General features: G+C 43.7%; 43 protein-coding genes and 2 pseudogenes (1 of these 45 running past the window's edge). 19 read left to right on the top strand and 26 right to left on the bottom strand.

Annotation, left to right across the window (positions count from 1 at the left end; translation table 11 throughout):
• The 4 genes from JC606_RS12035 to JC606_RS23365 all read right to left on the bottom strand — a co-directional run.
• Positions 1-1245: the 5' portion of a methyl-accepting chemotaxis protein gene (locus JC606_RS12035; RefSeq protein ID WP_198778659.1), read on the bottom strand. The gene continues 648 nt to the left of window position 1, outside the view; the window shows 1245 of its 1893 coding nt (coding positions 1-1245); the start codon lies at positions 1243-1245; the stop codon falls past the left edge of the window.
• A 300-nt stretch (positions 1246-1545) separates the two neighbouring features.
• Entirely contained in the window at positions 1546-1752 is a 207-nt protein-coding gene (locus JC606_RS12030; protein WP_004736849.1) for a hypothetical protein, read from the bottom strand.
• Between the two features lie 356 nt (positions 1753-2108).
• Positions 2109-2648, bottom strand: coding sequence for a disulfide bond formation protein B (locus tag JC606_RS12025; RefSeq protein ID WP_198778657.1), 540 nt, complete (start codon positions 2646-2648; stop codon positions 2109-2111).
• A gap of 9 nt (positions 2649-2657) precedes the next feature.
• Positions 2658-2813: a DUF5993 family protein gene (locus JC606_RS23365; protein WP_004736852.1), complete on the bottom strand. Its 156-nt coding sequence runs from the start codon at positions 2811-2813 to the stop codon at positions 2658-2660.
• Positions 2814-3145: 332 nt separating this feature from the next.
• Between JC606_RS23365 and JC606_RS12020 the strand changes: the two genes are divergently transcribed.
• Positions 3146-5407 (top strand): hypothetical protein, encoded by a 2262-nt coding sequence (locus JC606_RS12020; protein ID WP_198778656.1) that lies wholly within the window; start codon positions 3146-3148, stop codon positions 5405-5407.
• A gap of 90 nt (positions 5408-5497) precedes the next feature.
• Here JC606_RS12020 and JC606_RS12015 read toward each other — a convergent pair whose 3' ends face one another.
• The gene (locus tag JC606_RS12015; RefSeq protein ID WP_017072477.1) at positions 5498-5758 is read right to left on the bottom strand and encodes a DUF5062 family protein; all 261 of its coding nucleotides are present in this window, start codon (positions 5756-5758) and stop codon (positions 5498-5500) included.
• A gap of 447 nt (positions 5759-6205) precedes the next feature.
• On the opposite strand from JC606_RS12015, the gene JC606_RS12010 reads away from it, so the two are divergent.
• Positions 6206-6421: a hypothetical protein gene (locus JC606_RS12010; RefSeq protein WP_102424727.1), complete on the top strand. Its 216-nt coding sequence runs from the start codon at positions 6206-6208 to the stop codon at positions 6419-6421.
• A gap of 147 nt (positions 6422-6568) precedes the next feature.
• Here the strand turns inward: JC606_RS12010 and JC606_RS12005 are convergent, their stop codons facing one another.
• The gene (locus JC606_RS12005; protein ID WP_198778655.1) at positions 6569-7000 is read right to left on the bottom strand and encodes a GNAT family N-acetyltransferase; all 432 of its coding nucleotides are present in this window, start codon (positions 6998-7000) and stop codon (positions 6569-6571) included.
• A gap of 329 nt (positions 7001-7329) precedes the next feature.
• Here JC606_RS12005 and mrdA point away from each other — a divergent pair, with 329 nt between their 5' ends.
• Positions 7330-9180: a penicillin-binding protein 2 gene (gene mrdA, locus JC606_RS12000; protein ID WP_198778654.1), complete on the top strand. Its 1851-nt coding sequence runs from the start codon at positions 7330-7332 to the stop codon at positions 9178-9180.
• A gap of 211 nt (positions 9181-9391) precedes the next feature.
• On the opposite strand, the gene JC606_RS11995 is transcribed toward mrdA, so the two are convergent.
• Together JC606_RS11995 and JC606_RS11990 are read right to left on the bottom strand one after the other, a co-directional pair.
• Positions 9392-9679 (bottom strand): YciI family protein, encoded by a 288-nt coding sequence (locus JC606_RS11995; RefSeq protein WP_105024078.1) that lies wholly within the window; start codon positions 9677-9679, stop codon positions 9392-9394.
• Positions 9680-9751: 72 nt separating this feature from the next.
• Positions 9752-10021, bottom strand: coding sequence for a winged helix-turn-helix transcriptional regulator (locus JC606_RS11990; protein WP_004736858.1), 270 nt, complete (start codon positions 10019-10021; stop codon positions 9752-9754).
• 416 nt (positions 10022-10437) lie between these two features.
• Here JC606_RS11990 and JC606_RS11985 point away from each other — a divergent pair, with 416 nt between their 5' ends.
• Positions 10438-11550: a linear amide C-N hydrolase gene (locus tag JC606_RS11985; protein WP_198778653.1), complete on the top strand. Its 1113-nt coding sequence runs from the start codon at positions 10438-10440 to the stop codon at positions 11548-11550.
• Positions 11551-11890: 340 nt separating this feature from the next.
• Here the strand turns inward: JC606_RS11985 and JC606_RS11980 are convergent, their stop codons facing one another.
• From JC606_RS11980 to JC606_RS11930, 11 genes are all read right to left on the bottom strand, one after another.
• Positions 11891-12547: a Qnr family pentapeptide repeat protein gene (locus tag JC606_RS11980; protein ID WP_198778652.1), complete on the bottom strand. Its 657-nt coding sequence runs from the start codon at positions 12545-12547 to the stop codon at positions 11891-11893.
• Positions 12548-12952: 405 nt separating this feature from the next.
• Positions 12953-13435 carry a MarR family winged helix-turn-helix transcriptional regulator gene (locus JC606_RS11975; protein WP_004736861.1) on the bottom strand — a complete coding sequence of 161 codons (483 nt, stop codon included), beginning with the start codon at positions 13433-13435 and terminating at the stop codon, positions 12953-12955.
• Positions 13436-13788: 353 nt separating this feature from the next.
• Positions 13789-15003: a choline ABC transporter ATP-binding protein gene (gene choV, locus JC606_RS11970; protein WP_137408449.1), complete on the bottom strand. Its 1215-nt coding sequence runs from the start codon at positions 15001-15003 to the stop codon at positions 13789-13791.
• Positions 15004-15005: 2 nt separating this feature from the next.
• Positions 15006-15848, bottom strand: coding sequence for a choline ABC transporter permease subunit (gene choW, locus JC606_RS11965; protein WP_004736863.1), 843 nt, complete (start codon positions 15846-15848; stop codon positions 15006-15008).
• Between the two features lie 76 nt (positions 15849-15924).
• Positions 15925-16896, bottom strand: a complete 972-nt coding sequence (locus JC606_RS11960) for a choline ABC transporter substrate-binding protein (RefSeq protein WP_137408450.1) — start codon at positions 16894-16896, stop codon at positions 15925-15927.
• A gap of 112 nt (positions 16897-17008) precedes the next feature.
• Complete coding sequence (gene betA / locus JC606_RS11955) at positions 17009-18712, bottom strand: choline dehydrogenase (RefSeq protein ID WP_105058560.1); 1704 nt, start codon at positions 18710-18712, stop codon at positions 17009-17011.
• Positions 18713-18783: 71 nt separating this feature from the next.
• Entirely contained in the window at positions 18784-20244 is a 1461-nt protein-coding gene (gene betB, locus JC606_RS11950) for a betaine-aldehyde dehydrogenase (protein ID WP_198778651.1), read from the bottom strand.
• 104 nt (positions 20245-20348) lie between these two features.
• Positions 20349-20951 (bottom strand): transcriptional regulator BetI, encoded by a 603-nt coding sequence (gene betI, locus JC606_RS11945; RefSeq protein WP_061031994.1) that lies wholly within the window; start codon positions 20949-20951, stop codon positions 20349-20351.
• 401 nt (positions 20952-21352) lie between these two features.
• Entirely contained in the window at positions 21353-21862 is a 510-nt protein-coding gene (locus JC606_RS11940; protein ID WP_102425773.1) for a hypothetical protein, read from the bottom strand.
• A 9-nt stretch (positions 21863-21871) separates the two neighbouring features.
• Positions 21872-23554 (bottom strand): LruC domain-containing protein, encoded by a 1683-nt coding sequence (locus JC606_RS11935; RefSeq protein WP_137408453.1) that lies wholly within the window; start codon positions 23552-23554, stop codon positions 21872-21874.
• A gap of 226 nt (positions 23555-23780) precedes the next feature.
• The gene (locus tag JC606_RS11930; RefSeq protein WP_137408454.1) at positions 23781-24872 is read right to left on the bottom strand and encodes an alpha/beta hydrolase; all 1092 of its coding nucleotides are present in this window, start codon (positions 24870-24872) and stop codon (positions 23781-23783) included.
• Positions 24873-25324: 452 nt separating this feature from the next.
• Here JC606_RS11930 and JC606_RS11925 point away from each other — a divergent pair, with 452 nt between their 5' ends.
• From JC606_RS11925 to JC606_RS11885, 9 genes are all read left to right on the top strand, one after another.
• Entirely contained in the window at positions 25325-26029 is a 705-nt protein-coding gene (locus JC606_RS11925) for a response regulator (RefSeq protein ID WP_137408455.1), read from the top strand.
• Positions 26030-26065: 36 nt separating this feature from the next.
• Entirely contained in the window at positions 26066-27385 is a 1320-nt protein-coding gene (locus JC606_RS11920) for an ATP-binding protein (protein ID WP_198778650.1), read from the top strand.
• Between the two features lie 198 nt (positions 27386-27583).
• Positions 27584-27859, top strand: a complete 276-nt coding sequence (locus JC606_RS11915) for a hypothetical protein (protein ID WP_008216093.1) — start codon at positions 27584-27586, stop codon at positions 27857-27859.
• 538 nt (positions 27860-28397) lie between these two features.
• The gene (locus JC606_RS11910; RefSeq protein WP_198778649.1) at positions 28398-30767 is read left to right on the top strand and encodes a M4 family metallopeptidase; all 2370 of its coding nucleotides are present in this window, start codon (positions 28398-28400) and stop codon (positions 30765-30767) included.
• Positions 30768-30877: 110 nt separating this feature from the next.
• Positions 30878-32413, top strand: a complete 1536-nt coding sequence (locus JC606_RS11905; protein WP_198778648.1) for a M28 family metallopeptidase — start codon at positions 30878-30880, stop codon at positions 32411-32413.
• 706 nt (positions 32414-33119) lie between these two features.
• On the top strand, positions 33120-35012 hold the full coding sequence (locus JC606_RS11900) for a methyl-accepting chemotaxis protein (RefSeq protein WP_198778647.1): 1893 nt from the start codon (positions 33120-33122) through the stop codon (positions 35010-35012).
• Between the two features lie 217 nt (positions 35013-35229).
• A complete protein-coding gene (locus tag JC606_RS11895) occupies positions 35230-37827 on the top strand; it encodes a hypothetical protein (RefSeq protein WP_198778646.1) in 2598 nt (865 codons plus the stop codon).
• Positions 37828-37839: 12 nt separating this feature from the next.
• A complete protein-coding gene (locus JC606_RS11890; RefSeq protein ID WP_004736878.1) occupies positions 37840-38589 on the top strand; it encodes an ADP-ribosyltransferase in 750 nt (249 codons plus the stop codon).
• 15 nt (positions 38590-38604) lie between these two features.
• Complete coding sequence (locus JC606_RS11885) at positions 38605-39378, top strand: ADP-ribosyltransferase (protein WP_004736880.1); 774 nt, start codon at positions 38605-38607, stop codon at positions 39376-39378.
• 86 nt (positions 39379-39464) lie between these two features.
• On the opposite strand, the gene lhgO is transcribed toward JC606_RS11885, so the two are convergent.
• The 4 genes from lhgO to JC606_RS11865 form a co-directional block, all read right to left on the bottom strand.
• Positions 39465-40682: an L-2-hydroxyglutarate oxidase gene (gene lhgO / locus JC606_RS11880; RefSeq protein WP_198778645.1), complete on the bottom strand. Its 1218-nt coding sequence runs from the start codon at positions 40680-40682 to the stop codon at positions 39465-39467.
• Between the two features lie 26 nt (positions 40683-40708).
• A complete protein-coding gene (locus JC606_RS11875; protein ID WP_102424953.1) occupies positions 40709-42886 on the bottom strand; it encodes a TRAP transporter permease in 2178 nt (725 codons plus the stop codon).
• Positions 42887-43034: 148 nt separating this feature from the next.
• Complete coding sequence (locus tag JC606_RS11870; protein WP_004736883.1) at positions 43035-44048, bottom strand: TAXI family TRAP transporter solute-binding subunit; 1014 nt, start codon at positions 44046-44048, stop codon at positions 43035-43037.
• A 321-nt stretch (positions 44049-44369) separates the two neighbouring features.
• Positions 44370-45710 carry a sigma-54-dependent transcriptional regulator gene (locus JC606_RS11865; protein ID WP_137408463.1) on the bottom strand — a complete coding sequence of 447 codons (1341 nt, stop codon included), beginning with the start codon at positions 45708-45710 and terminating at the stop codon, positions 44370-44372.
• A gap of 206 nt (positions 45711-45916) precedes the next feature.
• Here JC606_RS11865 and JC606_RS11860 point away from each other — a divergent pair, with 206 nt between their 5' ends.
• A complete protein-coding gene (locus JC606_RS11860) occupies positions 45917-47989 on the top strand; it encodes an ATP-binding protein (protein WP_198778644.1) in 2073 nt (690 codons plus the stop codon).
• Positions 47990-48195: 206 nt separating this feature from the next.
• Here the strand turns inward: JC606_RS11860 and JC606_RS11855 are convergent, their stop codons facing one another.
• Positions 48196-48678 (bottom strand): hypothetical protein, encoded by a 483-nt coding sequence (locus JC606_RS11855; protein ID WP_137408465.1) that lies wholly within the window; start codon positions 48676-48678, stop codon positions 48196-48198.
• Between the two features lie 516 nt (positions 48679-49194).
• Here JC606_RS11855 and JC606_RS11850 point away from each other — a divergent pair.
• The 3 genes and pseudogenes from JC606_RS11850 (at position 49195) to JC606_RS11840 (ending at position 51531) form a co-directional block, all read left to right on the top strand.
• Entirely contained in the window at positions 49195-49767 is a 573-nt protein-coding gene (locus JC606_RS11850) for a porin family protein (RefSeq protein WP_198778643.1), read from the top strand.
• 179 nt (positions 49768-49946) lie between these two features.
• Positions 49947-50786: pseudogene (locus JC606_RS11845) on the top strand (helix-turn-helix domain-containing protein).
• A gap of 112 nt (positions 50787-50898) precedes the next feature.
• Positions 50899-51531 (top strand): esterase/lipase family protein, encoded by a 633-nt coding sequence (locus tag JC606_RS11840; protein WP_137409124.1) that lies wholly within the window; start codon positions 50899-50901, stop codon positions 51529-51531.
• Positions 51532-51632: 101 nt separating this feature from the next.
• Here JC606_RS11840 and JC606_RS11835 read toward each other — a convergent pair whose 3' ends face one another.
• Positions 51633-52607, bottom strand: coding sequence for an arginine deiminase-related protein (locus JC606_RS11835; RefSeq protein ID WP_198778642.1), 975 nt, complete (start codon positions 52605-52607; stop codon positions 51633-51635).
• Positions 52608-53197: 590 nt separating this feature from the next.
• Between JC606_RS11835 and JC606_RS11830 the strand changes: the two genes are divergently transcribed.
• On the top strand, positions 53198-55030 hold the full coding sequence (locus JC606_RS11830) for an ABC transporter ATP-binding protein (protein ID WP_137409122.1): 1833 nt from the start codon (positions 53198-53200) through the stop codon (positions 55028-55030).
• A gap of 254 nt (positions 55031-55284) precedes the next feature.
• On the opposite strand, the gene JC606_RS11825 is transcribed toward JC606_RS11830, so the two are convergent.
• On the bottom strand, positions 55285-56517 hold the full coding sequence (locus tag JC606_RS11825) for a DUF711 family protein (protein WP_137409121.1): 1233 nt from the start codon (positions 56515-56517) through the stop codon (positions 55285-55287).
• 559 nt (positions 56518-57076) lie between these two features.
• On the opposite strand from JC606_RS11825, the pseudogene JC606_RS11820 reads away from it, so the two are divergent.
• Positions 57077-57409 (top strand): annotated as a pseudogene (locus JC606_RS11820) (recombinase family protein); the annotation flags it as partial.
• Positions 57410-57671: the final 262 nt, after the last annotated feature.

Below are 57671 nucleotides of genomic sequence, written 5' to 3'. Positions count from 1 at the left end.
TGAATTACTTGCTGTAAGGTCAGCGTTACTTGCTATTTCTTGAGTAGCCGCAGCCATTTCATTAACAGCTGTCGCAACCATATTGATTTCATCTTGTTGATAAGAGATTCTCTGCGAGTTACTCGTTGCTTGTTGAGCAATATCTTTAGCCTGTTCAGAAAGCGCGATAGAAACGCCACTTAAACGAGTAACCATCGAGTGCATGTTTTCAACAAAGCGATTAAAACTGTTTGCTAATTTTCCAACTTCATCATTACAACGTGGTTTTATCCGTTGGGTCAGGTCTGCATCTCCTGATGCAATTTCTGCTAGAGCCAGTGAGACATTCTCCAGATCTTTGAATAATACTTTCATTAAAATAAAGATAAACGCAGCTACAGATAGCACGACAAACAATGCTACAAAGATCATATCTCGCAATAGCTCTGATTGATGAGCAGTCTCCGTATTAGCATCCATTTCTATGGCGTACATCCAGTTTGTTTCAGGCACTCGAGAAAAGTAGTAAAATTTATTTTCTTGGTTGATACTGATAGTAACAACCTGTTGTTGGTCAGCTGCTCGTTCAATAAGGTCACTTGTAAAATCAGGCGCAATAAAAGTTGTTGGTTTCAATACAAGGCTATTTTTAGGATGCGCTAAAAAAGTATGACTTTTCATATCAATCAAAATAGCGTGCGCATTTTTGCCTACATTGATATCACTGATACCTTTAAGCAATGAATCTAATGAAATATCTACCCCAACAACACCGTTTAAAATACCTTCTTGCTTAATTGGTCGAGCGATAGTAACCATTAACTGTGCTGTGTTTAAGTCATGATAAGCAGGCGTAATGATTGTTTTATTGGCATTTTTTGCCTCTAAGTACCAAGGTCTCCCTCTCAGGTCGCTAGCTGAATTCCCCGTGAGTGTGTCTAAGGTTTTACCATCCTCTGTTGCAAAATAGGTATCTGCAAACTTTCCGGCTTCTTGTGCTTGGCTTAGAGAAGCAAATATACCAATATTGCTCTCCTTAATATCGATCGACGATAAAACCGATTTTTTGTAGGAAACCCAACTTGATAGATACTCTGTAGCAACATAACTTGAACTTTGGGCTCTGGCTTTGATCGCAGTATTGGTTGCATCATTAAGGCTATTGGCGGAAACCCAAGTCAGAATAGAACCCATGGCTATAACAGCAAAAAGTGATGTAAATGATATTTTTGTTTTTAGGCTAAAATCTTTTATTCTTTGTATCATACTCGTCTTATCTAATATTGGAATAACATGATGTCGGACCAGTATTTTATAGAACAAATAAAAACAATTAATGTCGATATATAACATTTCATTATTAATAAAAAACCAAACGCGCATTTTATACAAATAAATAAACAATAAAATAAAAGCCACGCAAATCATATTCACGAAAATGATGACAAAGTATGGAAGCACTGTGATTTTATGATGAATTAGACGAACAGAAATGAAATAAAAAGAGGCTCGGAACAATCGCCAGTCAAGCCTCTCGAAAGACAATACAGTCACTAACGACCATACTCACTCAAACATATCATCGTGATCGTGGATAGCACCTCTTACATCATCTTGAGTCAACACACGTTTGTCTAAAACATGTTTAACTTGTTTACCCAAATCAACAAGCGCATCTCGATTTGCTTTAGTTTGGCGCTTACCTGCACTTCTGAGACAATAATTAAGCTCATGCTCTTCGCTGAAGTTCACTAGATCTCTATCTGCAGCCATACTTACCTCCTAATTACATTAAACTCAATTAGAAGTCTGGCCTGAAAATGGCTAAATTCAAGTATCAAGTTGACAAAAGAACAAAAAAACAACCAACCGTGGCGCTATCTACCTTTCTTTCCCGCCTTACCAAGGTAATCCACAATATGCTCAAAGTAACCAGGAATCCACAACACCTACCTCCCCCTTCCTCAGATACAAAACAGGCAATCACCGTAATAGATATTTGTGTATTTATCCGAATTGTGAGGAACAATAGTAATGCTTACAAAGCACCGTAATGGAGTCACCCATAAACAACAAAGCCACAGCTGGCGCTGTGGCTCTCTTTTTCACTAAATAAACTGACAGTACAGCTAGCTCAGTAGCCAATAACTAATAGGATTATCAGGGCACTGATAAGGTCCACATTCAACAAAGGTTGCAATGGCATTGAGGGCAACCACAACGATGGCTAATAAGCACGCCACACGCCCCAAGTTACTCACCTTATACGCTTCTTGCGACGGTTCTTTATTGGTCAGTATTAAAATAACGGCAACCGCTAATATGGTCGCAGCAAATAACACGAAAGCCCAAGTGTAATAGTGCATCCCAAAGATAGGACTACCATAGCCAGGCGTGCCTGGAATCACATGCAGCGATACCTGCCGTAGTGAGGTGGCGACACCATACAAGGCACCGATCAAAACAATGCCATAGTGACGAGGTTGAGGCCCATAAACCACATTCAACATAAAGCCAAACGCAACCATTACGAAACCGATGCGCTGCAATAAACACAGCGGGCAAGGCAACTCATGAAGAACAAACTGAAGGATAAAGCCTATCAACAGAACGGCAGTCATACCGAGTAGGCCAAGCGTATTTAGGAGCGTTAATTGATCTCGATTCATGTTAGCTCCTTACAATAAGATGGGTAATGAATCAGTCGCATGGTGATTAAACCAATACAACCCTAGGATCACGGAGCCCGCAAAAAAGCCATAAGCTGCAGTCTTTTTGTCAAAAAAAGCGCATAGCATAGCAACGAGTAATAGTAGAAACAGTAAAGACATCATAAGAGGTATTCCCTCGCTATTTATTAAGTCCAGTCATATTGAACGTCAAAATGAATATCCACACCTACACCACAAACAGCATTCAAAATCGGCAAATTTATGGATTACGGATTAAAAATCATCAATTTAATACTTGTTAGTAAGCGTTAACCTGTCAAGTTTCCACCGCTAACAAAACGCTTCCGCCAAGAGAAGATGCAAGTAACACGCCGAATCAATATAAGAATACGCACCTCAACATCAGGTATACCACGAAACGAAGCACAGATATTAAGATTAGCTACACTTACCAAACAGGGATAACACTTAAGAGTAAATGGCTAGGGAACATAATGAAAACAACACGATTTTTCTCTGCCCTATTTCTTACCAGCCTTACCATTCCCAATATTACTTGGGCTAACTACGCGATCGTTCTGCCCGGTCAACATGAGCAAGGGAGTGATTTACAAGGCAATGAAATATCTACCCACGATGTGATTGATTGGGAGCTCAGCCATAGTGATTTGATATTTGGATCTAATGCTAACCAAAACCTTAAAACCAATATCCCGGCCGTTGGCTACATGTACAACCAAAAGTTAGAGTTGAACTCAGTTGTACTCGAAGACGAGATTAGAGAAATAGCAGAACGATACGACATCGATTACGAAGATTTCTTTTTACACTTTTCAGAAGACACAATCCTTGCAGAGCCAAACCCAACTCATGGCGAGAATACCCTGTTAAACCGCAAACCCATGCTTGTGGGTTATACCACAGACGCAATGCACGCAGGTTTTGCCCTTTACCAGCCACCACCTTGGGATGCCGATGTCTTCGAACACTTCCAACAAGGTGGCGCACTCTACCTTTACCACTCTGAACAATTCGATAGTGTCGATTTTGAGTTTTCACGCTTTGCACAAGGTGGGAAGTTTTGGATTGAATACCCTTCTGAGGTGAACACCAACAATCAAGTCACAGCATGGTCTCATCTTGTTGTAAGTGAAGATAACACCGAGAACATGACTCAAAACCAAGCGGTTAGCTGGCAAGTGCCCTCTGATTGGGTACGAGCAAGCACTCACGATGGTAGTGGCAACAGTTATGGTGGCGGGCAATTTTTTGGCTCCTCTTTTGTCCGTGATGGAGGGCGTTTATACGTAGTAAGAGTGCGTTGGCAAGGCCAAGCAAGTGATATTCGACCTCGTTTAAGTCGTGTCCAGTTCACAGATAGCTTTCCCCAAATGACCAAAGAAGACTTACCGCCTAAAAGCGTTGAGCTTGGTTCTAAAGAGAGTAGCCACAGCCCCTCCCCTAATGAACCAAAGCGTTGGCGAAAAATTCGTGGCTTCGACCAATCGGCCGACCTTAACCAAGACAACTATTTGTCTCCTGCTGAATACCAGAATCGAAGCAACAAATCCGCCACAGCTCGATTTCGTTGGGAATCTCGCGTTATCCCTTTTGGTCGAATGTGGGACCAAAATTCGTCATGGTCGCTAACCAATCTGGCTAATCCCGGGCTATTGATGGCAATGGGCAGTTATTATAGTCAACATTGGACCAAGCTAGGACTTACTGGCGCCTACAACGATGACACCAATAAGCTCTTGGGTAGTAATCAATTTGATATCTACTCTGGGGGTAACATCGCTGAACTTGATGCTATCGCAGGCTCAACTGAAGCTGATGAACGCTATAAACAACAGTTTTCCGCCTTTCTCAAACGATTGACTGCCGTTAATGACAAACCGTTAATTGGGCTCAATATTGGAACAGCTAACCTCTATGGTCGAAATGGACAATCGCACCTCATAGATGCAGGAAACCTGTATTTCAGGGAGCACTATATTTTCCCGTCAACGGGTTTTAGCGGCTATGGCGGGCTATCGAAGTTTTGGGACAACTCAGCACTCGGGTATTCAGGTTCGAAGGTTATTCAACAAGCCACTACGCGCTATGGAAGAGTGCAGTTCTTTGGGAACAACCAAGAAAATTGGCAACAAGACCAGTACTCAACTCTCGCTATCTATTACCTAAACCACCATCCCGAGCAAAGCTATTTCAACCAGTGGAACAGTGGTTACGTGTATGGGAGCAACAGCACCACCACAGATAATTTCTGGAAAGCTGACGTACCCAAAAATATAGCTTACCGACCCACACCACTGCTCAACATTGATCTTGGTGTGCCTTCAAGAGCCATACCAAAGGGCTTTCAACCACTTACACTAATGCTCTCAACCCGCACTCCACAACCTGAGGATTACATGATTGTTGGCAACGCGTCACAATCCCGCATCGCTCACCCAGACCTACCGAATGGCAAGGTTTCACTATTACCTACTCATGCCTATTTCCTTTATCAATCAAATAAACAGGTTGTCGAAGGCGGCCCAGAAGACATGGTGATTGCCAGAGAGTTTGAGCATGGACGTGTTCTCTATCGCACCGATTTTTATGGAAAAAATATTGACTTTTATGCCACAGGGAAAATATCTATTCGATTAGACCCACCAATGAAGCCCGTGAGCGCTAATGGCAAAGTGGGAGAATATCTAGATGAAGTGCAGATAGGTGGTTACCAAGGTTTGATACTTCTTTACTGAAGCAGATCAAACTTGAAATAGTCACCATGAAACAAAGAAACCTAGCAAATGATCGCTAGGTTTCAAAGATAAGAACGAATTACTCTTTTCTTACTTCAGAGGATCATTATCAGGCAATGCGTTGTGTATCCATAAAGCCAAGCGCTTCTTGATATTTGCACCGTCCAACTTACTATCTGGTAACGGAGTGATTTGATTAACTTCAACAAGAAATAGATAAACTGCCTTAACCTTGATTGGTTGGGATGAGTTCGGCAAATCGAAACCTTGCAACTTTGCCATTTTGAAACCGACTTCGAGAGCCTTCTTAACCAGCTTATCTTCATTCATGATCTTTGCGGTTTTCGACATATCATCTCCATCATCTTCGTAGAATGAACCTTGAGTATATCAAACCCAATCTACGACAAGATTACAGTGCTCTCAATTCGAACACTCTATTTAATAAATTACATAAAAAGATTCGCAGATCCAAAACCGCTACCCGCTCAATTAACATTTACAAGATAAATACAAATACGCAAACGATATCTTAACAAAAAACTCAATAAGTGAGATCTTCAGTCAAGAAACCAAAAATTTGATGGATTTGAACTGACCAAGCTAAAGGATACAGAATACTATTATTTCACTTGTATACTTTTGGCTTTATAAATAAAGAATAAACCACTGTTATTTAACTAGTTTTATACCATGTCGACTTAGAACATATTTACAGTCACCCGTAATGAAAAGCTATTTACAAAATACTCATTAAGAGCATAAAATAGACCCACTAATCTTGTACTGGTGTTAATAATGCGTTACCTATGGGCTTCATTCTGTCATAAAAACCCTATCCCCGGACGAATCGTTCATATCCTCGTTATCTTGATAGCGTTAGCTTCTATCGTGGTGCCATTAATGACCAAAGATGCCACAACAATACTAATTTCACTTTGTGTTGCTTTGGTGTGTTTTGTGCTGTTTGTGTTCTTTGCCCTCGCCGACAAAATGCGTTCGGGTATGCACTAATCTAATTCGATATCGCAAAGCATTTATCTTTTTCATGCCATTATTAAATGATGGCTACTAGATACGGAAAAGCCCAAAGTTATTAGCTTTGGGCTTTTCTTCTAGCGACTATGGTTGATTACAACCGAGTGATACGACAACCGAGTCTTACAGCGTCATATGCAGAATTGGAAATGGTTTCCCCGTGTCATCAAGTGGTGAGCGTGATTCAATTTTGAACCCCATGTGCTGATAGAAGCCTACCGCTTGTGGGTTTTGCTCATTCACGTCAACTTTGGTCGCTGCCAACTGCTCAATCGCATGTTGCAACAACACCGTACCCACTCCTTGTCCTCGAACTTCGTTCAAAACGAAAAGCATCTCGACTTTTGCATCATGGACGCCCACGAAGCCAACAATCGAACCACTTTCATTTTTAACGCATTTCACAGAAACCGCAGGGAACGCATGTTCCATGATGATAGGTTTAAAAAACTCAATATCTTCTTCTGTAATGAAGTCATGAGTTGCTCGGACTGAATTCTCCCAAACCTTAAGCATTTCTGCATAATCTTCAGGAAGCACATTTTCTATAGTCATAATTTTCTCCGGATTGAACTGAATATAAACATGTGCAGCCGCGAAGACGCATATTAAACCTAAACCATTAAGTGAGCCAATGATGTCTATAGGAGATCCTCGGATGAAAACACGTCCCTTACCCCCAAAAAAATAGCCTTGTAATTGACATACGCAATACGTTCCATATCATCATGCAAGCCTCCTCTCCCTAAAAAGCGAACAAAGCAGTAGAAAAAGATATGTTATGCCCACCCAGTCAGTCATTTAATGAATGTTTTTGTGAGCGAAATCACCTGTGTTTACATTTATGGTCAATTCAACACCGCCATGTTGAAGGACAATGATAAATGCGAAGAAGAAACAAATTTCGAGATCATAAGCTAGAAGCTAGATTATTCAGAAGTCGGGCGGTGTTTGCTTTTATATGTATTGTGTTCCTAGCAGGACTGTTGGTTCTAAACATATACTGCCTACAGGTGACACAACATGAGTACTATCAAACGCGTTCTAATTCAAATCGTATCAAAATCATCCCCGTCCCCCCTACCAGAGGCCTGATTTATGATCGTAACGGCATCATTTTAGCCGAGAACGTACCAGTATTTAGCTTAGAGCTAGTACCAGAAAAGATAGAAAACATATCTGAAACGATCGAGAAGCTACGTGGAATCATCGATATATCCCAAGAGCAAGAGGAGAGATTTAAAAAAAACCTCAAGCGAGCACGACGTTTTAGTTCAATACCTCTGTTAGACAACCTTAATGAGGAACAAGTCGCTAGGTTCTCGGTAAATCGTTATAAATATCCGGGTGTGGATGTTATGGCAACGCTAAAAAGACATTATCCTTATGCTGATATTTTGACACACTCGCTCGGCTATGTTGCACGCTTGAACCAGTCAGACCTAAATCGTCTCATCACTGAAGGGAAAGACCACAACTATAAAGCCACTAGGAACATCGGAAAAATTGGCATTGAACGGTATTATGAAGATGTACTACATGGAAAAGTAGGCTATCAAGAAGTCGAAGTAAACAGTCGTGGTCGCGTCATACGAACGCTCAAATACGTCCCCCCAGTCTCTGGACAAGATATTACCCTCAATATCGATGTTGAACTTCAATCTTATATACATAAACTGCTTGGAGGCCGCAAAGGAGCTGCAGTAGTGGTAGATCCTCACAATAACGGTGTTTTAGCGATGGTGTCTAGCCCTAGCTATGACCCTAATGCCTTTGTCGGAGGTATATCTAACCATGACTACAAAGCATTGTTGACCAACAGGAATAGGCCACTAATCAACCGCGCTACGTTAGGCACCTATTCTCCAGGCTCTACTATTAAGCCATTTATTGCTGTAGCAGCCTTAAAAGAAAGGAGCATAACACCGAGAACCAAAGTTCGAAGCGTTGGCGCATGGCGAGTCCCTAACAGCAGTACTCGTGCATTTCGCGATTGGCTCAAGTGGGGGCATGGTAACGTAAATGTGACTCAATCTATCGAACAGTCCGTCAATACCTTCTTCTATCAGATTGCATACGACATGGGTATTGACTCACTCTCCAACTGGATGATGATGTTTGGCTTTGGCGAAAGTACCGGGATCGATATATTCGAGGAAACGTCAGCTAACATGCCGACTAGAGCGTGGAAACGGAATCGCTTTAACAAGCCTTGGTATATCGGCGACACCATACCTATAGGTATAGGGCAAGGTTACTGGACAGCAACTCCCATTCAGATAGCCAATGCCACCTCAATTTTAGTCAATAATGGTCGGAAAAAGCCGCTCCAGTTGCTCGACAGTTTATCGAATCAAAATGATTCGACTAAAAATAAGCTAGCCGAGTCCCCGCCGATCCAAGGAGTTCCATCAAACTACTGGGAACTTGCTAGATACGGTATGTACCTAGTAAATCATGGTAAAAATGGCACCTCTAGAAAAGTATTTCGAAACGCTCTCTATAAAAGCGCAGGGAAGTCTGGCACGAGCCAGGTCTTCGGGTTGGCAGAAAACGAAGAGTACGATGCTGATAATACTCCCGAACATCTAAGAGATTTAGCGTTGTTTACTGGCTTTGCCCCTTATGAAGAGCCGGAGATCGTAGTAACAGTAATCCTCGAAAATGCCGGTGGCGGTTCTTTCAATAGTGCGCCCATCGTTAAGAAAATCTTTGACCAAGTATTAATCAAATAAAACAAGTAAAATTAAAACGATAATCTAACTTAGGCGACAACACGTAACTAGGCCACTACCAGTCCCTGCTCTGGTAATAGTGTGTTGCACATAAATTTTTGTATTAGAATATTCTTAAAACATAGATATCGTGCGAAAGGTTTCCGTAGATCTACGAGCTTGAAACTAAGCCCACTCACTGATCTTGCTCCGTTTAGATTAACATTGAGTGTCAATTGATTAACGAAGCAAGCTCAGGAACCATCTTGCTTGGGATAAACTCTGTTAACTCGTAATCGGCAAGGTTGTAAATGATAAAAGGGTCATGATTTAATATACCTTCTAGTGCAGTGCGGTCCTTCGCCTGTGCAAGGATAACCCCACCAGTACGAGGCACTTTCCTGCCGGAAGCAATAAAAATACCCAGCTCGTAGTATCTATTCAGATAGTCAATATGATCCTCAAGATACTTATCAACTTCTGATAATTTACCAATATAATTTAAAGATACAATAAACATGATGGCTCCTCGTTCAGGTTACTGTATAGCTTCATAGGCAATTTTTTTAGTATTCACTTTTCACTCTCCGTCTTAGAGTGTTTCAACCCATTGTTCAGCTAAATCTTTTAAAGGATGAAGGGATGAGATGATTTGCTTTCCTAAATCCGTAGGTTGATACCCCCCCTCTCCGCGTTCAAGTAACTTTGCCTGTCTTAAGTCTTTAATTCTTGAATTTAAAACGGCAGGAGAAATTGATTCACAGCGATCCTGCAATTCACGGAATGTACAGGGACCACCTGAACATAGCTGCCAAAGAACTCCCATAGCCCAACGTCTCCCCAGCAAGTCAAATAATGCCATGATAGGGATTCCTGACTCTGAGCCGCGAACTGGCTTACCGAGACAACTAAAATGAGTCATTGAGATTCCTCCGCTATCAAAAACGTGTCTGAGTATAATCGGTTATAATTTAACTTGCTATGTTTTTAATAGCAAAAAATGACGCCTTGATTGAGGTAATTACCTTCAAAGCTTTAGCAAATGAATCTCTCCTCTAACTTATTGAGAGCCAGTTGAATTGATATACTTAAGATTGCATAATATCCAACATAGAAACAAAGATTATTTAACAAGTTATTGTTATATGTTTTCTGAGAAATAAAAGTTGAATTAACCACAACTCTGAAGAGTGCAAAATTCTATCAGCCAATGACATATATAGCGCATAACACCTAGCATTCGACACATACGAACTTATCTTTTAGGTTACTTAAATCATGAAAAAACAATTATTAACACTCACCCTAGTTGCCACAACGCTTGGAGCCATTTCTGGTACAGCACAAGCTTGTACACGAGCTTTGTACCACTCGGATACTTTAGATACGACGATGGTCACACGTTCAATGGACTGGGAAGGTTACGATCAAGGTGTTGTGCGCGGTGTACCGAGAGGAACAGTCCTTGATACACGAGCACCCACGGTATACGGTGTCGACCTCAACAAATCAGGGGGAGCCCATCAAGTTTACAAGTCAAAACATGCCATGATTGAGATTGCAAGCTTCGACGCAGAGTTTGTCACAGAAGCAATCAACGAACATGGTGTTCTTGGTCAAATTCATTATCTCAATACAGACTGGCAAGATGAAAAAGCGCGAGTAAAAGGTAATCAAGACATCGATGGTCAGCGATTCGTGCAATACGTTATTGCGAATGCAAAAAGCCTTGATGAAGTAGAATCTATTATCAATAACACAAACATCCGTGACCAAAAACTTGGTGGCGTACCTGGTCTGTATGATGCGAATACAACTGTAAACCACTTCTTGGCTCACTTCATTTTTGCTGATAACTCTGGTGAGACTGTCCTTGTTGAAATGGTAAATGGTGAAAAGAAACTCTACCGAGGAACAGGTTCTTTAGATGTCATTTCAAACAACCCAACGTTTGATACCATGACAGAAATGGACAGAGAATTATTTAGTGAAAAGCGCTTCCCAACGGCTTCAATCAACTCTATAGATCGTCGTTATCGTGCTCAATATGCTCTTAAGGAAGTAAAAGCGTATGAAGAGCGTTTTGGTATCCGCGACAACAAACAATTAAGTAATATTATTGAAGGTGTTGCTCATGAGATGCGTAGCGGGTATACAAAATGGGACGTTGCCTATGACGCGAACTTTCCAACTTTATGGGTTTCGCAAGTAGACTTAAAGAATAAAACACTCAAGCTAGACCGATGGGACACAGATCAAGTTGAGACATACGATTTCTCGATGTTTGATGTCAATGGTAAACAAGTGGTTGAATTGGGGCGTAACACGAACAAACGAGAATCTCAGCCTTGTACAAACATTAATAAAAACCAACCATTCTGTGCCATATAACTTTGACTACGCCACACTTAGCAAGGCTTCAAGCTTCAGAAGAACGTGGGTGCCTATCAAAGATTAGGGCGTGATTTAGCTTAGAGGTTAGTTCGAACTGGGCCAAAGTCGGTGAAGAGATTGTGAGTACGTAAAGCTCTCAACCGATAAGAGCAAGGCACTTTCCTGCTAGGAAAGTGCCTTATTTTAATCTTGCTTTGACTATTAAAATCAAAACTTTACCTAAAAATCTCACAAGATAAGTTTCATAGATAAAGCAGGTATAAACCATGTGCAGCCACAGTGGTTAGAAGCAAAACAACCGTCTTTTCTCGGTTAATCAAAGATTTCGCTAACCCTATTAATCAGGCAATACCACAATACCCATAGTTTCAAGCAGTTGCTCTTGTTGCCAAGCGACAATTTTAATGCCCGATGTGTCAACCTTTCGAGGATCTAACCCCTCTAATTCAGCGTGACACAAGTTTGCTCCCTGCATACTGAACTGTCCCCATACATCTTCAGAGAATACGCCTCGGCTCAGATCCGACTCCTTTAATGACGCTCCTGCAAGGTAAGTTCCTACCCAACGGTTCTCAAACAGCTCACATTTTTCTAAACAAGCCTGTTCAAAGTTAGCATACGACAAGTTACAGCCTGTGATATACGCTGAGCAAAAGTACATACGATTACTCACCTGGTTGGCAAAGTTTGTTCTCGTAAAGTTAGCCCCTTTCAAGTCACATTCACATAGCTCAATCCCATAGCAATTGGCGTTACTAAAATTCGCCATGGCGAGATGGCAGTTCTGAAAACTTGCATCACGCAAATCTGCGATACCAAAGTGGCACCCTTCGATATCACCTTGCTCAATGAACTTACAATTGATAAAGGTCGTGTCACGTAGGTTACAACGCCTAAAGTCACAGCGAATGAAGGTACATGCTGTGAAAGTCATATCAGACAGATCTTGTTGAGCGAAATTGTGGTGATGGTAAGTACTGTTATTAGTGTCCATTTAGCCCCCTAAAGAAAGTAAGCTAAGACTACCACTGGGATCTTCAGAAAACATCAAATTAAAAACCAACAAAAACAGCAACTTAAAACACCCATCTTTAGCCAATTTAAGGCACCAAATAAGCAATTTAAGCAGGCTGTTTTTAGTTGATAGAACGCGCTTATATTGAAAAAGTTTTGTGGCTTACAGAAGGTTTTGTGACGTAGCTGATCATCAGATAAAGATGCATGTTTAAAAATCAGTAAGCTTTAAATAGCCAGGAAACCTGGCTAACGAGGAGGAAAGTACAAGACTCAATTTTTCTGAGAAGTTAAAAACAAAATAGGTGAAGCTCACCATCGTGGAGGCTAACCGATTCATAAGTACCGAGGGTTGAATTTAACTCGTGTTCTCAGGTTGTGTTGTCTAGCTTTTCGCGATATTAGCGATACCTTCAAGCTGAAGAACTGGAGCGGCATCAATGTCTTCCGCGTTCATCATAGATGACACACGTTGCATCGAAGAAAGCAGCAGGCTTTGCTCCCACGGCTCAAGGTTTTGAAATTTGTTAACGAAGCTGTCTTGCAATGGTGGTGGCGCATTGTTTAGCAGCTCTTGACCTTTTTCGGTCAAGTTTGCATGTACTTTACGACGGTCAGCAACACTACGGATACGTTGTACATAGCCATTCACCTCTAGACGATCAATGATCGTAGTGGTGGTCGCTTGGCTTACATTGGTGTGGTTAGACAATTCTTTGATCGTCACGTTGCCCATTTCTTGGATTGCTCTCATTAAGATTAATTGAGGGCCAGTCAAACCATACTCTTTACTCAGCTTCTTCGAATGTAAATCGATAGCGCGAATAATTTGGCGAATAGCGACCAGGATTTCGTCATGTTTGTCCAAGATGCAGACCTTTGTACTAATATACGGTGAATGTTTTCACAGTGCTCGAGCGATTAGAAACTCCAATTAATAGAGCTAAAGTTGCTCAGGAATTACACTGTAAATTGATAAATTACTTCATTAATTTTTCCGCATTGTACTGATGTTCATACTATTCTCAATCTTTTCTATGCCTCTGAGTTTGAGCGTGACAACACTTTTGTACTTTGAGTACTGATATTACGGTTTTAAGCGGCGAACCATCAAAGAAAAGTCGCGAACAAGAGAAAAATAAAAAGAGAGTAGAGTCAGATAGGTAGCGAGGTTTCACTACCTATTTATCATTAAAAAGCGAGTGTGCTCAACTCAAACGACTAAGCAGCATTATTGAGTTGGAAATTCCCCGTCAATGCGTTGTAAAACTCACTGTTATCCAAGATTCCGACCAATTGATTATCTTCAACCAACAAGATCGGATGGTTACTGATCTGCTTGAGCTTAATTGCATCGCGCATGCCAATCTCAGGGCTTACCACAACCACACTCGACCCGCTGATCTCGGTTAAATCATCAGACTCATTCCACTCGACAAGTGCCAAATCCGATTCACCTTTTACAGATAGCTCCCCTTCGCTCTGCTCAACCCATAGGTCTTTTGAATCGCAGATCTGCCAGCTTTCATCTTCTTGTTTTAAAGAATCCAAAGGTAGCATCAGTGAACGACCTTTTAGTACATTCAATGGGTTAGTATGAGCAACGAAGTCCTTCACGTACTCGGTTTTGGGTGTGAGTACGATCTCTTCAGGTTTACCGTGTTGAATCAGTTTGCCTGATTCCATGATCGCGATGTTGTTACCAATCTTCAGCGCTTCGTCTAAGTCATGGCTGACGAACAGAATCGTTTTGTTTAGCTTGTTCTGTAACGTGATCAACTCATCTTGAAGCTGTGCACGAATCAATGGGTCAAGCGCTGAGAACGGTTCGTCCATCAATAGAATGTCAGTGTCCATGGCAAACGCTCGTGCCAAACCGACACGTTGCTGCATACCACCAGAAAGCTCATGCGGGAATTTCGTTTCCCATTCCGCTAAGCCAACCATTTCAAGCTGTTCACGCGCCTTAGCACGACGAACATCTTTGGCGACACCTTGCATTTCAAGGCCAAACGCCACGTTATCCAACACGGTTAACCAAGGCATCAATGCAAACTTTTGGAACACCATCGAAACTCGGTGGGTACGCAGGTGACGAAGTGTCGCTTCATCGCACTGTTCACCTAAATCGACCTGCTTATCGCCATCTTTAATCGCCAGCGAGCCGCGGCTGATCTCATTCAAGCCGTTTACAGCTCGAAGTAACGAAGATTTCCCTGAGCCCGATAAGCCCATCAGCACGCAGATTTCGCCCTCTTTAACCGTGAGAGATACATTGTCTACGCCCACGACTTGGCCTGTCTCATCAATGATCTCTTGACGAGTTTTGCCCTGGTCGAGCAACTCAAGCGCTTGCTTCGATTTATCACCAAAAACGACATCGAGGTTTTTAATCGTAATTGCGTCCACTGTCTTTTGTTCCTGAGAAATAGGCATGATTAAGCCTCCTTCTGGTTAGGTGTTTTGCACAAGCGATCCAGAATGATAGCAACGAGTACAATCGCAAGTCCCGCTTCAAAACCTTGTGAGATGTTCACTGTGTTCAAGGCTCGAACCACTGGTTTACCAAGCCCGTCAGCACCAACAAGCGCCGCAATCACGACCATAGAAAGCGATAACATGATGCACTGAGTGACACCTGCCATGATGCTTGGTAATGCTGCCGGCAATTCCACTTTGAGGAGTAACTTCATACGGCTAGCTCCAAACGCTTTACCCGCTTCAATCAGCTCTTCTGGCACCTTAGTCACACCCAAGTAGGTCAGACGTATTGGCGCTGCAATAGCAAAAATTATGGTTGAGATTAAGCCAGGAACGATGCCTAAACCGAATAGAACCAAAGTTGGGATAAGGTAGACAAACGTTGGTACCGTCTGCATTAAATCAAGAATGGGGCGTAGTAAGGTATATAACCAAGGGCGGTGCGCTGCCATGATGCCAACCGGTACGCCAATTAATACGGAAATCGTTGTCGCCGCAAAGACGAGAACAAAGGTTTCCAGCATTTCTTGCCAATAGCCAAGGTTGAGAATGGTCAGAAGCGCCGCGACAACGAAAATCACCAACGACAATTTACGGTGTAAATACCAAGCGATCGCAGCAGTAATCACGATAGGGAGCGCAGGCGGCATCCATTTAAATACATCGACTAAAAACAGAATAACGGTTTCTAAAAAGATAGAAATAGCATCAAAAAAGCCCGCTGCGTTGATAGTTAACCAGTCAACACCAGCTTCCATCCATTGTCCGACAGGGATTTTGTTTTCCGTAATAAAATTCACAATATTGCCTTTCATTATTGGCGGGCCGAAGCCCACCTTTATTCTTTATGTAGCTTTGGTAAACAGATAGGTAGAACTATGCTTTTACTTGCTTTAGGTATTCAGTAACCGCTTGAGTTGCTGATTCACCTTTATGAGTTTTTACGTTGTCTAACCAAGCTTCCACTTCCTGTGGATTGCTGTTTAACCATTGCTGAGCCGCTTTCTCTGGCTTCACATTTTGGTTCAAAATCGCTTCCATCAACTGGTTTTCCATCTCTAATGTGAACTCTAGGTTTTGCAGAAGCTGACCGACGTTTGAGCATTCAGATAGGTAGTTTGAACGAACATTGGTGTAAACATTCGCGCCCCCGTAATTCGGACCAAAGAAGTCATCACCGCCAGAAAGGTATTCCATCTCAACGTTACTGTTCATCGGGTGCGGTGCCCAACCAAGGTAAACAATCCATTGGCTACGGCGTGCTGCGCGTGATACTTGCGATACCATACCCGCTTCGCTTGACTCAACTAGGCTAAAATCTTTTAGACCGAATGCGTCTGAGTCGATCATCGATTGGATTAGACGGTTACCATCATTACCTGGTTCAATGCCGTAGATACGGTCTTTGAACTTGTCAGCGTGCTTTGCAAGATCTGCGAAGCTTTTAACCCCCGCGTCGTACACGTATTTAGGTACCGCTAGTGTGTATTTCGCACCTTCAAGGTTGGCACGAACCGTTTCCACAGTGCCCGCTTCGCGGTATTTAGCAATGTCACCTTCCATAGTCGGCATCCAGTTTCCTAGGAACACATCGATGTCACCATTAGCCATTGAAGAGTAAGTTACAGGTACTGAAAGTAGGTCGGTTTTGGTGGTGTAACCTAGGCCTTTTAAAAGCTCAGTAGTGACAGCTGTGGTGGCAGTAATGTCAGTCCAACCGACATCGGCAAAACGGACGTTTTCACATTGTTGTGGTTCAACGGAAGCGTTAGCTGCAAATGCAAATGAGCTAATCGCAAATGTGGCTAACGTTTTTGTGGTCACGTTGTGCATGTTTAGAGTCGTCATAATGGTTCCTTTTAATCTTTCCTTTTTTCTGCCTCTTCTCAAACAGTAGAGGCAGTTTTGCTGACTTTTAACTAATTCTTTTTATTGCTGTTTTTCACTTAGTCATAGGGTGTTACGCTTCCCTGACTGGTTTGTTGATTCTTTGCTTTTCTTGCCATTCCGGCGCAATCCACACTGGCACGTCTTGTTCTTTGAGCATTGGTTTCCCCAAAATCAAATCGGAAGCGCGCTCAGCAACCATGATGGTTGGCGCGTTTAAGTTTCCGTTTGGAATGGTTGGGAAAACAGACGAGTCAACGACACGCAGATTATCAACGCCGCGAACACGACACTCTTCATCAAGCACCGCCATTGGGTCGTTATCTGAACCCATTTTGCAGCCACAGGAAGGGTGATAAGCACTTTCAACATTCTGCTTAACCCACTCGTCAATCGCTTCATCGGAGGTCACATCCGAGCCCGGCTGAATCTCTTCGCCACGGTAAATATCCATCGCAGGTTGCGACAAAATTTCGCGCGTTAGGCGAATACAATCACGCCAATCTTGACGGTCTTGCTCGGTCGAGATGTAGTTGAAAATGATCTCTGGCTTAGCATGCGGATCGGCCGAAGTGATAGCTACCGTGCCGCGGCTTTCTGGCTTGTTAGGTCCAACGTGTACTTGGAAGCCATGACCATCAAAAGCGGCTTGGCCGTCGTAACGCATTGCCGCTGGTAGGAAGTGGTATTGAATATTTGGCCACTTCAATCCTTTACGAGATCGAATGAAGGCGCACGATTCAAAGTGATTGGTTGCACCTAAGCCTTTGCGAGTAAGAATCCACTCTGCACCTATCATTCCTTTACTCACTAAACCAAGCTTACTGTTAAGCGTGATAGGTTCATTACAGTGGTATTGAAAGTACACTTCTAGGTGGTCTTGAAGGTTTTCACCCACACCATTCAACTCGTGTTTAACTTCCACGCCTGCCTTTTCAAGTACCGCTTTCGGGCCTATACCTGACAGTTGCAGTAGTTGAACAGAACCGATAGAGCCCGCAGAAGAGATCACTTCTTTGTTCGCCATCGCGGTTTGAACGTGACCAGACTTTTCGAACTCAACACCGACTGCTTTCTTGATTTGATCCGATTGAGCCTCGATCAGAAACTTGCGTGCCACGATGCCTTTTTTCAACGTAAGGTTGGGGCGCTTCAATGCGCGACGCAGATAAGCGTTAGAGGTTGAGGCTCTAACACCCTTATCTACCGTCATATGCATGGTGCCAAAGCCTTCTTGCTGGTAGCCGTTGTAGTCTTGTGTTTCTGGGTAACCGGCGTCTTTTCCCGCGTCGATGAAGGCTTGGTAAAGTGGGTTAAGCGCCATATCGTTACCGTTACATGTGCCGACAGGACCATTGTCACCACGGTATTCGTCACCGCCTTTATTCCACGATTCAGCACGGCGGAAATAAGGCAAACACGCTTGGTAATTCCAGCCGGCAGCGCCCTCTTCTTCCCACTGGTCGAAGTCGCATGCGTGGCCACGCACGTAAACCATGCCATTGATTGACGAGCTACCACCTAACACCTTGCCACGTGGGCAGTGCAGCTCACGTCCATCAAGGCCCGGTTCCTGCTCGGTTTCAAATTGCCAAGCGTACTTTTCAGTATTCATTGGGTAAGAAAGCGCGGTTGGCATCTGGATAAAAATGCTCTTATCCGTGCCACCAGCTTCCAGTAATAAAACGCTATGTTCACCGCTTTCCGTTAGCCTATCCGCTAACACACAGCCGGCCGAACCCGCGCCGACGATAATATAATCGTAGCGTTGTTCCATGTTATCTATTCCCTGAGATGAGTCAGTTGGGCTAGCTCTTCACGCTAGCCCGTTAAATCGAGTGTTACGCGTTAGGCATAAGGGCTGGCGTAATCGCCAAGTTCGACAAGAATACTCTTAGTCTGCGTATAATGAAGTAGAGTCTCTGGTCCGTTTTCACGACCAATACCCGAAAGTTTGTAGCCCCCAACAGGCATTTCTGCCGGTGAATCCCCCCACGTATTTACCCAACAAATACCCGCCTGCATTTGGTGAATCACACGGTGTGCGCGAGAAAGGTTCTGTGTGAATACACCTGCAGCCAGACCATATTTGGTGTCGTTAGCACGGCGAATCACATCGTCTTCGTCGGTAAACTTCATCACCGACATCACAGGGCCAAAGATCTCTTGCTGGACATGTGGCATAGAGTCATCACAGTCGACAAACACGGTTGGAATAACAAAATTGCCGTTTTCGAGGCCGTTATCCGTTACTTGGTAGCCACCCGTCAACAAAGTTGCGCCAGACTGTTTAGCCAGCTCAATCGCACCAAGGACTTTCGAAAGATGCTCTTTAGAAATTAATGCACCGATCTGAGTCTCCATCTCCATTGGATTACCAATGATCAATTTCTCTGTGCGCGTTTTGAGTTGTTCGATGAATGCGTCATAAATATTTTCGTGCACATAAACACGAGTACCATTGGTGCATACTTCGCCTTGAGTATAGAAGTTTGCCACCATAGAAGCCGAAACCGCGTCGTCCAGTTTTGCGTCATCAAACACGATCATTGGTGATTTTCCACCAAGCTCCATCGTCACTGATTTCAGCGTTTTAGCGCTGTCAGCCATCACTGCTTTACCCGTACCGGTTTCACCCGTGAAAGACACTTTAGCGATGTCAGGATGAGCCGTAAGCATTTGGCCAACACGACAGTCACCTTGAACCACGTTGAACACACCATCAGGAAGGCCAGCTTCGGTAAAAATTTCTGCAAGCTTTAGAGCTGTGAGAGGGGTTTCTTCAGACGGTTTGAAAATCATCGCGTTGCCCGCCGCCAGCGCCGGAGCTGATTTCCACATCGCAATTTGGATTGGATAGTTCCACGCACCAATGCCCGCACAAATGCCTAACGGTTCACGACGTGTATAGAAAAACTGAGATTCGCTAAGCGGTTGTTGGTCACCTTGCATCGTCGGCGCCAGGCCAGCAAAGTATTCAATAACATCCGCGCCAGAGGCTACGTCCACTTCAATCGCTTCTTGTAGTGGCTTACCCGTATCAACAACCTCAAGTTTTGCAAGGTCATCATTTCGAGCTCTAAGTATTTCTACCGCCTTCAAAAGAATACGACTACGCTCGACTGCTGTCATTGCAGACCACACTGCGAAGCCACGTTTTGCTGATTCGATAGCGCTATCTATATCCGCTGCAGAGGCTTGCCCCAGCTTGGCAATAGGTTCGCCGTTTGCAGGGTTGATGCTATCAAAGGTTTCACCAGACGTAGCTTTCACTGCTGCGCCGTCAATGTATAACGAGTTCATTTCCATTTGAGATTCTGACTTAGTTGTTGTTATTAGACTCTGCTGGTCTTGTTTGAATGTTAGTTGTAAGTATTGGTCGTTCTAGTGCTGTTCTATGACTAAACTGTGGTCTACTTGGTATGACACGAGTAGAACGTTAGTTGTTTATCAAGGTAATCATTGATGATGGCTTTGGCTTTCTTAGCATCGATACCATCAGGGTTTAACGTGCCTCTCAGCCATAAACCATCAATCAGAGAAGCAATCCCGTGAGCAACGAGATCCGCTTGTTCATGATCCAAAATACCTTTCAATTCAAGGCGTAAATGCGAGAGTAAACGTATTTCATTCACGCGCTGTAATCGTTTTAACTGTTCGTCATGCATGGAGTAAGACCAAAACGCCAACCACGCCTTCGCGACCTTATTCTCGGCTTGATAGCCTTCGAAGTTGCCATCGATGATCGCATTGATCCTCTGTTGGTGAGCATCAACAGGGAGGGCTTTTAATGAGGTGGTGATGGTATTGGAGAGTTGGCGAAGAATTTCGCGCATGGTTTCTTCAAGCAGGCCATGTTTGCCGCCAAAATAGTGATTGATAATACCGGTAGAGACTCCCGCTTCTTTGCTGATCAACGCAATACTTGCGGCATGCAAACCGACTCGATCAATCACCGTCATGGTCGCTTGAACAAGCTGTGGTTTACGTATGTCAGGCATCCCAACCTTCGGCATTTCTCAGTCCTTTTATTTTTTATTGAACGTTCAGTTAAATATAAAATGACAGAAATTTAGTTAGGGTTCAAATGATTATTTAAAACAAACCGTTAACAAAACAACACAACTCAAACAGAAATAACAATAAAAACAACTACTTAACATTAATTTAGAGCACTAATCAAAATCATTATAAGTTTGAACTATGATGGTTATGGCTCAACAGATATTGATTAAAACGCCTAAGTTTTAAGCAGAAGAGGAGGTGGGCTTACTAAATGAGAGAGCCCTCTTTTCAGCTCTATTTTTCTTTGGAATAAAGGAAGGGAAAGCAGGTGAAAAATAAAAGTACCCAAATATTTGGGTACTTTACGTTGGAGATACTATCGCTCAATATTTTGTCGATAAGCGACACGTTACTAGAAAGCCAAATGGTAACTATTGCTCGACTGATCAAGTGTGATCACCCAGCTCTGTTCTTGCTCCTTACTACTCATTGGCACCCAACGAGCATAGATCTGCTCCCAGTTACCATTGACTTCTAACTCTACGACATCGGTGTGTGTTGGATAAACGGTTGTGATTCGAGAAGTAGGCTCCGCAACAACATCACCATTACTCATGACAAATGCTGACTCAGAGTACAAATGAAGAGCCCCTGCCGTCGTTCCCGTGTAATCCATTGACAAGCTGATCTTCTCCCCAATATCAAATGAGAAACCAACAGGCGCCACAATGTCAGACGTACTGATCGCGGCTGGTTGGATTGCTGACGCAGGCAGTTGAGCAGGCGTTGGAGACGGTGTCGCATCTGGAGTCTGTGCAGGTGATGCACTCGTGTTACCACCGCCACCTCCTCCACCGCCGCCACAAGCACTGACTATGAGTGAGAAGGATGTCATGGTGATTAATTTGCTGATCTTATTCATGCTGCTCTCCTACTCATCCGTCGCTGATATAACTTTGTTAGTGGTCGGTGCTTTATACCATTCACCATCAGTTTCACCGCTGCTGGTTACCCATGTAGGGAATGACGTATAGGCATCACTGATATCAACCAGTTCTACAGGGTGATCCCATTCGTCTCGAATATTAATAACCCATGGCATGTTATTGCTGGTTTTGAACGACTCAGAGCCTGAAGAGCTATCATCATGACTGTTGAACAAGGTGTCATTCATATCACTTGTACCTGAAAACTCTTTTAAGTGAGTTTGCCACGTCATACCCGGTGGGGTCGCAACGAAGTCACCGTGATAAGTACCATCAGCTCCAAAGATAAACGAGTCATAAGGTGGGTAACCTATATCATCACGTGATACTGGTGTAGTAAATTCCACGTACAGTTGGTAGTTAAGCACGTCAGCGTTTTGTACCCCAGAACACGCACTTTGGGTTCGGTAGAAAACACAGCTCTCTGTTAGTTCACCTAAGTTTTCCAGATCCTCTCTTAGATTTTCTGACACCATCAATATCGTCTCACTGTCTCCCGCTTGTAAAATCGTGTGACCAACGGCAACGCCATTACGAGTGAGTGTGGTAGATGCCACGTTCGCAGGTAAAACATTCGGTAGTTTCACTGCATAACCATTCGAGTAGCCTGCCCCCATCGCTTGAAGAGTGTAATCTACGGTCAAGTTTTTAAGTTCTCGTTGACCATTGAGCTGCTCCGTCACTTTGTAGCGCCAAACCACATCATTGAAGTCGTAGTCACCTTTTAGTGGCCAGTTATCCTCAAAGGCGATCGTTGCGTAGCTGTTCGAACTTGGGTAGACGGTTGTCACTGTCACATCTTCATTGTTCTCTTGGACAAGCACCTCATATTTTGAGTCTGTTGTGCCATCTTCGTTAACCCCATCAACAGCAATAAATGGCGTAACTTCAACAGTAAAGATCAAATCATTAAAATCGTTGTCTCCCGTTGGACGATAAATATCCTCAAAGCCAAGTACCAAAAACTCATTCTCTGTATCCAGGAAAGCAACATTATGTCTTCTATTGTCAGCTGACGCCTCAGGGTTAAGCGCTGGATAGCTGTAGAAAGGTGTGCCCCAGCCACCAAGCCACGGGATGTTGTTATAAGATCCTTCCCAGCCCCAACCATTCGAGATGATAAAAAAGGCTAATGTTTGACCTGCCGTAAGCTGGACACTGAGATCGATGGAGTCCCCTTCTTGCATTTCCCCAACATCAGCAACGGACGTATTAGGAAACACCACGACGTGTGCGTTGATATCGTCTTTAGTAGCTGGAGGGTTATTGGTATCAAAAACGAAGTAACCAAGAGTGTTACGGTAACCCGCCCCTTCGTTCAAAAAAGTGATTGTGGCTGTGGCGTACTCTGCACCGTCCAACTCATCATCAATGTCGATGCTCGAGTAGCGCTCAGGGGCAATAAAAGCGCTGTTGACGGTGGTACCTTCAGGCAACATCGAATAGACGTTGGTTAGCACGTCTTGGGGCAGTGATGCTGACACCGAATACGTATTATTAGGTTTACCTTTTGCTGAATAGTTGGACGCATCCGCGCCAGATTCAAACGTTAGATCCGCCGTGGTCAACGCCATCGCGACACATGGCACCAAGCAACTCGGCAGTATGACTGAATTCCAATTTTTCATTCTGTTCCCTCTTTCACTAGCCTGAAACGTGTAAAGAGGAGAGGAGCAAGTATAGTGCCGAAAAATAAAGTCTTTCATAACAAAGACTTATATTCGAGCTATTCATTTTTCTCAATTTGAGAATGAAGTTGAAATGGAAACAAAAACCACAAAAAAGGTTGATAATGACAAAGCCACTATCAACCTTTAGCAATCGGTGGAGAATGATCAGTTGTCGTCCCCAAACTTACTCAATACGGGTAATGAAACTGTATTTATCAGAGTCCGCTTTCGTCATCCAATACTCACCAGAAGCTGGGGCTGAATTTAGGGTAAACATATAAAAAGCGATCCCTTTGTCTCCCATCACCTTCTTAAAGTAAGTCGCTTGGCTGCGATGGCTCTCGTTAGTGTAAGGAAATTCTTTCGCGGTTTTATCTCCCTCAGCCCAACTATGCACACCAACCTGCTTATTCTGTTCAATGGCTTTACTGGTGTCTGCACGTTGTAAAATACGTGGGTAACCCGCTGCGAATAAGTCCGTACCACCCGAGAAAACCGACCCTCTTGGAGTCACGATGGTTGTCATCTTATTGCTATGGATCATGCGTCCGGTGTACATGTTGATTTCATCATCGCCACTCCCCCCAATATGATTATCGAACTTTAATGTCATATCTCGGCCTTGAGATAACTTCACAATATCAAACAGCTGAGAATAGGTTGATACGCCTAACGTTGAGTCAATGCGCTCACCAACACCGGGCTCATTAAATCTATCTCGGTAAAAGGCTTGAAAAGCGAACGAAGTGGTAACCGTGACTTTGTTATCTTGTAGAGAGCGGTTTAGAACCGTAGAGCCTAGCGTTGTCACGTAATCTAACGCTTCGGTATAGAACTCAAATTCAATAGGCTGTTTTCTGTCACTAGTTGTCGTTTGGATTAACGTGGTTTCATTCGACACTGAGCGCTGTGCAGCATTGCACTCAAACGCATCATAGAAGTTGCCTTCCTTGTAAACGCCACAGGTATCAACTCCAGCATCGGGGAAATACACGTCAATGGTTTGACCCAGTCGGTCGACAAGCCTGATGACTTTCTTCTGCTCACTTATGTCCTCGGCAAACATCACTTTCTCGTACTGCACACCATCGTAATTCAGTATGAAGGCTTCTTGGATCTCTTCTCGCTCTTGATACAACTCTCCTAGCTTGGCCGATGAGAACACGTAATCGGCTTTGGGTTGAGGTAATTGTTTCTTCATTGTGTTGGAGCCAGACTGGCATCCAGCTAACAGGATTAATGGTAATGCCAACAACGCGTTTCGATAGTACTTCATGCAATGATTCCCCAAACGTAAGATGGGGAAATTCTATTATTTAGACTTCAAACTATCTGTAGTGGGAATGTAATAGAATGTACAGCGACTGATACTCGAAAAAACGGGACTGCCTCCAGGCTTATTGAAAGTCACCCGAGAGTTCCAAGTATCCCATTGGGTATGGCTTAGTGCACCTACCGCTTTACATCTAGTCTCTTGAAATAGAACCTCGCCATTAAACCCATTCGAAAATTGGGTTTGGTGGCGGCCAGTCTTACATTTGAACAATGTTTTTTATTTTTGTTATAAATGCCAATTCAGCATTGAACTAACTTATAAAGTGTTTAATCATTTGCATCAGGTATTTTTCGTGAAGCATTCGAACCGAATATGCAACTATGATTATCCGAGTAAGATAATTGCACTCACGAAATCTCATAAATTAAACACACGATAAGGCTGATAATGGAATGACAAAACCTAGAATGATCATCGTGGAAGATGATTTGAAGCTTCAAAGAATGTTGCAAGACTACTTTATCGCACAAGACTTTGACGTCTCGGTACTCGATGATGGCAGCAGTGCTGCACAGACCATCCTCGCTGAACAGCCAGACATTGTCTTATTGGATCTGATGCTTCCTGTAAGCGACGGACTTACAATCTGCCGACAGACGCGTACACATTACAAAGGTAAAATTCTGATGCTCACCGCTAGCGATGACGACTTTGATCATGTCGCAGGCTTAGAGACAGGGGCTGATGACTATGTCACCAAGCCAATCAAACCAAGAGTTCTGCTTGCAAGAGTTCGTTCATTATTACGCCGCCAAGACGCTAACACCGCTTCAGCCGATGACTCGGACAGCCTACAGTTCGATCAACTGTTGTTGAAAAACACCTATAAGAAATGCGAACTGGCGGGTGAGGTTTTGTCACTTACCGACAGTGAGTTTGACCTACTCTGGCTATTAGCGAGTAACCCAGATACACCACTATCTCGCGACTATTTAACAAAAACGTTGCGCGGCATTGAGTATGACGGGATTGATAGAACCATTGATAACAAAGTCGTACGCCTGAGAAAAATACTGGGTGACGACCATGCGCCAGCAGAAAAAATTCAGACCATTCGCGGTAAAGGTTACTTATTTGTTTCCACCGCTTGGCATTAACCTCGCTCAGTACGAGCGTAATGAAAGAGAATAATTATGCGACGTATCTATTTGGAGTCCCTAATAGGGCTGTTAGTTTGTTTTATGGCAGGTATTATCGCCTATGAAATCAGTGTCTATCAGCTCAATACTGACTACGAATATGTACTGCAAGATTATGAAGCGGCAGCCCATCAACAGCTGATAGAAAACATCGTTAAGAATCAAGGGCTTGAAGCTGCTCATCAAGCGATAAACCAGTTTGTCAAAACCACACGAAATAAACTGGTGATCCTCAGCCCACAAGATGAAATACCAGACCCCGTTTCACAATTCTTCATTGCTCATCCAGACTCCTTTATCTTTCATGATGACGAACGTGACCTGTGGTTTCGCTTAGCAAGTAGTGACAACACTTACCACTACCTCCCCAACAGCGAAGCGTTTGTTAGGCAAAAGATAGAGTTAGAGGATGATCTTATTTGGTTGTTCTTTTTAGGAAGCTTTATCTTATATGGCTTATGCCACGTACTGGTCATATTCCGCCGAGTTAAAAAGCTAGAATCTGCCACTCTCAGCTTTGCAGAAGGGGACCTCTCTTCGCGCGCTGAAACCTCAAGTGGCATTGCGATTGGATCATTGAACAAGTCCTTCAACCTCATGGCCGATCGGATTCACCGCTTAATTGAAAGTAATCGCTCGCTCACCAATGCGGTCGCTCATGAACTGCGCACACCAATATTTCGTATTCAGTGGCAAGCTGAAATGCTGAAAGACACGCCGTTAAGCGAAGAACAAGAGAAAACCATTGAGAGCATTGTTGAAGACACGGAAGAGATGGAGAAGATGGTTGATGAGCTTTTGTATTATGCCAAGCTCGACAGCACTGAACTCGAAAGCCTACAGCAGCCATTGGAAATAAAAGACTTTCTCGAGCACGCGACGACGCGCTGGAGCAAAGAGACCGCGCTCAGTATTGACCTTTACTTACCAGAACACAAGCAATCGATAGTCGCTGACGAAACCCTGCTCAATCGTGCTTTGGATAACCTCGTACGTAACGCCATGAAATTTGCACGCACACAGATTTCAATTGAAGTAACCAAACACCAAGATCAGCTACAAATTGCGGTACATGACGATGGTGATGGCGTTGCAGAAGAACACCGGGCACACCTGTTCGATCCCTTTTATGTTGGCGACAAAGCACGTAACAAAGCTAAGAGCGGTCATGGCTTAGGACTATCTATCGTCGATAAGATCTGCGCCCAACACAATGCAAACGTCCTAGTCGCTCAAAGCCCTAGTTTGAAAGGTGCGGTCTTCACCATCACTTTCCCACTCTGTAACGAAGCAGCTGACAAAGCCATACAGTAACGACAAAACACCTCTGGAATAATGTTCACATCGGTTGGGAGGCGTTGTCTCCCAATCCATTTATTCGATCTAGATAACCTTGGCGCCACATTAATGGCTTGTCACTTGAGTGCGGCGAAGAACCGCTCCGACGTGCTTTATGAGTCATTAGTGCCAAAGGCAAAGCCTCTAGATCCCATTTATTCTAAAGGTATGTTTATGAAAAAATTATTAGTTGTTTTAGGTATTGTATCTCTTGCCGGTTGTTCAGGTATTACCCACAACGATGAGGTGTACACTGCGCACGCTGAAAGCTTCAACATCGTAGGCTTCCAAATTCCTGGCAATACACAGGATCGAGCAATGGAACTGGTTCCTGAAGGTGCAAGTGTTGATACCATCCGTTCAACAAACTCTGACACAAGCTCTGCCCTTGGTATCATCAACCGCATTATCGGTATCGACTACGTTCAAGTTGGCGGTAAAAAGCAGTAATTTGCGAGAGCTTACGCAACTTTACACGCTAGCTAATCCAAGCAAGAATCTTCAAACCAGTGACATTCATCGCTGGTTTTTTTGTTCCTGACGTTTTGAGCGCTGTGCCAAAAAACGTCTCAAAAAGCGCGATGCGAAATAAATGACAACTTAAGCAATAATCGTCTAAAAGATAGAATCTTCGTGAAAACTATTTTTAAAATCACTTAATCCTCGAAAAGTACAACGTACGCATTTCAACCATTTACCCTTCTATCAATTTGAGCTCAATTAATTGAGGTATAGATCAATTAACGAGAAAACTTATTTCGTACAAAAAAACATCAAGTAACAAAATTATTACGATTTTATAAATAAAACCTAAGGTTACATCGAAAAAAAAACAGAAATGATAAGCATATGTAAACACTAGAAATATAACTTTCATGAATAAAAGAGAGCTCTGCCATGCTACTAATTAATCCGATCGAATAATGTAAATTCAATGTGATATTTTTGTTACGTTTTCATGGATTTTACATGGAAAGAGAAAATAACAATGAAAATGAAAAAGCGTTTAGTTGCCGTTGCTATAGCTAGTGCTATGTCTTTATCAGTGCACGCGGGTGAATCCGTTAGCATTAATCAACCGATCAACTTTACAAGCTTCTCTGGGCTAAATACTCAGTTAGGCGTCAGCAATGCTTCAAGCTTCAAAATGGTTAAAGAAGTTAACCTGAAAAAGCGCGGTATCTACAAAGTTAAGATCCAACAAAACATTTGGGGGACGCCGGTTTGGGGGCACTACCTAAACGCAACCCAAAGTGTTCAAGGTGGCGCACTTAAGTCTGTTCAAGGTCGCTACCTGAAAACCACGACTCTGGAGCGCTCTTTCGTTAAGCCATCCATCAACAGTGCTCAAGCTGTTGAGCTGGCGAGTAAAGACCTAAAAGCCCAGAGCGTAGCTAGCAAATCACTAGACAACGTACAACATGAGCTGTTTATCTACCAAGGCGCGTCGAAGCAAGGTGTTGGAGCACAAGGGGCTGATAAGACACGCCTCGTGTACGTGGTTTCTTACCTTGTGAAAGGTAGCGAAAAGCCTTCACGCCCATTCACTATGCTGGATGCTCATACGGGTGAAATCATCGACCGCTGGGAAGGTATTGCTCACGCTCAGATAGGGACAGGCCCTGGCGGTAACGAGAAGACAGGTATGTACGAATACGGTACCGACTATCACTACCTTGATGTTCAAGAAAATGGCACAGAGTGTGTTATGGAATCGGAAAACGTTGTCACGGTTGACCTAAATGGCGCAACAGACGGTGATACTGTTTACAGCTACGAATGCCCTCGCAACGAACATAAAGAAGTGAACGGAGCTTACTCTCCTCTGAACGATGCTCATTACTTCGGTAACATCGTTTTCGACATGTATAAAAACTGGTTCGATACAGCACCACTCTCTTTCAAACTCATGATGCGTGTCCACTACGGCTCTAACTACGAGAACGCCTTCTGGGACGGCAAAGCGATGACCTTTGGTGATGGTGAAAGCTTCTTCTACCCACTTGTCAGCTTAGACGTGTCTGCCCACGAGGTGAGTCACGGTTTCACAGAGCAAAACTCAGGTCTGATCTACGCAAACCAATCTGGTGGTATGAACGAAGCATTCTCTGATATGGCCGGAGAAGCAGCAGAATACTACATGAAAGGCACCAACGACTGGATGGTGGGTCGTAACATCTTTAAAGGTGACGGCGCTTTGCGTTACATGGATGACCCATCGCGTGACGGTTCTTCCATCAACAACGCATCGGAATACTACGACGGCTTAAACGTGCACTACAGCTCAGGCGTGTTCAATAAGGCATTTTACCACCTAGCAACGACACAAGGTTGGGATACCAAGAAAGCGTTCGAACTTTTCGTTTTAGCAAACCAAATCTACTGGCAGGAAAACAGTGATTTTTGGCAGGGTGCGTGTGGCGTGAAAAACTCAGCCACTGACCTTGGCTACAATGCCGATGATGTGGTTTCAGCCTTTGAACTGGTTGGTGTTACGCCATGTGCAGAGCCACCACTACCGCCAGAACCAGAATATCAGCGCCTAGAAAACGGTGTTGAAACACCAGTAGCCGGTGGAACAGGTTCAAAAACTTACTTTGATATCGAAGTACCAGAAGGCCAAGACAAACTGACTATTGATCTTGCTGTCTCTACCGGTGACCCAGATATGTATGTCGGTCTCGATTATGCGCCAAGCTCTCAGGAGAACATCTGTAAGAGTGAAAGCGTCACCGATGAAGTTTGTGTCATCGAAAACCCAGTAGCAGGTCGCTACACAGTTAACATTCTGGGCTACTCAGACTACTCAGATGCAAATCTAAAAGCTGCGTACGAAATAGGCAGCACTAACGTGCCACCTGTCTCTTCATTCGAGCACACCATTACCGGACAAGAAGTCGAACTTCGTAGTACAAGTTCGGATAGCGATGGCCAAATCGTTTCTTATCAATGGAACCTTGGCGATGGCAATACGCAGACTGGTGAAGTGACTCGCTATACCTATGCTGAAGCAGGTAGCTACGTAGTAACACTCACCGTGACTGACGATGCTGGCGTTGCAACATCAACAAGTAAATCGATCACGATTGAAGGCGACTCTGCGGAAGGTTTCCCTCTAAAACTGAAGTTCGGTAACAAAAATCCGAATGGCAAAGCTCGCGTTAAACTCGCATGGGATTACGACACAAACGACTACTTTGTGATTAAACGTAACGGCAAGAGTGTTGGTGCAACAGACTTCAACTCATACGTCGACAAGTTCCGTCATAACGGCACTGTAGATGTGGAGTACCAAGTGTGTACCTCAAGCGAGGTTTGTTCAGAAACCAAGCACTATCGTTTCATCAAAGCACAATAATCGATAGTTAATTCAGGGCTCCGAAAGGGGCCCTTTGACTATGTGGGTAATGAAAATCCTCATAGCTAAAACAATAAAAAACAAAAATATAACGATAAAAAGGACATCAAATGGCTATTCAAAAAAGTATCCTCGCTATGGCTCTATTTGGCAGCGCTACGGCTTATGCATCTTTAGGAATCACACCGCCAGCAAGCTCAGAAGTTTGGATCACAACCGATGCTGACGCTCAGCACCTGATAGTTGAACACGGCGCAACGGTATACCCAGCTGTGAATGGAAATAAACACTCCATCATTGCAAAAATCAACGCAAAACAGTTGGCTAAACTTTCTAGCCACATGCACGAAGAAACTCACCGCTGTGGTGGCTACATGGTTCATGAAGACAAGGCTAGCGCATTAAAAGCTGCCGCAATGCCGCTGACAATGAGCACCTTCGAAAAGCCGACGATCAGCCACCAAGATACTGTCAACGATTTGCTTGCTCAGGTCGAGCCAAACAATATGGTCACGACCATAGAAGATCTGACCAGCTTCACCAACCGTTTTTATACAACGTCTACAGGTGTGGAGGCTTCCGACTGGCTGCTAGATCGCTGGATCATGGAAATTGAAGGCGTGCCTTACGCCTCAGCACGCCAAATCACTCATTCCGGTTATCCGCAAAAATCGGTCGAAGTCACCTTACTTGGCGCAAAATACCCAGAAGAGGTCGTCGTTGTTGGCGGACACCTTGATTCAACCGTAGGGTCTTGGACAAGTGAAGGTACTATTTCCCCGGGGGCTGATGACGATGCTTCTGGTATTGCTACCGTCACAGAATCACTACGTTTAATGATAGCTAGCGGTATTCAGCCAGACAAAACCATCAAGTTTTATGGCTACGCGGCAGAGGAAGTGGGACTCCGTGGTTCACAAGATGTCGCTGCCAGTATGAGAGATAATCAAGCAAATATTATCTCAGTGCTGCAACTGGACATGACCAACTACAACGGCTCTGCGCATGACATCACCTTCATCACGGATTATACCGACAGCAACCTAACGGCTTACCTAAGCGAGCTGATTGATACCTACGCTAGCGATATCAGCTACAGCTTTGATCGTTGTGGTTATGCCTGTTCTGATCACGCCTCTTGGCACAATGCTGGTTACCCTGCGGCAATGCCTTTCGAGAGCATGTTCCACGACTACAACCCAAACATTCACACCCAATTCGATACGCTTGAAAACTCAGATCCAACAGCCTCACACGCCTCGAAGTTCGCGAAACTGGCGATTGCTTACCTTGTAGAAACCAGCCTAGATTCACCAGTTTCCGGTCCAACAGAGCTTCAATACGACACCCCTGTTGAAGGGCTATCAGCGGGTTATGGTGAAGAGCAATACTTCACCGTAACGACTGAAGACTCTGGCCAGTTAACGGTAACCCTGACGGGCCCTCGCAGTGGCGATGCCGACTTATACGTCAAATATAACGGTGTGGCGTCAAAAGCGAACTTTGACTGCCGCCCATATCAGAACAGCAGCAACGAACAGTGTGTATTGAACAAACCTGCGGGTGAATTCAGCATCATGGTGCGCGGCTATCGCAACTTCAGCGATGTGTCTATCATCGCTAACTTTATTCCTGAACTTCTCTAGGGCTGACTAGCTAAACTCAAGCATGACATGGCTTACTGCCAAAATAACCAAAACAAACGCAGCCAAACCGGCTGCGTTTTTTGTTAGAGAGACTGAGGAACTTGAGAGCCAATACTATTTTACGAAAATGCGTTAATTTAAGTGTAAATAGAGAAATTCTTTTCACCTAATAATGACCATAAATATATTACGCTTATTTTAATCAGTGAAAACTACTCCCACACATTAACTTAAAGAAAAGCTAAAATAGAAAAGCCTTAATTAGAGACCCCTTCATTAATTCTATTCTCTCCTCTCTATTATGGGAATCCACAACTCAGACCAGTAAGAAAGTTTAAATAAAATTAAACAAACTTTCATTTTATGATTTATTTAAAGTAAACAAATGCCATAACCTTATTTTAATTAAGGGTAATAATCAACGAGCACCCCCATACACACCAAGGCATAAGCAATAAAACCAACAAGTAAGACCAGTTTAATTCTGGGATGTTGGTTCAATAAAAACAAGCGCTTGATACACCAAATAAATAAGTAATCAATGCATTTAATAAATATTGCATATATTAATTAGATGTATATTATTCACAAATAAACCAAGCTTATACGTGAATTTTATAAGTGTTATATTATTTGAAGTTCGGATATTCATCTGAATTATAAGAAATCTTAAAAATAATCAACACTGCTTATATTGGAACAAGTTATGAGTGCTAAACTAAAAATAATGCTTTCTATTATGGGGCTAACAGTCATGTTAATCATGACGACAAGCTTTTTAAGCTGGAAGAATTTCGAGACTTCGTCGACCGTAAGTTATAAAAAACAGTTGGGATATAAATCTCAACTTATCGCAGATACTATCGGACAGAAAATTAATCGCTACTTTGATATTTTGAACGTAGTGAGCAATGAGCTGTCTTTCGATGAGCGTGGTCAAGTCGACACATCACGAGCAATCACAACGCTCCATAGTGCCATGAGCTCAACCAAGGTTACTAACATCTACTTTTCTCTAGCGGATGGTACTTCCTACTCGTCAAAAACCAATGGCATCATCGAAAACTTTAATGCCAAAACCAAACAACGCGAATGGTTTTTGAAAGCAATGAGTGGCGAGGACAAAATCATTACTCGTCCTTACCTGGCGTCAACCGGTGACCAAGTAATGTCTCTAGCAACGCCTATCTACAAACAAGGCAAGATTGTCGGCGTTGTTGCTCTAAACATCCTGGTTGAAGACCTGACCAGATTCACCGAGCATCTCACCACAAATAATAAAATCTTCGTCACTCGTGAAGATGGCTTTATCTTAGCCGCACAAAACGCGTCTTTGATAGGTAGAAATATCTTCAACGAGATCCCAGCTTTTGCGAACAGAGACACCACGCGAGAAGAGAGCTTCGAGTACGTTTATCAGAATACAGAGTTCTTGGCAGCAGGCGCTAAAATCAACGATCTTGGTTGGAGTGTATGGGCGTGGGATAAAGAGACCACTGTTAATCAGGACTCAAAAGATAACCTGACTCAAACTCTGATCACCTCTTTGACGCTACTGCTTATTTGCGCGGGTTGCGTGTACTACGTTGTTGAAGTTTTGGTTTACCGCCCACTAGGTGGAGAGCCAAGCGAAATAGAAGCGACCGTAGCTAAAGTGGCCTCTGGTGACTTTACCGCAATCAAACAACAACAGGGCAAAGCGATTGGTATCAATGCTGCGGTTAACGATATGGTCAATGAGCTGAGCACCACAATTGAGACCATCCGTAACTCATCGAACGACCTATTTATCTTTGCCGAAGGCATAACCAACGCAGCCGATAGTGTAAACGCAAGTTCCGCTTCGCAAATGGAACAGTTAGAGCAGACTTCGACGGCAATGAACGAAATGTCTGTCGCTGTAGATGAGGTCGCGCAAAACGCCCACCGAGCTTCAGAAGCAGCGATGCAAGCGGCGCAAGAAGCACAGTCTGGCAATCAAACATTTGATACCGTGAATCACAGTATTGTGAGCCTCTCTCAGGGTATTCAGGAAGTGTCTGATGTGATCAATACCGTGGGTGAGAAAACCTCAAGTATTGGCACCGTACTGGACGTGATCAAGGACATTGCAGATCAAACCAACCTGCTTGCTCTTAACGCTGCCATCGAAGCTGCGCGAGCAGGTGAGCAAGGCCGAGGTTTCGCAGTTGTTGCTGACGAGGTTCGTAACCTAGCTAACCGAACTCAACAGAGCACCAACGAAATTCAAGAGGTGATTACTTCACTGCAACATGAAGCCAATAGCTCTATGGAAATGATGCAGATGAACAGAGAGGCATCAAATGTCACCATGGAGAATGCGAAACAAGCACAGGCTTCACTCAATGAAATCTCGAGCTCTATTACCATTATTGAAGACATGAATACACAGATAGCCACAGCGACTGAAGAGCAAACTCTTGTCGCTGGCGAAATCAATCAGAGTATCGTTGACGTCAATGACAAAGCCCGCGAAACACACAACTTGTCGGCATCAAACCAAGAGAAAGCGTCAGAGCTTATTGCACTGTCTGAGAAGCTCACACAAGCAGTCAGTACCTTTAAGCTAAACCGTTAACATCAGCAAGATTCAACAAAGACTGATTAGGGGAAACAGCTCCCCTAATCACAACACCACAGCTAAACCTCATATCACCCCCCAGGTGATTTGAGTAAACAATTTTTCGAAACACCCCACACAACAACCTTTAGTTATCTCTTTTCCATCTCGGCAAGGAGAGGCTTTTTGCTTTCTAAATTAAGCATATAACTTCACTAACAATAAGGATAAACCTATGAAGTTAAAAAGATTAGCACTTATTACTGCTATGATTTCATCCAACGTTAATGCCTTTCAGGTCTGTAACATCGGAGACGAATATAACGTCTTGGACAGCGAAAGCTTTCATCAGATCCGACAGAAAAACTATGATGCCTTCGGTGAAGGTATTACTCCTGAAAACCTGTTTCCATCAGCGCCAGAGCACATTGTCGACTTAAAACCCTCTCTCTCTGAAGCCAGTGATGTTTTCCCTGAAACTGCCACCTTACTAGAAACAGGCCCCACCTCAGCTGTTACGCTAGCACCTGAGGAAGCTGTAAGGCTGATGGACACTTTGGGCCGTTCAACGACAGGGCTAGCAAAAGGTGCACTGGAAGCTCTGGGACCGATTGGCGACGCGGTTGCCGTTGGGCTTTGGGCAAATGAGGTCGCAACTAGCTTCCAAGATGAATCACGTACCTCTTACGATCGATTTGCCACAGTAATGGGGCTCGTCGATTGGTTTGGCGTTTTAAAGCTGCCTGCGAGAGAGATCGACCGCCAAATTTTGAGTAGTCGCTGGGATAGAATTGCAGCAGGTAACCATTACAGTTATCACGTTCATGAGGATCTCGTTACGCAGCAAGATTTAAGAGACAAAATTTATTGGGCAGAACTCGCCTCAGACCAGCAAGCGATGTTGAACGCCGTTGCACGCGGCTTTGCCACCGATCTTGCCCTCAAATACCAACAACATTATCAAGAAGTGGTAAAAGCTCAGACCATTATGGCGGAAGAGCTGATCACCGCGGTCGATCACGAGCTCCGCAAGGCCATCTTTAGCCAACTGGCTCTCGACCACAAAGACTCTCAACTGTTTGCATCGGACATTGCCTCTAGCTGTAACGAGGAAACTCGAGTGCTGGCAGACCTTTATCCTGATCATGATATTGAAGAGAGTAACTCCCTACCACCAGCATTACCTTCAAAACGCCAAGCGAACCGCGCATTGGCCAAACTTCAGCACTGTCAGCAGAACCTGCTAGATCAAGCCATTGCCAAACTGAATGAGTTGCGAACAGGTCAAATTGAGGGGCTAGACCAAGCTGCAGTTCAACAGCTGTATGCACGCACACTTGCGGCTAAAACACAGATCATCGAAACGGCAGATAATCATGTCAATCTACTGATGAGCAAGCTACAAAGAGAGATGTTCACACAAGGTGATATCGCCATAGAGCGACTATTCCGTTCAGGTTCGGTAGAAACCATGCATAATTTCCTCAAGGGACAAGCCGAGCGCAGCGCCATTGACGAGATGACACGCAGCATTCTGGGGCGCCTAGCAACAACACAAGAAATACGCAACAAAGAGATCGTCCTGCAAAGTGGTTACGAAAAATGCGTTCGTATTGGCATTCTAGGAGGCGATCCAAACTTTAGGGGTTGCGTTGAGTACGCTTGGGTGCCAGCAGAAACTCGCCCATTTATTCCATCTGAAGATACCGTTATTGCTCAGATCTTGCCGCCAAGCAAAGAAGCAGTAAAACGCGTGCTTTTCGATTCACTTAGTAACCTAATTGATCATGGTTGGAATGCCGAAGCAGAGGAGCGTTGGTTGGAACAACAGTTGCTGGATTTTTCTGCGCAGCAACGTCTAAAAAAGCAAGCTGAATTCGACAAACAACAGGTTTATCACTGGTTACTGGACTCAAGCGCAATGCTTGAAGGTGAATGTGGTGGCGGTAGCGCATGTGCTGGGTGGAGCTTGTCTTACCTTCAAAAAGAGAACCTTTCACGACAAGCGTCGCTACATTATATCAACAATTGGCACGCAAATTACTCAGGCAAAGGCGCCTATGTGCATTCGAAGCGCTATCAAAAGCTTGGTGGCTTGATCACCACTGCGCTAGAGAGTGAATGGCAGGCTAAGAGAGCCGTCGAGTTTTATAGCTTCACTTACCCAGGTAGCATTGATCTTCAGAAAAATGCGCCACTGATTTATTCTGCACTGAAATCGTCCTCACTGGATCTTGCTCACCTGCAAGGCAACACGCTGCAACTCGCGAAAGGGATCGTAAAAACTCGTCTTGCTGAAGCGATCAGTGTCTCCGACAGCAACGGTGTTGAGTGGCTACATTCACAAGTGGGCCAATTCCAGCGCTATACATCGATCATCCATTCTCAGCATATCTCTACTGGGCACTACGCCTCTGGGGAAGGTGAAGTCACCGCTCTGTTTTCAGAGATGCTGCCTGCTCACCTTATGCGCTACCTGATTTCAGACATCATCCCTGATAGCTACGATGCGCGCATTGAGCGTTCTATCGACGCCATCTTTAACCCAACGTCTGAACTCAATCAAAAACTCGATAAGTTAAGCAATACAAATGAAAACTTTACCGATAAACCGGGCCGTAGCTGCATGATTTACTACCCATACCTTAAGAGCGCACTGCTTGATGTTGCGTCTGATGATGCTCTGTATTGGATTTCACCTATCTCAGAATGGTACGACGCCGTCACTCGCCAACAGCTCAATATGTTTGGGGCTCTGAAATATGCCGTCATCAATCAGAACACTTTCGGCATTCCATGTGATTTAAGCCCTAACAGCTACCAATACCAATAAAGGGCGGACACTATGAATACTCGTTTTTTATTACTGCTCTGTTGTCTGAGTTTTACGACCTTCTCTCAACCGTTTGATTCGCTCAAACAGCCAAACCGTTCAGAGGAAGAAGTGACCCAGCTAGCAGAAGACTTCAAAGACTGGTCAAAGGCTTCCAATGATTGGCGCTATTCCTTCATCACTGCTAATGAAAAGGAAGCAGTGGAAGACTTTTCCATTTCTGGCTATCAGACCGCTAATGACTACCTAAGAGCCACTGACACCTCAACATGGGGTGTCGCAGGGGCGGATGCGAGGCAGTACATTCGCACGGTTAAATCGGCACTCAACAAGCTGCCAAAATACAAAGGGACCGCCTATCGAGGCACTTGGGTAAAACAATCTCTGCTTAATAAGCTCGAAGAGGGGGACGTGTTGGTCGAGCCAGCATTTACCTCAACTTCGACTCTCCCAGAAGTCGCTAAGCGCTTTTCAGTAGTGCATCCCAACTCCCCGCAAAGGCTCAAGCGAGTACTGTTTGAAGTCAAGATCAATCAGGGGGGGCACACCATTGCTGGGCTTTCGGAATACAGCAAAGAAGCAGAGGTTCTATTTGCGCCAAATGCACACTTTCGAATCACCCAGATAGAGCGAACCTCTAACCACACCTACATTGGCGTGGAAACGGTAAAGGCATCTGCCGCCAAAAATACTCAGAAATATAACCTCTATTCAGGCGAAGAAGTAGAAGCGTCATTTTGGCACTCTCTCGTTTGTACATAAGCTAAGGGTCAAGCAATGAAAAAATTTATTTGGGGGCTTTGCCTCTCTTTATTGACAAGTTTTTCGGCACAGAGTGAGGAGTTTCCAGAGTTTAAAGGCCGTTCACTCTCCTATCAGGCGCAACAACAAATTGCGGATGACCTGATGGATTGGGCAACGACGCACCATGTAAAAGCTGAAAAAAAGATGATCAGTGAAGAGTACTCTGCCATTAAGAATTACGGCCGAGTTGACCATGATGTGGTGAATGAATACATGAGAGCGGGAGAGCCTGAAGGCTACTTATCCGAAATGTTTGGCCGTACATTGAAATCACGCGTATTCCACATGCGAAATGTCATGAATAAACTGCCTAACTACAAAGGTACGGTTTATCGTGGCTCATCCATCAAGAACTCACTGCTCGATAAACTCAACGTGGGTGATATTCTGCATGAGAAAGCGTTTTTATCGACATCAACTCTACCAAGTGTCGCCAAGCACTTTTCTTCAGCCGGTGTTTATGAAGGTGCTTCTGCTGCTCAATTCAAAATTGAACTCAAGTCAGCAGGTCGCGCCATTAACGCGTACACGTTCAAACCAGATGAAGCAGAAATACTCGCGAAGCCAAACACCTACTTTCGAGTAGAAGCGATTGAGCGAGTCTCACCGAAGAAGAACTACATCAAGATGCGTGAAATAAAGAACCCCTCACGGTACCTAAAAGCGGAACCTGATATCCACATTTATGACAGTTACAGCGGTGAAGAAGTCGCGGCTCGCAGCCGCAGTTCACTCTCTTGCCTGTAGTCTAGCGTGCCTGCTACTTTGTAAGCGGCTGATAAAAAAAAGACCATCATAATGATGGTCTTTTTTATTATTGAAGCTGGGGTAATTTAACTACTTGTTTTACGCATTATCTTGCCACAAATGTATTCGCCAATAGGCATCGCTGAGGTCGCCGCTGGCGATGGTGCATTGCACACATGCAAGCTTCTTGGGCTTTCCGCAAACAGGAAGTCATGAACCAAGGTACCATCCTTCAGTACCGCTTGAGCACGAATACCTGCCGGGTAGGGTTTGAAGTCAGACACAGTGATGCTTGGGCAGTACTTATTAACCAACTTTAGATACCCCGCCTTCCACCACGAGTTTTTGAACTCAACCAAACCGGTTTTTAGGTGCTTAGCCGTCACCTTCCAAAAGCCAGCAAAGCTCAGCATCTGCAAGGTATCCTTAACACTAAAATTCAACTTACCGTAGCCTTCCCGCTTCCACCCTTGAACCGCGTTAGGCCCTACCGTTACCGAGCCATCAATCATGCGTGTTAAATGCACACCGAGGAAAGGCAGTTCAGGGTCAGGGATCGGATAGATAAGTTGGTTCACCACTTGGTTATGTTTAGGATCAAGCTGATAGTATTCACCGCGATAAGGGAGGATTTGGAAGTCAGTTTCAATACCAAGCATCTTGGTCATTCTGTCCGCCATTAGGCCTGAGCAAGTGATCAAAAATCGACTGTTCAACTGCAAGGTTTGCCCATCCACTTTGCAGGTTAACTGAACCTCATCGTCTTGCTCATCAGCCAGGATAACTTCCGTGCCTAAACTCAACTCCCCACCCGCCTCAACAAACTGCTGAGCCATCACTTCAGTGACTTTTTTGTAGTTTACGATACTGGTGGTTTTGACGTAAATCGCCCCTAAACCAGTGATGTTCGGCTCGGCGAGTTTGAGCTGCGCTTGGTCCAATAAATCGACATCAATATCGTTATCATGACAGCGCTGATAGAGCGCGTTCATGCGCTCAACTTCTTGCTCATTGGTCGCAACCAATAACTTACCGCAGTTTTCGACGGGGATATCATGTTGACGACAAAACGCGATAGTACGCTCTGCGCCTCGCTTACAGAAATCCGCTTTCAAGCTACCCGGAGCGTAGTAAACGCCAGCGTGAATCACACCACTGTTGTGACCCGTTTGATGCTGCGCAAAGCCACGCTCCTTTTCGACTAAAAGGATACTTTTATCAGGGTGAGCTTGTTGCAGTTGCCATGCCGTCGACACGCCAACAATGCCACCACCAACGATAATATAGTCGTATATTGAGTTCATAATGTTCCTACATTCAGTCCTTTAAATTATAGGGAAGAAGCGACAGTATCAGGCTCGGTTTGAGGCAAAGACTTTTGCTCTTCATCCGACGGCTTTTTCACTTGATTGATATCGTACTTACGACCGCTGTAGATGAAGATAGCAACAAACAGTGCCACACCGACCAGGCGAATCACGATTGACACATCAGGCCAAACTAAAGCCACACCTAAGGCAATCAATACCGCGCGCAACACAAGATTGATTTCGCTCTCGAGGTAACCTTCAATCGCTGCAATAAATGCATAAGTACCAATAATAGCAAAGCCACCAGTCACTAAAACCGAGGTCACATCCCAACTTACCAAGTTGGTGTAAGCGATAAGCAGTGGCACCAAGTACAAGCCTTTAGCGATCTTCCATGCCATTAAGCCCGTTCTCATTGGTGGCGTTTTAGCAATTGTCGCTGCCGCAAAAGCGGTCAAACAAACTGGTGGCGTCACGTTGCTGTCTTGCGATAACCAGAAAATGATTAAGTGTGCAGACAATAGAGCAAGGCTAATCGCTTCCAAGCCTAAGCTTTGCTCAAGCAGCGTTTCCACAAAATCAGCGGGCACTAACGCAATCAGTTCTTTTGCAGTTTCCAGAGCCATAGGTGCGTTAAGCAGTTCCAGCTTTTCTGGTGCTGCCAACATGAAAATTGCTTTCGCCTGCTCTGGTAACTGACCCGAAACCAACAGGTCAAGCAGCTGGCTTTCAGCAATTAACTTGTACAAGGCTGGAGCAGACAGAGTACCCAACACGATATAAGCCGCGGTAACTGGCAGGCCCATACCGAGAATCAAAGATGCCAGCGCGATCAAGGCAATCATCACCAACAAGTCACCATTGGCCCAACTATTGATCATCAACGAGAAGGTGTTACCTATCCCGGTGGTGCTGATCACATTGACCACAAGGCCAATACCCACGAGTAATACGGCTGTGGTTGCCATGTTTTTTGCGCCTTGAGAAAGCGCTTCGATGATCGCCTTTGGTCCCATTTTATGGTTTTTGGAGAACCACGAAGCAACCACTACCGAGACGATTGAGATACCCGCAGCGTACGTCGGCGTAAAGCCTTGCACCAATAGAGTCACCAGCACCGCAAGAGGGATAAGATTATGCCAACCAGACAAGAGTACTTTTAATAGAGGCTCACAACCCGAAGAGACTTTTTGTACACCGCTACGCTTCGCTTCAATACGTACGAAAAACGCCACTGACAAAAAGTAAATAAGCGCTGGCAAGAAAGAGACCGCAATGATATCGACATAAGGGATCTGCGTGTAAGACGCCATGATAAAAGCACCTGCCCCCATCACTGGTGGCATCAACTGCCCACCTGTTGATGCAGCAGCTTCCACACCAGCAGCAAAGCGTGAAGGGAAACCCGCTTTTTGCATCAGAGGAATACTGATAACGCCTGTCGACACCGTATTAGCCACGCTAGAGCCAGACACTGAGCCCATCAAACCAGAGCCAATCACCGCAATAAAACCAGGCCCACCGATCACTTTGCCCGCCGCCGCGCGAGAGACATCAATAATGTAGTCACCGACACCCGAGCGCACTAAGAAAGCGCCAAATAGGATAAACATGAATACGAAGGTCCAGCTGATTCTAGAGATAGAACCAAACATACCTTCCGATGAATAAAAGCTTCGATAGAGCAGTGTCTCAAGGCTCAAACCAGGAAAGTGGAAGATGCCACTGGTCCATTGCCCCCACACCACTACGTAGCTCAAACACACCAGAATAAGTACAGGAATAAACCAGCCCATGGTACGACGAATCAGCTCGATGACGATAGCAATCGCCAAGATAGAGAAGAACCAATCACTGGCGATGAACTTCACGCCTCGCTCATAAAGTGCATCCTCTGCAAAGGGGATATAGATAAGGCAAGCCAATGCTGCCAATGCGATCCCGATATCGACAGCAAGTGCCACCTTGCTCTTTTTCAGCGAGATATGAGCGGGATACCAAAGCGCACAAATGATCGCGAAACCAGCAAAGTGAGTCGCAGAGATCCAAAGCTCCGGTAAGGTAGATAAGGTATTAAACCAAATGTGTAATAGGGAGAGAATCACTCCCATGGTTGTTATCGCTTTGCCTACCCAAGGAAAATCCGTTCGGGTCGGCAATTCAAATTTTTTCAGTTCCTGCTGCAGCGAATCGCTCATAGAAAACTCCTGCTCTCTACAACAAAATGCGCAGAGAAAATCCATAAAATATGCAGGCGCACGAACCCATTCACAACGTGAACGCGCACCTAGCGGTTAAGCCATTAAAGATTGGGGATCGACCAAAACAGTTAGTCGACGAAAGCCGTTAGTTAACGATCAACTCAGAAGGAAGCTCGATGCCCACTTCTTTGTAGTAACGTGCTGCGCCCGGGTGAAGTGGAACAGGCAGACCTGCAATCCCTTTCTCAAGCGCCATGGCTTTGGTTGCTTTGTGGATACCTTGTAGGAAAGGTAGGTTTTCATAGATAGCTTTGGTCAGTTGGTAGACATCTTCTTCTGAGATATCTTCACGAACCGCTAGGAAGTTAGGTTGAGCGATTGTAGTGATCGGTTTATCAACACCTGGGTAGGTATTGGCAGGGATCTCGTACTTGGTCCAGATGTTGTAATCGCCATTCGCTTGTTTGATCTGTTCATCGGTAAACGACAGGATTTGAATATCTTCACCTAGAGCTGCAAAAGCTTGGGTTACCGCGCCCACAGGTACACCTGCTGGGGTGTTCATGCCATCAATGGTGCCGTTTTGCAATGCGCTCGCGCTACCACCGTAACCCATAAAGGCAAGTTTAAATTGTTCTGGGTTCACTGATAGGCCCTTCATAATCTGACGACCTGAGTTTTCTGTACCTGAGTTTTTCTTACCGATAGAAAATTTCTTGCCATTCAGATTTTCTAAATCACTCATGGTGCCTGTTTCAGCTAGGTCCGAACGAACAATAAAGTGTTCAACATTTTGCCAAAGCATAGAGACAGAGCGCAGCTGAGTTTGGCTACCCGATTTTTCGTATGGCCCTAGTCCCTGCCAAGCCCACGCGCCGTACAAGCCTTGCAAGATAGCAAACTGGGCTTCATTTTCATTCAGTAGTTTTACGTTCTCGCCCGACCCTGCAGAACTGATAGCCGCCAAAGAAAAGTGCTGCTTCGGCGCAAGCTTAACTTTACTCAATGTCGCCAACGCTACGCCTACAGGGTAGTAAGTGCCGCCTGTTGAAGCTGTCGCTAGAATATAGCTGCGCTCTTCTTGAGCAGAGGCGTTGCTGATAAGGCCAATAGATGCCATTGCGATTGCTAAAGTTTTAACTAGCTTGTTGTATTTCATTGTTACTCTCCATGTAGAGTTATTCACGTTATAGTTTTGTTAACAACAACAGCCAGATAGCAAGCACAATGCCAAATTTTAAGTTATTGATTTAAATAAATTTAAATAAAAAGATCAATAACGGTAGGCGGATTATTGCTTATTACATACTGATGGCATGAGCAATTTTTTGCTTACTAAAAAAGGGCATTAACATCTATATAAAGTTAGCTACATCACACTTTACGTGAGAAATGTGACCAACAGTTATAAAATCGCAAATACAGAGTGAGCCATTTATTGCTCATTAACTTTCAATAAACACTACAGTCTTGTTGCTCACTAAGATTCGACATAGTCGCTTCGATTCAGCGCATAGCGCACCATTTTTTGGTTCAATGTTCGGCGAGGTAGATCTAAGTCTTGCATCACATCATTAATGCGCCCTTGATAACGCACTAACGCATCGTGAATCACCTTACGTTCGAAACTCTGTACCTGCACCGCCAACGGAATTCCCGCTGTGGCAGATTCCGTTACCGAATTGGGGCGACACGCCAATATATCCCCAACCGTTAGGCTTTCATCCAACGCAAAACGAATCGCAACATTGCGAAGTTCACGTACATTCCCCGGCCACGCATACGACAATAAGGCATGGCGATCCGCTTCACTGGCTACTCGAGTTTCGCTGTTCGCTTCTTGAGTAAAGTGTTCAAAAAGAATCAAAGCGTCATCCTCACGCTCACTAAGCGGAGGCAAGTGCAACTGGGCAACGTTCAGACGATAGAATAAGTCTTGGCGAAAGTCAGGATGATTCAATAAGTCACATTTCGAGGCAGATACTACCCTCAAATCAACGTGTTGCTGCTGGTTACCCCCCACACGCTCAACGACATTGTCTTGTAAAGTTCTTAGCACTTTGACCTGCATAGACAAAGGCATGCTCTCGATCTCATCAAGGAAGACCGTGCCTTTATCAGCAAACTCAAGCTTACCGATGCGTCGCTTAGCTGCACCAGTAAAGGCTCCGGCCTCATGCCCAAACAGTTCGCTCTCAAACAAATTTTCAGGAATGGCACCACAGTTAAGCGGTACAAAAGGGTGTCTTTTTCTCTCGCTAAACTCATGCAAGCAAGAAGCGACCAACTCTTTACCACAGCCAGTTTCACCGTAGATGATCACATTAGTGTCTATGGAAGCCACCTTCTGTATCTGTTCGCGCAGTTCACACATCACCTTACTGCGACCAATCAGGACCTGCTCAATACCCTTTAGGTTATTTAAGTAGCTTTGACGGTTAACTCTGTCTTGGCTGCTTTGATATTTCTCGACCGCTTCAGAGACAGTTTGGGAGAGACGCTCAGGATCAAATGGCTTTTCGATGAAATCATAGGCGCCTTGATGTAACGCCTTTACCGCCATATCAACATCGCCATGCCCGGTAATCAAAATAACTGGAACTTCTGGCACCAAACTCTTAAATTTCCCAAGTAATTCCACCCCATCAATATCGGGCAAACGCACGTCACTAATGATGGTGTGAAAATCGCCTTGCTTTACTGCGCTTAACGCATCTTGCCCAACCTCAAACGCAGTGACGTCGAAGCCGGCCAACTGTAACCACTGGCTGGTTGCTTGACGCACAATCGCATCATCTTCAATCAAAGCTATACGTTGCATGGTTTGTTCCTAACACTTGAACCAAATATGCCGCCCACGGTATTCAAAAACCGAGCAGACGAAAAGGAGCTAGCTCCCACTTTGAGTAACACCTCTTTAACTGTTTTATGATGTTTGTTAGCTTCAACTTGTTTCACTCTCCACCTGCTCAAAAAGCAAACATAACACAGCCTTAAACCACTAATTTAAAAGGGATTTAATCAAGAATGATGAATAACAATCGATATTGGTTATTTCTATTTGCCTGTTTAATTATTGGCTTAGTGCAGGTCACAACCAAAAACGGAATCAGCCAGTGGAAACTTGAACAAGCGCAACGTTATGCTGAGCAGCGCTTCCTTGGCTACATCGCTGAAGCAAGGCGAACACTAAAACGTTTCTATTATCTGCCCTACCTAGTCACCAACGACGAAACCACGGTTCGCTTTATCGATGGTGAAGACCGCCTTGAAAAACGCATCAAAAAACAGCTCATTCAATTAGACAAAGCGGCGAATACCAAAGGCTGGTATTTACTCTCCGATACGGGCGATTTACTGGTTTCTAGTGTTGAGAGGAGCAAGCTGAGTAAAAAGAACGCCAACACGATTGTGTCTAAGATCCACCAGCAAGGTGGGGCAATTTCGGTGGTGACCAAAAACAAAGGCGTTACCCCAGACTACTTTATTGCCGCGCCCGTTTATCGAGCTTCTGATGTAGTAGGCATTGTTGCGGTGCAGATTGATTTGTCGCTGCTGACCGATCAATGGTTCGCCGATGGCGAAGCGGTACTGTTCCAAAACCCTCGAGAACAATTTTTTCTCTCAAGTGACCACAAACTCAGTGCAGATTGGTTTAACGACACCTTCAGTTCTCAGCCTACTGCCACCAAACGCGAGTTGTACGATCAAACCCACATTCGCGTGTGGCGACTGCAAGGTAAAGACTATCTGATTCAGTCGATCAAGTTAGACGACCTCAACTGGCGTTTAACCTACCTCACCCCATTAACTAGCCTCAACCAAACTACGAATTGGATAAGTTGGAGCGTGGCGGTGGGCTGCCTTTTCATCATGCTATTGCTGGTTATTCGCTACCAAAGACGCCAGAAAAAACTCAGCAACCTACGAATCCAAAAGCTGATTGAAGAGTCTGAAAAACGGTTGTCTGGAATGATCAACAAGACACACGTTGGACTTGTGCTGATCGATAAACACGGTCACATCCACGACATTAACTTGATGGCGAAAAACTACTTCTGCCTATCCGACTCCATGATCAGCAATATCAAAGCATGGCAACTTTTTGAGGCCGGGAACCCGAACTCGACCACTTTGCAGTTGCTGAAGAACTTAGATCAATACCAAGAACTGGCCGAGATCACCAGTGTTGAAACTATGGCAAGACGCAGTGACGGCAGCAACTTCCCGGTGTTGTTCTCCATTAGCCCCTTTCCTTGGCATGCTACTACCTATTACCTGTGTACTGTTATTGATATCAGTAAACGTAAGAAAGCGGAAATCGCGGTACAGAAAGCCAATAAAACACTTCAATTGAGAGTAGAAGAGCGAACGCAAGACCTAAAAGACGCACAGCAAGAGTTGGTAGAATCAAGCAAACTTGCCGCATTGGGGCGTATGTCGAGCGCGATTACTCATGAACTCAATCAACCGCTTACTGGCCTAAAAACCTTGCTTTCAAGTAATCAATTACTGATGGAGAGAGGCGAGACTAAGATGTTGAAAGCTAACATGGACCTGGTGATGAGCCTGATCGACAGGATGGCCAACATGACGAGTCAGCTGAAGTCCTTCGCCTTTCAAAGATTGGAAAAGCCTTATCCGGTTTCACTAACAGACGCACTTCAAGAAACCCTGCGCATACACCAAGCCGCGTTAGAACGTGTCGATATTCGAGTACGTGTCGCCTCTAATATTTCAATGGTGATGGGAGAAGAAGCACGACTTAGACAAGTACTCGGTAATCTCTTAAGCAATGCTATCGATGCCACGCAAAATCAGTCAACAGCGACCATTGTTATCAGTGCTCATACCGAACAAGAGCGTGTGATCATCAAGGTGCAAGATAACGGTTGTGGCGTATCCGAAGACCAACTAGAAACCATTTTCGAACCCTTCCACACCAACAAAAAAATGGGCGAAGGGCTCGGACTCGGGCTCGCCATCACCGCCAACAATGTACGCGATATGCAAGGCTATTTGATTGCCAAGAACAACCCAGAACAAGGAATAACGTTCACGCTAACGCTAAAAAATATCGACGATAAACATGAGCAATAACAACATTTACAGGCATGCGCCATCGGAAATCAATATAAAAAATGTATAGTTATAAATTTAAAAAAATTATAAAAACCAATAACCTATTACTATATTTCTCAAGAATATAAAATGTTGACCACTAAGATAAAAATAAATTTACAAATAAAATCATCGTAATTGAAAAATATTTCATTGTAATTACGAAATTAAATACCATAAGATTTCTAAAAGCGGTAATCTAGCGTCATGTATAACTCATCCTTTATCCATTCATCCTCTTGTGTGCTTCCACTTAGCACTCGATATCCTAATTCTGTAGACCAAGATTCGCTGAAAAAGTAATTAACACCAGCCTGCCCCCCGAATAAATAAAAACTATTATTATCAGGAGTGTCAATGTCTTGATGTTTATAACCAGCACTTATACCAATAAATGTATTAAACTTACCACTTGAACCTAAACCATACATATAGTCATACGAGCCAAGGTATTTAGTCAACTTACTCTCACTTGAGTAGGTAACTGTTCCAAGAAATCGGTGAGTATCATTATTAATGATGCCGGATCTAAGCATGTAAGTCTCTTTACTTGAACCACCTAGTATATGGTTATTGTCAGCACTCAACCCAGCACCTACAACATAATCAGAGCTCTTAGCATGTGTTAAGAATGGCAAAATTAACAAAGCAAAAAATTTCTTTCTCATAAATATAAAACACTGTTCAATTAAATTACCGCAATGTTAGTACCTGAAATTTTTAAATCAAATAAAACTTGTTACAATTTGTGTAATCGTTATGGTTTATATTACCAATTGATAGTAGTTTAAAATAAACTCAATATAATAACAGCGAGAAAAATCCCCATGAGAGTGTTACTCATTTCGTCATTAATTTTTATGAGTGGATGCACTGCAATTCCCAAGTCGAGCTCAATGGCATGTATTCCAATTTTTACTACCGTTTATTGTGCAAACTCTTGAACAATATTTTTTGTAACGAAAGGACAATATCTCCAATACAAACATATCAAATTAAAATTAGAGCACTATTCACGCTAACAAAAATATATCCCCTTATTTATAAGCTTTTACTATGTAACGATTTAGCTTACAAAGCCATACAGTAATACGTATAAGACTGCGGAATAATGCTCACCAACGGTCAAAGGCCGATAACAAAAATACTTGATACTGCATGACATAAAAGAGTGAGTAAGAACAATGAACAAATTCGCGAAATCAGCATTGGCACTGGGCTTAATCAGCGCGGTTTCTTTTCCTGCCCTAGCAGCAGGAACTGACGGCGGTGCGTACATCGGTGGCGGCCTTGGTGTGTATCAAGATTCTGATACAGACGGTCAAGGTAACCTAGATTCAGATGGTATGGGTTACAACCTATATGGTGGCTACCAGTTCAACCGTATCGTTGGTGTTGAACTTGGCTACAATGATTACGCAAACTACAAACAGGGCACAGCAAAAGTATCTCCAACGTCTGTTTCCGTATCTGCAAACCTAGGTTACACGTTCGACAACACGATTCGCCTATTCGTGTTGGCTGGTCTTAGCTCTGTTGACCTACACGCAAACAAGAGCGCTGGTTACAATGATGACAGCGGTACAGGCTTCCACTTTGGCCTTGGTGTTGAATACACGCCAATCGAAAACCTAACACTACGCCTAATCTCACAAGCTGATGCCGTGAGCGTAGAAAACTACTACGGTCCATTCAAAACCGAAGATAAGACACTGGCATTCAGCAGTGTTAGCCTAGGTGGTTCTTACAACTTCTAATGTAGCGAACCTACTTAGAACACCCTAACGTAAATAATTCACTTTGCAATCAAAACGGCAAAGTGAATTTTATCATTCCACAGCGCGTAAATATTGCCATTTATGATTCATAGGCACTGGTTAGAAGATATTTAAAAACTTATCACCATACATAAACCTAATTAGAGGTTGAAATTAGAATGAGCTATTGGTTACAGTCTCCTAAACCCTCAGCTGTTGCTCAATACATTGATTGTTATTGGCTAATCGAGAAAACGCCCGACGCTCAAACTCATCAATTTCCGATACTCCCCCCTTCCCCTTCAGCACATTTGATTCTGTCACCCAGCGACCAAGCGTATCACTACACAATAAATCAACAAGTCCAACAAGGAGTTGGCAGCCACCTATTATTGCCCCATCATAAGGCGATAGAACTGGATCACTCGAAGCCGTTTATTCACTTGGGCATCAAGTTCCACGTCGGCGCTTTATACTCGCTCACAATCCCTGATTACCCCCATCAAAGCTTAGATCGCGCTAACACCATCGACCTTGCAGTTCTACTCAACAATTCTGATGCCGATGTAACATCACTGATTAAGCTTGCTCAAAGCGACTTTGAAGCTTGTTGCCAGCAGTTGGATGACTTACTGCTACCTTGATTATCCGCCGCTAGAACCGATAGACATAGCGAGCTCACTCGTAAAGTACTGAGTGTGATAGGTTCGACGCCCATAGCTGAACTTGGTGACACGCTATTTTGTTCTCAAAGAACACTCGAACGAAGCTTTAACAAAGTGACAGGCCTAACGTTAAAGCAATGCCAATCCATGAACAAACTCGAAGCAATGCTCGAATATCTTTATAAGAAAGAGTTGAATGACATAGATTGGCTAGACGTCGCTTTTCAATTTGGATTTAGCGACCAACCACACCTGATTCGTTACTTAAAAAAGACCATTGGCTTCACACCAAATACCTATGTCAAAGAAGGTGGATTAACCATAGATGTATATGGCGGTGTCAGGTCAGAGTAACGGGCTGCCCACACACTAGATCTCTGTCTATCGTGTCCCATTCGTAGCAAGTTTTGTTGAGTTTAGGATTGCGACTCCATATACTGAAAACACCATCAGACGGAGGGCAATAATGAATAATAAAAACAAACACATAGTTTTAATTCATGGTCTGTATATGCCTGCGTTGATCATGCAATATCTAGATAGAAATTTTAAGAAACGTGGCTTTACTACCCATAAGTTTGCCTACAACTCACTGCGATTCCCATCCGCAGCAAAACGCCTAAATCGCTTCGTAAAGTCACGCTTTGATGAGCACGATAAGGTCTATTTCTTTGGTCACTCACTCGGTGGCTTACTGATTCGTCATTACTTCAAATTCTACCAACCACACTTCACTGACACCTGCATCATTACAGCGGGCACACCACACAATGGTGCGACTATCGCGAAAACCCTGTCGAATCATGGATTAGGTTTTATATTCGGTTCGAGCAAGATGATCTTAAGTGATGGCTTAGGCGACTACGATATTGATGTGCCGATTGGCGTGATTACTGGCACCTACGACGCAGGTGTAGGACGCATTGTGTTGGGCAGAAACCTAGGAGATGGCACAGTGACGCTTGAAGACGCTAACCTGCGAGGCGCAACAGACACCTGCGCACTCAAGCTCAATCACACCGCGCTGGTGTACTCTAAGGAAGTAGTCACGCTCTCTACTCAATTTATCGAACACAGAGCTTTCAAGAGGGCTCCCTAGCCCTTCTCCCGCGCCTGTTTCACGAAGTTCGTTAAATACAAAAATACCACTCTATTACAAGAGTGGTATGCAAAGGCTTAGAGCTCAATATGAATCGTTCGCTACAGACGCTTCACTCGTGTTGGTAGGAACACTTCACCAAGCATACAACGTACTGAACCGCCACCAATGTCTTCAATGGTTTTTACGTCGAATGGTAGCAACTTTCCATGAGTCGATAGCTGGGCAAGTTGAGCTGGAGAGAACGCATCGTAAGCCGATTGAGACATCGCGATCACTTTGTCGCCATTCACAGTTTCAAGCTGCAGAATATTGCCACAGAAACGGTTCATCTGATCGATTGAGATCGAGATAACCTGCTTGTCCTTCGCGAGTGACTTGACTACAAAACGGCGCTCAAACTCTGGAATCACTTCATCACAGATTATACAGAAGTTATCACCAATCGCCATCATTACATTGGTATGATAGATCGGCTGGCCAGATGGCAATGCCGTTTGGAACGAGACCACGCGTGAATAACCAATACGCTTAGCGTAATCCTCTAACACTTCACGGTCACAACGTTGAGAAAGCGCGGCATAGATGGTCTTGTTGATGTGATCAATCACCATCACACCCGTACTCTCAAGATAAGAACCTTGCGCGATATAAGACTCTAGCGAATCAGTGTGGTTAACAACGCGACCTGACGCCTCTAATGCTTCAATAAGCGCATTTGGTTTCACTTCATTCTGACGGTTTTCACAGGCCATTGGGAAGGTGAATAAGCTGCCATCGCTACAGGTGCTGAACCAATTGTTTGGGAACACCGCATCTGGCGTTTCCACACCAAGCTCTGGATAATCAAACTCTACAACTTGCACACCCTCTTTACGTAATGAAGCCACCATCGTCTTGAATTCAGACATAGTTTCTAACTTCACCTCAGCTTCAGTGAGGTTAACTCTGTTTTGAAACTCGTTATCACGTGCAGTTTCTTCGTTAAATCGAAACTCTTTTGGCGGCACCATAACAACACAATTGGCGTTTTGAACATTGGTAATGTGAAGTGATTTTTTGTGTAGGTTTAACATTTCAACCGTCTCTATCTTTTATTTACCTAAGAATTGTAAACAAGTTGTTACGGCAAGATTCACTGAAAAGAATAATGATTTGAATATTTATCCAAAACATTTACTGCCAAACCCAGTTTAAACCATAATTTTTACTGCAAGATAACGGCACACCAGAAAGAACCAACAGTTTGCATATCAATTAGAGAATTTGCTGAATAAATATCCGAGCGCTCTTTTCTGTGTTACCGCGAGTTTAGGTTACAATTTAATCCATTTAGCGTTAGGATTATCACCGTTGCATAACAATCAATTACGTTTGAAATAAGCTTAACTCTCCCTATCTGATCCAATCTAAAATAAGCGTCATACACAATACGTTTTGGACCTTTCGCGATAACTAAAACACGGTGTTAAACCAAGCTCTAGAGCCAAGCATTTAAGCCAGAGTGAAAACCAAACTCCATCGAATGATTTAATGCTTATAAGAGCGTATGGGCGCTCATAAAATTTCAAACTAAGACTGTGAAAATTTTAAATTGAGACTATCAAAACAAAGCTGCACGACGATGCCGCTGCATATAGAGACACGAGTTTATAAAGGGAAATCTATGTACAAAAAGTTTGAAGGCTTTACTGAAGCCTTTCCAAAGGGAGAGCCGATACAACCTCCTGCTGGAATACTGGCATTTTGCCGCCACTACACGCGAGGCTTTGAAAAGCCACTCATCTTGCTCGGTATCATGAGCATGACGATTGCGATCATCGAAGTGGCGTTATTTGGTTACATGGGACAATTGGTTGACTGGCTATCAACAAGTAACCCGGAAACCTTCTTAGCTGACAACAAGTCCACTCTTGTGGGCCTTGGGGTGCTGCTGTTGGTCGTAATGCCAATCTTAATCAGTGTCTACTCACTGTTGCTTCATCAAACCTTACTTGGCAACTATCCGATGTCGATTCGCTGGTTGGCGCACCGCTACCTTTTAAAGCAAAGCTTATCCTTCTACCAAGATGACTTTGCCGGACGTGTCGCCACCAAAGTAATGCAAACATCGCTCGCGGTGCGTGAAACCGTGACCAAAATGGTTGATGTGTTTGTCTACGTAACGGTTTACTTCACCGCGATGCTGTTCATGCTGGCCGAGTCGGATTGGCGCTTGATGGCTCCAATGTTGATCTGGTTGTTCGTCTACATCGGTATTCAGCTTTACTTCGTCCCGAAACTTAAAGATGTGTCATCGGAACAGGCGGATGCTCGTTCACTCATGACAGGTCGAATTGTTGATAGCTATACCAACATCGCGACAGTAAAACTGTTTTCACACAGCAAACGTGAAACGGAATACGCTGAAGAAGGCATGGAAGGTTTCCTAGATACCGTGTATCGCCAAATGCGCCTTGTTACTGGCTTCAACATCTGTGTTGAATTCGCTAACTACTTACTGGTATTCAGTATCGCAGGTATCTCTATCTACCTATGGCTCGATAGCGCAATCACTGTGGGTGCCATTGCGATTGCGGTGAGTTTGGCTCTACGTATTAACGGCATGTCGAAATGGATCATGTGGGAGATCGGTGGCCTGTTTGAAAACCTAGGTACCGTGATTGATGGCATTAAGACCATGTCGAAGCCTATCGCTATCGAAGACAAGAAAGACGCGCAGCCACTTAAGGTTCCACAAGGCGGCATCAACTTTGAAAACGTGAGCTTCAACTACGGTGAAAACAAAGGCGTTATCAATAAGCTAAACCTGAACATCAAACCAGGTGAAAAGGTAGGTCTAGTTGGACGTTCTGGCGCAGGTAAATCGACGTTGGTTAACTTGTTACTGCGTTTTCATGATGTCGAAAGCGGTCGTATCCTGATTGATGATCAAGAGATCTCAAGCGTTACTCAAGACTCACTGCGCAGCAATATTGGTATGGTGACACAAGACACTTCACTGCTTCACCGTTCGATCAAAGACAACATTCTTTACGGTCGTCCGGAAGCGACGGATGAAGAGGTGTATGCCGCAACCAAGCAAGCGCACGCGAATGAGTTTATTGAAACCCTAACCGACCCGTTTGGTAACATTGGTTACGATGCTCAAGTGGGCGAGCGTGGTGTTAAGCTTTCTGGTGGTCAACGCCAACGTGTAGCAATTTCACGTGTACTTCTGAAAAATGCACCACTGTTGGTTCTTGATGAAGCGACTTCAGCTCTAGATTCAGAGGTAGAGGCTGCTATCCAAGAGAGCTTAATTGAGTTAATGGAAGGTAAGACGGTTATCGCAATTGCGCACCGCCTATCCACCATCGCAGCAATGGATCGCCTGATCGTTTTAGATGAAGGTAATATCGTTGAAGAAGGCACGCACCAAGATCTGATTAACCAAAATGGTATCTATGCGCAGTTGTGGAATCACCAGACTGGTGGCTTTATCGGTTCCGAGAATTAGGCTTTAAAACATTAATTAGAATAGAACATTAAATGGCGACAATATAACGAAGAATATAAGTACATCGCTTCTAAAAAAACCAGAGCTCATGCTCTGGTTTTCACGATTAGCGTTCAGCTAGCTTGTTTTTGCATTAGGGTATGTATCTTAAAAATCTTACTCAATAATCTTTTATTTTTTGTTTATGTAGAGAAAGAGATAAGCCCCACTGTAACATATCAGGCATTTTATGAGTGAGTAATTTTACTTACGCTTTAATCCACACTGAGTACGGCAGAGTTACACAAATCGTCGCTTTCAAACTGAGTAACATCACCTGCTACTAAATTTGGAATAGGAAACAAACGCACAGTTAATGGTTTATTCAACCTATAGGCCATTGTCCCTGTATCGCGCATTAACGCTGAAATTTTATCTATTGATGTGTTACCTGGAATCGGTACTGTGTCTAAACCGATACCACAGACGGCACTATTAGTAAGTAAGGTCAGAATATCAAAATCACTAGTCATGGTTCTCTCAGCAAGCCCTGTATCCTCTGTCAATGCGAGCATTAAGCCTGAAAATCCAACTAGATTAACGTGAGTCATTGACTTAAATACGCGAGTTAACAATGAAGAGACCTCAACTGTACCAGCGGCCCCAAAGTTTTTAACGCCTAATTCTTTATATACTTCCACCATACTTGCGCAACTTTTAGACGGTGCAGCAGAACTATCAAAACCTGCAAAATTGAAGCTATCTGTTGTCGTTGAATCTAAAATAAGTTGGTTAATTTCCTCGATATGATAATGCAAAGCAGTTTTCATTGTGTCAAAATATATTTTGAATGCTTCGTTATGGTTTTTAATATTATAATTTTCATTTATATCTTTTAATACTTGCACTAAAAGATCTGGTGTTTCCAAACCAATCACAAAGCTATCCTCAAGCTCTGAACGGTGGTAGCTTGCAGGAAAATATGGGATAAATGGTTTACAGTTAAAATTAACTGTAAAATTAAAGTTACCTTCACCATGGCTAGTTAATACACTAATTCTTTTTACGGTTGTTGCTGCTAAGTCAATCATCTCATTATCAAGAATACCAAACTCATCAGGTGATACATTAACGCAAGCATTACACAAATCTCCGAAGTCACGTATTAATTCAGGAAGAAGGCTAAGCTCATGTTTAGTTTTAACTTCACCGATAGCAAATCTAATACGTAATCCGCTTTTATTATGGCTATTAATCAATTTACTTAGTAGAGTTAAATCAGCTTTAGCACTTTCTATATTTAAAGTATTTAAGTATTCACCAAACGGATTGGTGACAATACGAATAGATTGAACTATATAGCCCTGACTAATAAATTTTTCAGATAAATTATTAAAAAAATCAGCAGCTTTTTGTATTTGACTTCTCCAAGTTTTTTTATCATTTGTTAATGACAAAAAAGTAGTAATAGTTCTTATTTTACACAGTTCTTTGTTTTTGAATTCCATACACAACAACCTTAATTGACTAGCGGTTTCATTTATTTTTTCATTAATCAAAGCTAATAGTAGTCATTCAGCGGCTGTTAAGTAAGATACAATTTCTGATCATTTTTAGTGTACAGAATGGCTTTGCTGCGTAATTCGCACGTAAAACTGAACGCCCTAAACTGAGGAGTCATTAGACAGCGGACTGAGTTTTTAGCATGACTTACTCGATGCCTTAAACACAGTATAAGTATCGCCAACCTAGCGTAGTGATTTTTTAGTCTTAGCTCCGATCTAATAGCTGTTTTACTCAGCAAATATCTGTCTCTGATAAAGAACGTTTATGATTTGGACAAAGAATAGAAAGTGGCTGTATTGGGGGCTTGTTGTAGACATCTCAATTAACTGTTATTCATCACTGAACGAAGTTTTACGGCAAAGTCGCTTGGTGATCACATAGGAGCACTTGGATTTGAGACTCACTTTTGAACACAAATTTGCTCGTGGCTTTGCTAAATTGGTTATTTATGAATAAAGGTATGTAAAGTCGTTTAACTTAGTGTCCAGTATTGGTCGTGCTGTTCATATTGCACTGGCCCCAGAAATTTCTAATGAGTTCACGCACTCAATGATCAAAGCCATCAATAACATGATGATGGACATGTTGGCTGCAATTTCTCGAAAGGATTATGGAGACAGACGCCGACGCCAAAAACAAGGGATCGAGAAGGCTAAGTAAGAAAGAGGGAAGTATCAAGGAAGAAAGCCAGATTTAGAGCTGCATGAAAAAATCTACAAGCTTAGAGTGGGTAACCAGATGAGCATTAATGAGACAGCCAAAATGATAGGCGTCTCAGCGAGAACAGTTGTACGTGTCGTTAAGAAGATGAATGCTCAGCGTGAAGGTGAGTAGGTATGCATTGCTTGTCACTAAACAGTATGTATTGTAATTCGTCAGCGGTGGTATCTATCAAATTTTGCATGCAAAATTTGGAGGGGAGGGTTAGTAAAATTAGTTACAAATTCCCTTAGTTGCCATTATGTTTTCTTAACTGTGCGGATGTGGTGTTGTCGATCACTTGCTGCTGATAGGACCCTGTAAATAATTCTGTGTAACTGCTCTTGGTTACAAGTATTCAGTTAATCGATCTTCGAACATAATCATAAAACGGTTT

The sequence above is a fragment of the Vibrio sp. IB15 genome (genome assembly GCF_016406055.1).
Taxonomy (GTDB): Bacteria; Pseudomonadota; Gammaproteobacteria; order Enterobacterales; family Vibrionaceae; genus Vibrio; species Vibrio chagasii.
The sequence above is the reverse complement of the archived record's forward strand: the minus strand, read 5'-3'. Positions and strand labels throughout refer to the sequence as shown.

Excerpts from the sequence above, each read along its gene's own strand:
- lhgO (WP_198778645.1), bottom strand. The coding sequence starts at position 40,682 with ATGAACTCAATATACGACTATATTATCGTTGGTGGTGGCATTGTTGGC.
- JC606_RS11855 (WP_137408465.1), bottom strand. The coding sequence starts at position 48,678 with ATGAGAAAGAAATTTTTTGCTTTGTTAATTTTGCCATTCTTAACACAT.
- JC606_RS11860 (WP_198778644.1), top strand. The coding sequence starts at position 45,917 with ATGATGAATAACAATCGATATTGGTTATTTCTATTTGCCTGTTTAATT.
- JC606_RS11910 (WP_198778649.1), top strand. The coding sequence starts at position 28,398 with ATGAAAATGAAAAAGCGTTTAGTTGCCGTTGCTATAGCTAGTGCTATG.
- JC606_RS11980 (WP_198778652.1), bottom strand. The coding sequence starts at position 12,547 with ATGGACACTAATAACAGTACTTACCATCACCACAATTTCGCTCAACAA.
- betI (WP_061031994.1), bottom strand. The coding sequence starts at position 20,951 with ATGCCGAAGGTTGGGATGCCTGACATACGTAAACCACAGCTTGTTCAA.
- JC606_RS11890 (WP_004736878.1), top strand. The coding sequence starts at position 37,840 with ATGAATACTCGTTTTTTATTACTGCTCTGTTGTCTGAGTTTTACGACC.
- JC606_RS11920 (WP_198778650.1), top strand. The coding sequence starts at position 26,066 with ATGCGACGTATCTATTTGGAGTCCCTAATAGGGCTGTTAGTTTGTTTT.
- betA (WP_105058560.1), bottom strand. The coding sequence starts at position 18,712 with ATGGAACAACGCTACGATTATATTATCGTCGGCGCGGGTTCGGCCGGC.
- JC606_RS23365 (WP_004736852.1), bottom strand. The coding sequence starts at position 2,813 with ATGATGTCTTTACTGTTTCTACTATTACTCGTTGCTATGCTATGCGCT.
- JC606_RS11935 (WP_137408453.1), bottom strand. The coding sequence starts at position 23,554 with ATGAAAAATTGGAATTCAGTCATACTGCCGAGTTGCTTGGTGCCATGT.
- choV (WP_137408449.1), bottom strand. The coding sequence starts at position 15,003 with ATGCCTATTTCTCAGGAACAAAAGACAGTGGACGCAATTACGATTAAA.
- JC606_RS12030 (WP_004736849.1), bottom strand. The coding sequence starts at position 1,752 with ATGGCTGCAGATAGAGATCTAGTGAACTTCAGCGAAGAGCATGAGCTT.
- JC606_RS12010 (WP_102424727.1), top strand. The coding sequence starts at position 6,206 with ATGCGTTACCTATGGGCTTCATTCTGTCATAAAAACCCTATCCCCGGA.
- JC606_RS12025 (WP_198778657.1), bottom strand. The coding sequence starts at position 2,648 with ATGAATCGAGATCAATTAACGCTCCTAAATACGCTTGGCCTACTCGGT.
- JC606_RS11895 (WP_198778646.1), top strand. The coding sequence starts at position 35,230 with ATGAAGTTAAAAAGATTAGCACTTATTACTGCTATGATTTCATCCAAC.
- JC606_RS11840 (WP_137409124.1), top strand. The coding sequence starts at position 50,899 with ATGAATAATAAAAACAAACACATAGTTTTAATTCATGGTCTGTATATG.
- JC606_RS11870 (WP_004736883.1), bottom strand. The coding sequence starts at position 44,048 with ATGAAATACAACAAGCTAGTTAAAACTTTAGCAATCGCAATGGCATCT.
- JC606_RS11925 (WP_137408455.1), top strand. The coding sequence starts at position 25,325 with ATGACAAAACCTAGAATGATCATCGTGGAAGATGATTTGAAGCTTCAA.
- JC606_RS11990 (WP_004736858.1), bottom strand. The coding sequence starts at position 10,021 with ATGGCATTATTTGACTTGCTGGGGAGACGTTGGGCTATGGGAGTTCTT.
- betB (WP_198778651.1), bottom strand. The coding sequence starts at position 20,244 with ATGGAAATGAACTCGTTATACATTGACGGCGCAGCAGTGAAAGCTACG.
- JC606_RS11885 (WP_004736880.1), top strand. The coding sequence starts at position 38,605 with ATGAAAAAATTTATTTGGGGGCTTTGCCTCTCTTTATTGACAAGTTTT.
- JC606_RS12020 (WP_198778656.1), top strand. The coding sequence starts at position 3,146 with ATGAAAACAACACGATTTTTCTCTGCCCTATTTCTTACCAGCCTTACC.
- JC606_RS11850 (WP_198778643.1), top strand. The coding sequence starts at position 49,195 with ATGAACAAATTCGCGAAATCAGCATTGGCACTGGGCTTAATCAGCGCG.
- JC606_RS11900 (WP_198778647.1), top strand. The coding sequence starts at position 33,120 with ATGAGTGCTAAACTAAAAATAATGCTTTCTATTATGGGGCTAACAGTC.
- JC606_RS11985 (WP_198778653.1), top strand. The coding sequence starts at position 10,438 with ATGAAAAAACAATTATTAACACTCACCCTAGTTGCCACAACGCTTGGA.
- JC606_RS12005 (WP_198778655.1), bottom strand. The coding sequence starts at position 7,000 with ATGACTATAGAAAATGTGCTTCCTGAAGATTATGCAGAAATGCTTAAG.
- mrdA (WP_198778654.1), top strand. The coding sequence starts at position 7,330 with ATGCGAAGAAGAAACAAATTTCGAGATCATAAGCTAGAAGCTAGATTA.
- JC606_RS11830 (WP_137409122.1), top strand. The coding sequence starts at position 53,198 with ATGTACAAAAAGTTTGAAGGCTTTACTGAAGCCTTTCCAAAGGGAGAG.
- JC606_RS11865 (WP_137408463.1), bottom strand. The coding sequence starts at position 45,710 with ATGCAACGTATAGCTTTGATTGAAGATGATGCGATTGTGCGTCAAGCA.
- JC606_RS11995 (WP_105024078.1), bottom strand. The coding sequence starts at position 9,679 with ATGTTTATTGTATCTTTAAATTATATTGGTAAATTATCAGAAGTTGAT.
- JC606_RS11825 (WP_137409121.1), bottom strand. The coding sequence starts at position 56,517 with ATGGAATTCAAAAACAAAGAACTGTGTAAAATAAGAACTATTACTACT.
- JC606_RS11915 (WP_008216093.1), top strand. The coding sequence starts at position 27,584 with ATGAAAAAATTATTAGTTGTTTTAGGTATTGTATCTCTTGCCGGTTGT.
- JC606_RS12015 (WP_017072477.1), bottom strand. The coding sequence starts at position 5,758 with ATGTCGAAAACCGCAAAGATCATGAATGAAGATAAGCTGGTTAAGAAG.
- JC606_RS11960 (WP_137408450.1), bottom strand. The coding sequence starts at position 16,896 with ATGACGACTCTAAACATGCACAACGTGACCACAAAAACGTTAGCCACA.
- JC606_RS11940 (WP_102425773.1), bottom strand. The coding sequence starts at position 21,862 with ATGAATAAGATCAGCAAATTAATCACCATGACATCCTTCTCACTCATA.
- JC606_RS11835 (WP_198778642.1), bottom strand. The coding sequence starts at position 52,607 with ATGTTAAACCTACACAAAAAATCACTTCACATTACCAATGTTCAAAAC.
- JC606_RS11930 (WP_137408454.1), bottom strand. The coding sequence starts at position 24,872 with ATGAAGTACTATCGAAACGCGTTGTTGGCATTACCATTAATCCTGTTA.
- JC606_RS11905 (WP_198778648.1), top strand. The coding sequence starts at position 30,878 with ATGGCTATTCAAAAAAGTATCCTCGCTATGGCTCTATTTGGCAGCGCT.
- JC606_RS11875 (WP_102424953.1), bottom strand. The coding sequence starts at position 42,886 with ATGAGCGATTCGCTGCAGCAGGAACTGAAAAAATTTGAATTGCCGACC.